General features: G+C 60.2%; 45 protein-coding genes and 1 tRNA gene (2 of these 46 only partly in view). 14 read left to right on the top strand and 32 right to left on the bottom strand.

Translation table 11 applies throughout. The features are described 5' to 3' along the window. Both pssA and ilvC read right to left on the bottom strand, forming a co-directional pair. Positions 1 to 773: the 5' portion of a CDP-diacylglycerol--serine O-phosphatidyltransferase gene (gene pssA, locus NAT49_RS14510; protein WP_251595477.1), read on the bottom strand. 127 nt of this gene lie to the left of the window's left edge; 773 of the gene's 900 nt are visible here — the first part of the coding sequence; its start codon is at positions 771 to 773; its stop codon lies beyond the left edge, outside the window. A 153-nt stretch (positions 774 to 926) separates the two neighbouring features. Next, entirely contained in the window at positions 927 to 1,943 is a 1,017-nt protein-coding gene (gene ilvC, locus NAT49_RS14505) for a ketol-acid reductoisomerase (RefSeq protein ID WP_251595475.1), read from the bottom strand. 159 nt (positions 1,944 to 2,102) lie between these two features. Between ilvC and ilvY the strand changes: the two genes are divergently transcribed. After that, positions 2,103 to 2,993, top strand: coding sequence for an HTH-type transcriptional activator IlvY (ilvY, locus tag NAT49_RS14500; RefSeq protein WP_251595473.1), 891 nt, complete (start codon positions 2,103 to 2,105; stop codon positions 2,991 to 2,993). Positions 2,994 to 3,092: 99 nt separating this feature from the next. Here ilvY and ilvN read toward each other — a convergent pair whose 3' ends face one another. Together ilvN and NAT49_RS14490 are read right to left on the bottom strand one after the other, a co-directional pair. Continuing rightward, on the bottom strand, positions 3,093 to 3,584 hold the full coding sequence (ilvN, locus tag NAT49_RS14495) for an acetolactate synthase small subunit (RefSeq protein WP_251595471.1): 492 nt from the start codon (positions 3,582 to 3,584) through the stop codon (positions 3,093 to 3,095). Then, entirely contained in the window at positions 3,584 to 5,308 is a 1,725-nt protein-coding gene (locus NAT49_RS14490; RefSeq protein WP_251595469.1) for an acetolactate synthase 3 large subunit, read from the bottom strand. The genes ilvN and NAT49_RS14490 overlap by 1 nt, the downstream gene beginning before the upstream one ends. Before the next feature lie 186 nt (positions 5,309 to 5,494). On the opposite strand from NAT49_RS14490, the gene treF reads away from it, so the two are divergent. After that, positions 5,495 to 7,363, top strand: a complete 1,869-nt coding sequence (treF, locus tag NAT49_RS14485; RefSeq protein WP_285836168.1) for an alpha,alpha-trehalase TreF — start codon at positions 5,495 to 5,497, stop codon at positions 7,361 to 7,363. 163 nt (positions 7,364 to 7,526) lie between these two features. Here treF and clpB read toward each other — a convergent pair whose 3' ends face one another. The 3 genes from clpB to rluD all read right to left on the bottom strand — a co-directional run bounded on the left by clpB (position 7,527) and on the right by rluD (position 11,957). Continuing rightward, complete coding sequence (clpB, locus tag NAT49_RS14480) at positions 7,527 to 10,112, bottom strand: ATP-dependent chaperone ClpB (protein ID WP_251595465.1); 2,586 nt, start codon at positions 10,110 to 10,112, stop codon at positions 7,527 to 7,529. A 142-nt stretch (positions 10,113 to 10,254) separates the two neighbouring features. Next, positions 10,255 to 10,998 (bottom strand): peptidoglycan editing factor PgeF, encoded by a 744-nt coding sequence (gene pgeF, locus NAT49_RS14475; RefSeq protein ID WP_251595463.1) that lies wholly within the window; start codon positions 10,996 to 10,998, stop codon positions 10,255 to 10,257. After that, the gene (gene rluD / locus NAT49_RS14470) at positions 10,995 to 11,957 is read right to left on the bottom strand and encodes a 23S rRNA pseudouridine(1911/1915/1917) synthase RluD (RefSeq protein ID WP_251595461.1); all 963 of its coding nucleotides are present in this window, start codon (positions 11,955 to 11,957) and stop codon (positions 10,995 to 10,997) included. Before rluD ends, pgeF begins: the two co-directional genes overlap by 4 nt. Positions 11,958 to 12,099: 142 nt before the next feature. On the opposite strand from rluD, the gene NAT49_RS14465 reads away from it, so the two are divergent. After that, positions 12,100 to 12,909, top strand: a complete 810-nt coding sequence (locus NAT49_RS14465; protein ID WP_251595459.1) for an outer membrane protein assembly factor BamD — start codon at positions 12,100 to 12,102, stop codon at positions 12,907 to 12,909. Between the two features lie 64 nt (positions 12,910 to 12,973). On the opposite strand, the gene NAT49_RS14460 is transcribed toward NAT49_RS14465, so the two are convergent. Further along, complete coding sequence (locus tag NAT49_RS14460) at positions 12,974 to 14,641, bottom strand: NAD+ synthase (protein WP_251595457.1); 1,668 nt, start codon at positions 14,639 to 14,641, stop codon at positions 12,974 to 12,976. A 154-nt stretch (positions 14,642 to 14,795) separates the two neighbouring features. Between NAT49_RS14460 and NAT49_RS14455 the strand changes: the two genes are divergently transcribed. Next, positions 14,796 to 15,044 carry a PP0621 family protein gene (locus NAT49_RS14455; protein WP_251595455.1) on the top strand — a complete coding sequence of 83 codons (249 nt, stop codon included), beginning with the start codon at positions 14,796 to 14,798 and terminating at the stop codon, positions 15,042 to 15,044. On the opposite strand, the gene thiO is transcribed toward NAT49_RS14455, so the two are convergent. Continuing rightward, the gene (thiO, locus tag NAT49_RS14450; protein ID WP_251595453.1) at positions 15,041 to 16,144 is read right to left on the bottom strand and encodes a glycine oxidase ThiO; all 1,104 of its coding nucleotides are present in this window, start codon (positions 16,142 to 16,144) and stop codon (positions 15,041 to 15,043) included. The genes NAT49_RS14455 and thiO overlap by 4 nt on opposite strands. A 20-nt stretch (positions 16,145 to 16,164) precedes the next feature. Between thiO and NAT49_RS15100 the strand changes: the two genes are divergently transcribed. Next, positions 16,165 to 16,680, top strand: coding sequence for a GspH/FimT family pseudopilin (locus tag NAT49_RS15100; protein WP_432806152.1), 516 nt, complete (start codon positions 16,165 to 16,167; stop codon positions 16,678 to 16,680). Here NAT49_RS15100 and NAT49_RS14445 read toward each other — a convergent pair. The 17 genes from NAT49_RS14445 to rplU form a co-directional block, all read right to left on the bottom strand. Beyond that, entirely contained in the window at positions 16,663 to 18,867 is a 2,205-nt protein-coding gene (locus tag NAT49_RS14445; RefSeq protein ID WP_251595451.1) for an EAL domain-containing protein, read from the bottom strand. The genes NAT49_RS15100 and NAT49_RS14445 overlap by 18 nt on opposite strands. A gap of 159 nt (positions 18,868 to 19,026) precedes the next feature. Further along, positions 19,027 to 21,939 (bottom strand): PilC/PilY family type IV pilus protein, encoded by a 2,913-nt coding sequence (locus NAT49_RS14440; protein WP_251595449.1) that lies wholly within the window; start codon positions 21,937 to 21,939, stop codon positions 19,027 to 19,029. After that, on the bottom strand, positions 21,927 to 22,427 hold the full coding sequence (locus NAT49_RS14435; RefSeq protein WP_251595447.1) for a hypothetical protein: 501 nt from the start codon (positions 22,425 to 22,427) through the stop codon (positions 21,927 to 21,929). Before NAT49_RS14435 ends, NAT49_RS14440 begins: the two co-directional genes overlap by 13 nt. Then, a complete protein-coding gene (locus NAT49_RS14430; RefSeq protein WP_251595445.1) occupies positions 22,424 to 23,422 on the bottom strand; it encodes a PilW family protein in 999 nt (332 codons plus the stop codon). The genes NAT49_RS14435 and NAT49_RS14430 overlap by 4 nt, the downstream gene beginning before the upstream one ends. Beyond that, on the bottom strand, positions 23,419 to 23,964 hold the full coding sequence (gene pilV, locus NAT49_RS14425) for a type IV pilus modification protein PilV (RefSeq protein ID WP_251595442.1): 546 nt from the start codon (positions 23,962 to 23,964) through the stop codon (positions 23,419 to 23,421). The genes NAT49_RS14430 and pilV overlap by 4 nt, the downstream gene beginning before the upstream one ends. Before the next feature lie 125 nt (positions 23,965 to 24,089). Further along, positions 24,090 to 24,572, bottom strand: coding sequence for a sterol desaturase family protein (locus NAT49_RS14420; protein WP_251595440.1), 483 nt, complete (start codon positions 24,570 to 24,572; stop codon positions 24,090 to 24,092). 14 nt (positions 24,573 to 24,586) lie between these two features. Then, positions 24,587 to 25,540 carry a 4-hydroxy-3-methylbut-2-enyl diphosphate reductase gene (gene ispH / locus NAT49_RS14415; RefSeq protein ID WP_251595481.1) on the bottom strand — a complete coding sequence of 318 codons (954 nt, stop codon included), beginning with the start codon at positions 25,538 to 25,540 and terminating at the stop codon, positions 24,587 to 24,589. A gap of 26 nt (positions 25,541 to 25,566) precedes the next feature. Then, on the bottom strand, positions 25,567 to 26,019 hold the full coding sequence (gene fkpB / locus NAT49_RS14410) for an FKBP-type peptidyl-prolyl cis-trans isomerase (protein WP_251595438.1): 453 nt from the start codon (positions 26,017 to 26,019) through the stop codon (positions 25,567 to 25,569). Continuing rightward, positions 26,012 to 26,533, bottom strand: coding sequence for a signal peptidase II (gene lspA, locus NAT49_RS14405; protein WP_251595436.1), 522 nt, complete (start codon positions 26,531 to 26,533; stop codon positions 26,012 to 26,014). The genes fkpB and lspA overlap by 8 nt, the downstream gene beginning before the upstream one ends. Continuing rightward, a complete protein-coding gene (ileS, locus tag NAT49_RS14400) occupies positions 26,526 to 29,345 on the bottom strand; it encodes an isoleucine--tRNA ligase (protein WP_251595435.1) in 2,820 nt (939 codons plus the stop codon). The genes lspA and ileS overlap by 8 nt, the downstream gene beginning before the upstream one ends. A 9-nt stretch (positions 29,346 to 29,354) precedes the next feature. Beyond that, positions 29,355 to 30,416 carry a bifunctional riboflavin kinase/FAD synthetase gene (gene ribF / locus NAT49_RS14395; protein WP_251595434.1) on the bottom strand — a complete coding sequence of 354 codons (1,062 nt, stop codon included), beginning with the start codon at positions 30,414 to 30,416 and terminating at the stop codon, positions 29,355 to 29,357. A gap of 72 nt (positions 30,417 to 30,488) precedes the next feature. Next, positions 30,489 to 32,036: a murein biosynthesis integral membrane protein MurJ gene (gene murJ, locus NAT49_RS14390; protein WP_251595432.1), complete on the bottom strand. Its 1,548-nt coding sequence runs from the start codon at positions 32,034 to 32,036 to the stop codon at positions 30,489 to 30,491. Between the two features lie 121 nt (positions 32,037 to 32,157). Then, positions 32,158 to 32,424, bottom strand: coding sequence for a 30S ribosomal protein S20 (gene rpsT / locus NAT49_RS14385; protein WP_251595430.1), 267 nt, complete (start codon positions 32,422 to 32,424; stop codon positions 32,158 to 32,160). Between the two features lie 171 nt (positions 32,425 to 32,595). Continuing rightward, complete coding sequence (proB, locus tag NAT49_RS14380) at positions 32,596 to 33,735, bottom strand: glutamate 5-kinase (protein WP_251595428.1); 1,140 nt, start codon at positions 33,733 to 33,735, stop codon at positions 32,596 to 32,598. A 36-nt stretch (positions 33,736 to 33,771) separates the two neighbouring features. Then, positions 33,772 to 34,962: an Obg family GTPase CgtA gene (gene cgtA / locus NAT49_RS14375; RefSeq protein WP_251595426.1), complete on the bottom strand. Its 1,191-nt coding sequence runs from the start codon at positions 34,960 to 34,962 to the stop codon at positions 33,772 to 33,774. A gap of 86 nt (positions 34,963 to 35,048) precedes the next feature. Then, entirely contained in the window at positions 35,049 to 35,306 is a 258-nt protein-coding gene (gene rpmA / locus NAT49_RS14370; RefSeq protein WP_251595424.1) for a 50S ribosomal protein L27, read from the bottom strand. Positions 35,307 to 35,346: 40 nt separating this feature from the next. Further along, positions 35,347 to 35,655, bottom strand: a complete 309-nt coding sequence (gene rplU / locus NAT49_RS14365) for a 50S ribosomal protein L21 (RefSeq protein WP_251595422.1) — start codon at positions 35,653 to 35,655, stop codon at positions 35,347 to 35,349. Positions 35,656 to 35,914: 259 nt separating this feature from the next. Here rplU and ispB point away from each other — a divergent pair, with 259 nt between their 5' ends. Next, positions 35,915 to 36,889, top strand: a complete 975-nt coding sequence (gene ispB / locus NAT49_RS14360) for an octaprenyl diphosphate synthase (protein ID WP_251595420.1) — start codon at positions 35,915 to 35,917, stop codon at positions 36,887 to 36,889. A 78-nt stretch (positions 36,890 to 36,967) separates the two neighbouring features. After that, positions 36,968 to 37,044: transfer RNA gene (locus tag NAT49_RS14355), tRNA-Pro, on the top strand. Positions 37,045 to 37,326: 282 nt separating this feature from the next. On the opposite strand, the gene NAT49_RS14350 is transcribed toward NAT49_RS14355, so the two are convergent. Continuing rightward, on the bottom strand, positions 37,327 to 39,465 hold the full coding sequence (locus NAT49_RS14350) for a CHASE domain-containing protein (protein WP_251595418.1): 2,139 nt from the start codon (positions 39,463 to 39,465) through the stop codon (positions 37,327 to 37,329). A 314-nt stretch (positions 39,466 to 39,779) separates the two neighbouring features. Between NAT49_RS14350 and NAT49_RS14345 the strand changes: the two genes are divergently transcribed. Then, positions 39,780 to 41,789 carry a methyl-accepting chemotaxis protein gene (locus NAT49_RS14345; RefSeq protein ID WP_251595416.1) on the top strand — a complete coding sequence of 670 codons (2,010 nt, stop codon included), beginning with the start codon at positions 39,780 to 39,782 and terminating at the stop codon, positions 41,787 to 41,789. 63 nt (positions 41,790 to 41,852) lie between these two features. Here the strand turns inward: NAT49_RS14345 and NAT49_RS14340 are convergent, their stop codons facing one another. Genes NAT49_RS14340 through NAT49_RS14325 form a run of 4 tightly spaced genes read right to left on the bottom strand, consistent with a single transcriptional unit; the run spans position 41,853 to position 47,143 of the window. Beyond that, entirely contained in the window at positions 41,853 to 42,113 is a 261-nt protein-coding gene (locus tag NAT49_RS14340; RefSeq protein ID WP_251595414.1) for a formate dehydrogenase subunit delta, read from the bottom strand. Between the two features lie 43 nt (positions 42,114 to 42,156). Beyond that, positions 42,157 to 45,075, bottom strand: a complete 2,919-nt coding sequence (gene fdhF, locus NAT49_RS14335) for a formate dehydrogenase subunit alpha (RefSeq protein ID WP_251595412.1) — start codon at positions 45,073 to 45,075, stop codon at positions 42,157 to 42,159. Further along, a complete protein-coding gene (locus NAT49_RS14330) occupies positions 45,069 to 46,637 on the bottom strand; it encodes a formate dehydrogenase beta subunit (protein ID WP_251595410.1) in 1,569 nt (522 codons plus the stop codon). Before NAT49_RS14330 ends, fdhF begins: the two co-directional genes overlap by 7 nt. Then, a complete protein-coding gene (locus NAT49_RS14325) occupies positions 46,637 to 47,143 on the bottom strand; it encodes a formate dehydrogenase subunit gamma (RefSeq protein ID WP_251595408.1) in 507 nt (168 codons plus the stop codon). The genes NAT49_RS14330 and NAT49_RS14325 overlap by 1 nt, the downstream gene beginning before the upstream one ends. A gap of 163 nt (positions 47,144 to 47,306) precedes the next feature. Here NAT49_RS14325 and NAT49_RS14320 point away from each other — a divergent pair, with 163 nt between their 5' ends. From NAT49_RS14320 to nagE, 5 genes are all read left to right on the top strand, one after another. Further along, the gene (locus tag NAT49_RS14320; protein WP_251595406.1) at positions 47,307 to 48,386 is read left to right on the top strand and encodes a substrate-binding domain-containing protein; all 1,080 of its coding nucleotides are present in this window, start codon (positions 47,307 to 47,309) and stop codon (positions 48,384 to 48,386) included. Positions 48,387 to 48,620: 234 nt separating this feature from the next. Further along, positions 48,621 to 49,370, top strand: coding sequence for a GntR family transcriptional regulator (locus tag NAT49_RS14315; RefSeq protein WP_251595404.1), 750 nt, complete (start codon positions 48,621 to 48,623; stop codon positions 49,368 to 49,370). Continuing rightward, the gene (locus NAT49_RS14310) at positions 49,370 to 50,389 is read left to right on the top strand and encodes an SIS domain-containing protein (RefSeq protein ID WP_251595402.1); all 1,020 of its coding nucleotides are present in this window, start codon (positions 49,370 to 49,372) and stop codon (positions 50,387 to 50,389) included. The genes NAT49_RS14315 and NAT49_RS14310 overlap by 1 nt, the downstream gene beginning before the upstream one ends. Positions 50,390 to 50,451: 62 nt before the next feature. Next, positions 50,452 to 53,025: a phosphoenolpyruvate--protein phosphotransferase gene (ptsP, locus tag NAT49_RS14305; RefSeq protein ID WP_251595400.1), complete on the top strand. Its 2,574-nt coding sequence runs from the start codon at positions 50,452 to 50,454 to the stop codon at positions 53,023 to 53,025. Continuing rightward, on the top strand, positions 53,022 to 54,710 hold the full coding sequence (gene nagE / locus NAT49_RS14300) for an N-acetylglucosamine-specific PTS transporter subunit IIBC (protein WP_251595398.1): 1,689 nt from the start codon (positions 53,022 to 53,024) through the stop codon (positions 54,708 to 54,710). Before ptsP ends, nagE begins: the two co-directional genes overlap by 4 nt. A 92-nt stretch (positions 54,711 to 54,802) precedes the next feature. Here the strand turns inward: nagE and NAT49_RS14295 are convergent, their stop codons facing one another. After that, positions 54,803 to 55,060 carry a hypothetical protein gene (locus NAT49_RS14295; protein ID WP_251595396.1) on the bottom strand — a complete coding sequence of 86 codons (258 nt, stop codon included), beginning with the start codon at positions 55,058 to 55,060 and terminating at the stop codon, positions 54,803 to 54,805. Between the two features lie 120 nt (positions 55,061 to 55,180). Between NAT49_RS14295 and rapA the strand changes: the two genes are divergently transcribed. Next, positions 55,181 to 57,671, top strand: the 5' portion of a protein-coding gene (rapA, locus tag NAT49_RS14290; RefSeq protein WP_251595394.1) for an RNA polymerase-associated protein RapA. The gene runs 452 nt beyond the window's last position; only the first 2,491 of its 2,943 coding nucleotides appear in the window; the start codon lies at positions 55,181 to 55,183; the stop codon falls past the right edge of the window.

The following is a 57,671-nucleotide window of genomic DNA, read 5'->3' as shown; positions in this document are numbered from 1 at the left end:
AGCGCATAGCTGCCAAAGAGCAACAGCAGCATGACCGAGGGTTCGACCGAAATCACGACAAAACCAAGCACGATGGCCAAAAGCACCACGAACGGTACCGGCCCTTTGAAATCGAGGTCCTTGAAGCTGTAATAACGCACATTACTGACCATCAGGATACCGACAGCCGCCACGACGATCGCCATGAAGAGCTTGAAGCCAAACCCTTCTGCGTTGAAGTTGTGAAAGGTCCAGACAAACCCTGCAACGACGGCCGCCGCGGATGGACTTGGCAGACCAATGAACCACTTCTTGTCGACGCTTCCGATCTGGACATTGAACCGTGCCAGACGAAGCGCGGCACCGGCAACAAACACAAACGCCGCGATCCAGCCGAGCTTGCCGATGTCCTGAAGCGTCCAACTAAACGCGACGATCGCTGGCGCCACACCGAATGATGTCATGTCGGCCAGGCTGTCGTATTCAGCCCCGAATGCGCTTTGCGTATTGGTCATCCGCGCGATCCGCCCATCGAAGCCATCGAGCACCATCGATACGAAGATGGCGATCGCCGCCGCCGCGTAATCGTTATTAAGCGCCGCGACAACGGCGAAGAATCCTGAAAACAGCGCAGACGTGGTAAAGAGATTGGGCAGGAGATAGATGCCCCGGCGACGTACTTTCTGACCGCCCTCCACGACCTCTTCGACAACTTCCGAATCCTCCTTGAACTCGGAAAATGAATCTCGAGGTGCGGGCTGCTCATCGCCGGGGGGGCGATTATCATTTGTCATAACGTAGTAATCCTGTTGTTGACTCATTGTTAATGATGCCATTAACAGACAGGCTAGACGACTCATCGCCAAATAGCCGCCTCCCAAACGCAACACGGGCGCCCTAAGGCGCCCGTGTTGGTAGCAAGTGCTGTTGAGGGATCAAATCCCTGATCAGTTCTTGCTCTTGTCGACCAGCTGATTGGCCGCGATCCACGGCATCATGCCACGAAGACGCTCACCGACCTGCTCGATGTCATGCTCGGCATTGAGACGACGACGCGCGTGCATGGACGGATAGTTGGTGTTGCCTTCCTGAATGAACATCTTGGCGTACTCACCGGACTGAATCCGCTTGAGCGCGTTGCGCATCGCTTCACGCGACTGCTCGTTGATGACTTCAGGCCCGGTCACGTACTCGCCATACTCCGCGTTGTTGGAGATGGAGTAGTTCATGTTGGCGATGCCGCCTTCATACATCAGGTCAACGATCAGTTTCAGCTCGTGCAGGCACTCGAAGTAGGCCATTTCGGGCGCGTAACCCGCTTCGGTCAGCGTTTCGAAACCGGCCTTGACCAGCTCGACCGCACCACCACACAGCACCGCCTGCTCACCGAAGAGATCCGTCTCGGTCTCATCGCGGAAGGTGGTCTCGATGATACCGGTACGACCACCGCCGATCGCTGCCGCGTAGGACAGGGCAGTGTTTTTCGCCTGACCGGACGCGTCCTGCTCGATTGCGATCAGATCCGGGATACCGCCACCGCGTGTGAACTCGGAGCGAACGGTGTGACCCGGTGCCTTCGGCGCGATCATGATGACATCGAGATCAGTGCGCGGAACGATCTGGTTGTAATGGATGTTGAAGCCGTGGGCGAACGCAAGCGTGGCGCCTTCTTTCAGATTCGGCTCGATGTCTTGCTCATAGATCGCCTTCTGGTTTTCATCAGGCGCCAGAATCATGACCAGATCCGCATCGGCGGCAGCACCGGCAACGCTTGCAACCTTAAGACCTGCACCCTCGGCCTTCGCCGCAGAAGAAGAGCCCTTGCGCAGCGCAACGGTCACGTCGACACCGGATTCTTTCAGGTTAAGTGCGTGCGCGTGGCCCTGTGAGCCGTAACCTACGATGGCAACTTTCTTGCCCTGGATCAGCGACAGATCGCAGTCCTTGTCGTAATACACCTGCATGTCGAATTCCTTTAAATCAGAGGTTTGAAGATCGTGTCCGCGTTGAGCCCCCGGCTTCGGGGATGCGCTGTCTTTTGCAGCGCTTTGACTGCACTCTACCGCGCGCCACTCATTGCGTAAAATGCTATATTTGCAAAGAAACGTTGCAGGAAATGCAAAATGGATTTCAAGACCCTCAAACACTTTCTAACCGTCGCCGATCACCTGAATTTCAGTCGGGCAAGCACTCAGTGCCACGTCAGCACCTCAACACTCAGCCGCTCTATTCGACACCTGGAAGATCAGCTGGGCGTGGCCTTGTTCGAGCGCGACAACCGTACCGTGCGTCTAACCAGCGCCGGCCAGCGCTTTCACCCGTTCGCGCGGGATACCCTCGAGCAATGGGACCTCTTGCGTCATACCCTGATGGAGGAGCACGCCACGCTCTTCGGGGAAATCAGCATCTACTGCTCGGTGACCGCCAGCTACAGCTTTCTGTATGAGCTTTTAAGCGAGTTTCGTCTGAACTATCCGCGCATCGAGCTTAAATTGCATACCGGTGACCCGGCGGACGCGGTATCACGCATTCTGTCAGGCCTTGAAGACATGGCCATTACAGCACGACCAGACCGTCTGCCTCCGGCGCTTGCGTTCAAGTCGATCGCCCGTACCCCGCTATTGTTCATCGCGCCCAGGGAGCGGCCGGACTGGCTCGAGACGCGCATCGCCGATAGGCAGTGGGACAGGATTCCGATGATTCTGTCTGAATCGGGGCTTGCACGTGAGCGCATCGAGCACTGGTTTCGAGAGCGCGGCACCAAACCCCACATCTACGCCCAGGTGGCGGGCAACGAAGCCATTGTCAGCATGGTAAGTCTCGGCTTTGGCGTCGGCATCGTGCCCGAAATGGTGCTTGAAAATAGCCCCCTGGCCGACCGGGTTCATGCGCTCGACGTTCAGCCGACACTCACCCCCTACGATGTCGGCTTGTGCGTCAATCAAAAGAAGCTCAAAAACCCGCTGACGATGGCGCTCTGGTCTCAAGTCGCCCCGCCGGAGGACACTCAGTGAGGCTTCTCGGTGAGCGCCTCCCTCCGACACGCACGCATCATTCAGACATAAAAAAAGCCGCTCACGATGAGCGGCTCAATAACTCGACAAGGCGTCAACTCACACGCTGAGTACTTTCTCGCCGCGGGCAATGCCCGAAACCCCGGTGCGGGCCACTTCAAGAATGCCAACAGGCGCGACAGCGCTTAAGAACGCGTCGAGCTTGCTGGCATCGCCTGTGATCTGAACCGTGTAGATGCCCGGCGTGACGTCAACGATCTGTGCCCGGAAGATGTCCACCGTGCGCTTGACCTCATCGCGCTGGGCGCCGTAGGCCTTGACCTTGACGAGCATCAGCTCGCGCTCGATGTGCGCGCCTTCGGTAAGATCCACCAGCTTGACCACGTCGATCAGCTTGTTGAGCTGCTTGGTAATCTGCTCGATGATGCGCTCATCACCGGTGGTGGTCACCGTCAGACGCGACAGCGTCGGGTCGTCGGTCGGCGCCACGTTCAACGTCTCGATGTTGAAGTTACGCTGAGAGAAGAGCCCTACGGCGCGCGACAGCGCGCCCGGTTCGTTTTCAAGCAAGATTGAGATGATATGGCGCATCAGGTTCGCTCCGTCTTGGAAAGCAGCATGTCGCGCATGGAGCCCAGAGGCACATGCATCGGATAGACGTGCTCACGCGGGTCGACCTGCACATCCAAAAACACCAGCTCGTGAGGATGCTTGAACGTTTCTTCAAGCGCGGCGTCCAGCTCCTCCGGCGTACGCACCGTGATGGCGCGGAAGCCGTAAGCACCGAGCAGCGCCTCGAAATCCGGAAGCGACTCCATATAGGACTGAGCATGGCGGGACTTGTAGTTCAAATCCTGCCACTGACGCACCATTCCAAGCGACTGGTTGTTCAGATTGACGATCTTGACCCCGATGCCGAACTGCTTACAGGTCGAGAGCTCCTGCATCATCATCTGAAAGCTGCCTTCCCCGGTAAACAGCACAACGTCGTCATCCGGGTAATTCAACTTGATGCCCATGGCGGCTGGAAGCCCGAAGCCCATGGTGCCGAGACCGCTTGAGGACACCCAGCGGTTGGGCTGGTTGAACTTGTAGTACTGGCCGGCAAACATCTGGTGCTGACCAACATCGGTGACCACATAGGCGTCGCCGTCGGTGGCCTTGTGTACCGCCTCGACCACCTGCTGCGGCTTCAGCGTCTCGCCCGGCCCTGCCGGCTCGTACAGCTTGCCATCGCGCTCGCCGCGCCACTGCTCGATGCTGGTCCACCATTCATCGAGATCATCACGATTTTCCTGCTCACGCTCGGAAATCAGCCCCAGCATGTCGTTGAGCACGTGATTGGCCGCGCCCACGATCGGTACATCGGCCCGCACGGTCTTTGAAATCGAGCTGGGATCGATGTCGATGTGGATGATTTTCGCGGTCGGGCAGAACTTGGAGACGTTGTTGGTCACGCGGTCATCGAAGCGAACGCCGACGCCAAGAATCAGATCGGCGTGGTGCATGGCCATATTGGCCTCATAGGAGCCGTGCATGCCGAGCCAGCCGAGTGACTGACGATCGCCCTGCGGATAAGCACCCAGGCCCATCAGCGACGTCGTGACCGGCACATTCAAGCGCCGAGCCAGATCGGTCAATGCCTCGCTTGCCTTGCCGAACACCACACCGCCGCCTGCGAAGATGACCGGGCGCTTGGCCTTTAAAAGCAGCTCAACGGCCTTTTTGGTCTGACCGGTATGGCCACGGGTCACCGGATTATAGGAGCGTAGCTTGACCTTCTTCGGATAGACGTACTCGTAGCGTTCGGTCGGCGCGGTCATGTCTTTCGGAATATCCACCACGACAGGACCGGGACGGCCGGAACTTGCCAAGTAGAACGCCTTCTTGAGCACGGTCGGAATTTCTGAAGCGTGACGGATGGAGAAGCTGTGTTTGACGACCGGCCGAGTCACTCCGACGATGTCGGTTTCCTGGAAGGCGTCTTCGCCGATCAAATGGCTTGCAACCTGCCCACACAGGACGACCATCGGGATGGAATCCATATAGGCCGTTGCGATACCGGTAACGGCATTGGTCGCGCCCGGGCCTGAGGTGACCAGCACCACGCCCGGCTTGCCGGAAGCGCGCGCATAGCCATCGGCCATGTGCGTTGCGGCTTGTTCGTGGCGAACAAGAATGTGTTTTACATCATCCTGGCGAAATAGCGCATCATAGATATGAAGCGCGGCTCCACCGGGGTACCCATATACATACTCAACGCCCTCATCCTTCAGGAAGCGGGCGATCATGTCGGCGCCAGAAAGCAGTTCCACAGGTAATTCCTCTAGGTTAGGTCTCGATCGCAATCACGGTGCGGTGCGCACCGGAGTTCGAGGGTGGCGTGGCCACCTGCCGTCGCCCGAGGCAAACGGCACCTGAATGTCAGACCTGACGTGCCGACCCGGATAGCGGTCAGCGAGCAGCGACGAAGGTCGGTTGGACCCTCGCGGGGCAGATGGATGGCGGCGTATACTGCGCCCTGCCCGAACCGTCTTTCGACAGGATATCAGTGGAGCCTGGCTCCACATTTACGTAAGCGACGAGGGTGGTTCGTCAACGCTTACGCCCGCAATCAGGAGCGCCCAAGATTCCACCAGGGAGCGGACCGTGTCAACCGCCAAGCGCCACCGAGCGTGGCGGAGGCACTGACAGGGAATTTATCGGGTCAGCAGTGCGACCTGCCGGTTCACTGTTATCATGATTGCCACGTTGGTTTAATACTGAAATTCAAAGCTGCCGGAGCGCTGATGGCGACTGACAAACAAAGCGGTAACGCGGCCCCTCAGCACGCACTGCATAAAACGACCCCTGCCCCACCCAAGCTCTGGGGCGATCTTTTTATGGACGTTCAGAACCGTCATCTCTTTGCCGACAGTAAAACGTTCGTCGATATGGTTCCGTCCCTGCCGCCTGAAACCGTGCTGTCTCATTACCGGGCGATCAAGGAAAAGCATGGCCCGTTCAGCGATGAAGCGTTGAAAACGTTCATCGAGGCACATTTCGTCGAACAGGACACCGAGCAGGATTACACCCCCGAGCCCGGCCAATCGATCTCCAAGCACATCGACCAGCTTTGGCCGGTACTGACCCGGCATCTCGGTACGGACCTGAACCCGCACTCCTCACGTCTGCCGCTACCGTACGACTACGTGGTGCCCGGCGGTCGATTCAACGAGGTGTATTACTGGGACAGTTACTTCACCATGCTCGGGCTACAGGTCAGCGGCCTTGATCGCACGGTGCGGGAAATGACCGACAACTTCGCGTTTCTGATCGAAACCTACGGTCATGTTCCCAATGGCAACCGCACCTACTACCTGTCGCGCTCCCAACCGCCGTTCTTTTCGGCCATGGTCGCCATGCGCGCATTGCACGAGGGCGATGGCATCTATCGTCACTACCTGCCGATGCTGGTAAAGGAATACAACTACTGGATGGATGGCGCGGATACGCTTCCGCCGGAGCAGTCTCATCGCCGAGTAATCAAGCTTTCTGATGGCACCCTGCTGAACCGCTACTGGGACGATGAAAACACGCCCCGCCCAGAATCGTTCCGAGAGGACATCCTGACCGCGCGCCATATTTCACGGCCTCACGAAGACGTCTGGCGCAACATTCGCGCCGCCGGTGAAAGCGGCTGGGATTTTAGCTCTCGCTGGCTGGCCGACGGTCATCATCTGGCAACGATTCGTACCATAGATGTCGCACCGGTGGATCTGAACTGCCTGATGTATCGTCTGGAGGCGATGATCGCCCGCGGTTTCGAACTCGAAGACAACATGACCCAGACCCGGTTCTATCAGCAGCGTGCCCGCAAGCGGCGCGACGTAATTCGCACCCTCTTCTGGGACGATGACGCCGGCTTCTTCCGCGACTATCTCTGGCACGAGCGCACACAGACCCAGAGCGTCAGCGGCGCCATGGCCTTTCCGCTCTACGTGCAGGCCGCCACCACCGATCAGGCAGAGCGCACCGCCCGCGCAATGGAGCGCCACCTGCTGGAGCGGGGCGGACTCAGCGCCACCAATCTCGAAACCGAAGAGCAATGGGACAAGCCCAACGGCTGGGCACCCCTGCAGTGGGTCTCGGTGATCGGACTTCGTCACTACGGTCAGCGCGCGCTCGCGCGCGACATCGCCAGTCGCTGGATCGAAACCAACATCGAGCGTTTCTGCGAGGAAGGCAAACTGATCGAAAAGTATAACGTGGTCGACAAGAAGCGCGCCGAGGGCGGTGAATATCCGGCCCAGGACGGCTTCGGCTGGACCAATGGCGTCCTGCGCGCACTGATGGACCTCTACCCTGACGTCGCCTCCGACACCTGTTAGGCGCCTGAACCGGTCATCGCGTCAAAGCGATGCTCGATTACGCGGTACGCCTACTACTCATAGGTGATCATCACGCCCCTTAGAGCTACGCATTGACGTAATAAAAAACCCCGCCTAGGCGGGGTTTTTTATTACGTCAATGCGGCATGGAAAGATATTGCGCTTACGCCGATTTGGTATGGAACGACAGCGCATCGTCCTCGACATCCACCTCGATGGTGTCGCCCGGCCCGAAGCGTCCGGACAGCAGCGCCTGCGCCAACGGGTTTTCGAGCTGACTCTGAATCGCACGCTTGAGCGGGCGGGCACCGTAGACCGGGTCAAATCCGGCCTCGGCCAGTTTCGCCATCGCAGCCTCCGAAACCTCAAGCGCCATGTCACGCTCCTTGAGGCGCTGACGCAGGCGGTCGAGCTGGATCGAGGCAATCCGCGCAATCTCATTTTTCGCCAGAGCGTGGAACACCACGACCTCATCGATGCGGTTGATCAGCTCGGGCCGGAAGTGGTTACTGACCACGTCCATGACCGAGCGCTTCATCGCGTCGTAGTCGGATTCACCGCCGCCAAAGGCCTGAATGACGTCGCTGCCCATGTTCGAGGTCATGACCACTACGGTGTTACGGAAGTCGACCGTGCGCCCCTGACCGTCGGTCAGTCGACCGTCTTCCAGCACCTGCAACAGGATATTGAACACATCCGGGTGGGCCTTTTCGACCTCATCAAGCAGCAGCACCGAATAGGGCTTGCGGCGAACGGCTTCGGTCAGATAGCCGCCCTCTTCATAGCCGACGTACCCCGGCGGCGCCCCGATCAAGCGAGCCACGGAATGCTTCTCCATGAACTCGGACATATCGATGCGCACCATGGCCTCTTCGGTATCGAACAGGAAGTTGGCAAGCGACTTGCACAGCTCGGTCTTGCCGACCCCGGTTGGCCCGAGAAACAGGAACGAGCCGTTCGGTCGGTTCGGATCACTGATGCCGGCGCGCGAGCGACGCACCGCATTGGAAACCGCCTCTACTGCTTCGTTTTGACCGATTACGCGCTCATGCAGTGCCTCTTCCATGCGCAGCAGCTTGTCGCGCTCGCCTTCGAGCATCTTGGCCACCGGAATGCCGGTCCAGCGTGACACCACCTCGGCAATCTCTTCCTCGGTCACGTTGGAGCGCAGCAGATGAAGCGGCGTCTGCTCGGCTTCGCCGGCCTCGCTGATCTTGCGCTCAAGCTCTGGAATCCGGCCGTACTGAAGCTCGGACATTTTCCCGAGATCGCCCTGTCGCCGCGCGGTCTCAAGCTCGATACGGGCCTGCTCGAGCTCGGCCTTGTACTGAGCCGCGCCCTGAAGACTCGCTTTCTCGGCGGTCCAGACCTCGTCGAGGTCGGCGTATTCACGCTCAAGCTCACCGATGGTGGTCTCGAGCGTTTCGAGCCGGCGACGGGACGCCTCATCGGTCTCTTTCTTGAGCGCCTCGCGCTCGATCTTGAGCTGAATCAGGCGCCGTTCGAGCCGGTCCATTTCCTCGGGCTTGGAATCCATCTCCATGCGAATGCGCGAGGCGGCCTCATCGATCAGATCGATGGCCTTGTCCGGCAGCTGCCGGTCGGTGATGTAGCGCGTGGAAAGCTTGGCCGCCGCGATGATCGCCGAATCGGTAATATCGACGCCGTGATGGACCTCGTAACGCTCTTTCAACCCGCGAAGAATCGCGATGGTGTCTTCTTCGGACGGCTCATCGACCAGGACTTTCTGAAAGCGACGCTCGAGCGCGGCGTCCTTTTCAATGTCCTGGCGATATTCATCAAGAGTGGTCGCGCCCACGCAGTGAAGCTCACCGCGGGCAAGCGCGGGTTTGAGCATGTTGCCCGCGTCCATCGAGCCTTCGGCCTTGCCCGCACCGACCATGGTGTGCAGCTCGTCGATGAAGAGAATCACCCGACCCTCTTCCTTTGACAGCTCATTGAGCACGCCCTTGAGGCGCTCCTCGAAATCGCCGCGGTACTTGGCCCCGGCCAGCAGCGCACCGAGATCAAGCGACAGAACACGCTTGTTCTTGAGCCCTTCCGGCACTTCACCATTGACGATACGGCTGGCGAGCCCCTCGACAATGGCGGTCTTGCCCACACCAGGCTCACCGATCAGGACCGGGTTGTTCTTGGTGCGGCGCTGAAGCACCTGAATGGTTCGGCGAATTTCCTCGTCTCGGCCGATCACGGGATCAAGCTTGCCACTGGCGGCACGCGCAGTCAGGTCGGTGGTGTACTTCTCGAGCGCCTCACGGGTCTCTTCAGCGGATGCGTCATCGACCGTCTCGCCGCCTCGAAGCTGATCGATCGCGGCGCGCACGTGCTTGGCATCGAGTCCGGCCTGCTTCAAGAGCTTGCTGACGTCGTGCTTCATTTCAAGCGCGGCCACCAGCAGCAGCTCGCTGGCGACGTATTGATCGCCGCGGCCTTGCGCCTCGCGGTCGGCCAGATTCAGAAGCTGGCCGAGCGACTGGCTCATGCCGACGTTGCCGTCGAACTGGCTGACGGTCGGCAGGTTATCAAGGTGCGATTCCAGCCCGCGGCGCACCTGGTCGGGGTTGCCACCGGCCTTTTGAATCAGCGATTTGAAGCCGCTGTCACGCGCATCGAATAGCGCGCTCAACACATGGGCGGGCTGCAGCTCGTTATGGCCCCGCCCGACCGCGAGCGACTGAGCGTCGGCGAGTGCGTTTTGAAGCTTGCTGGTCAGTCGATCCATTCTCATGAGTCATCCTCCAGGCATCTGGGCTCAAGTGGCTCGAAAGCCCCTGAATCAGCGATGCCATTTAGTTCAATGATGACTTATAGATAGTGGCGAACCGATGGATTTCAAGGTAGGGCGCGCTAAAAAACCCAGTCAGACTTGCTCAGCGCGCCAGCCAGATAACGCTTGCCATGCGGCCGGTGACGCCGTCACGGCGGTAGGAATAGAACCGCTCGTCGGAGGCGGTACAGAAATGCCCACCGCTGATGCGATGCACCCCGAGCCCGGTCAGACGCTGTCTTGCAAGCTTGTACAGATCGCCCATGTAATGCTTGAGCCGATACGGGCTTGGATCAAACGCCTTGAACGCCTCGGGCTGCACCTCGAGAAACGCCTCACGCACCTCTTCGCCGACTTCGAACTGCGCATTTGAGATGGCAGGACCGAGCCAGACAAGAAGATCCGCTGGATCAGCCTCGAACGCATCAATGGCCGCTTCAATCACGCCGTCACGCAGGCCGCGCCACCCGGCATGAACCACCGAGACCTGCGTACCGGCGCCATCGCAGATAAACAGCGGCAGGCAATCAGCGGTCATCACCGCACAGGCGTACTCGGCATCATAGGCGATGGCGGCGTCGGCTTTTGGCGCGGTCTCGAACCGGCGCTGAACGGTGGTGCCGTGCACCTGATCGAGCCAGAGGATCGGGCGGTCATCACCGATCTCATCGCTGATCAACTGACGGCAAAGCGAGACGGTCTCTGCGTCATCGCCGACGTGCATGGCCGGGTTGAAAGCCGTGTACGGCGCCCGACTCGGCCCGGTTTCCCGCGTGGTCATGAACGCACCCACGGTGCTGGGCGCCTCCCATTCGGGCAGCAACAGGGTCGGTCGGGAGGGAATCATGACGCGTATTCTTCCGTGTCGGTTCGAAGGTGATGCAGCAAGATCTGCATGTCATCCGGCAACTCGGCTTCGATCGTCACCGGCTCGCCGTGGTCAGGGTGATCGAAGCTCAAGCGCCGCGCATGTAGCGCCTGTCGATTGAAGCCGCGCAACGTCTCCTTGAGCACCTCACTGGCACCGGCCACCTGTTTAAGCCGGCCACCATAGACCGGATCACCGACCAGCGGGTGATGCACATGGGCCATGTGAACGCGGATCTGGTGCGTTCGCCCGGTCTCAAGCCTGCAGCGCACGTGCGTATGGCCACGAAAACGTTCCTGAACGCGGTAATGCGTCACGGCCGGCTTGCCAGCGCTGACCACAGCCTGGCGCTTGCGGTCCTTCGGGTGGCGCCCGATGGGCTGGTCGACGTGGCCACCCGCGATCATGGGGCCATTGACGATGGCGTCGTACTCACGCGTGACCGTTTTTTCCTGAAGCTGCTCCACCAGCGAGGTCTGAGCCTGCAGTGTTTTCGCAACGACCATAAGCCCCGTGGTCAGCTTGTCGAGTCGATGCACGATGCCGGCTCGGGGCAGCTGGGTAAGCGAGGGACAGTGATGAATCAGCGCATTCAACAGCGTGCCATCGTAGTTGCCCGCCGCCGGATGCACCACGAGCCCCGAGGGCTTGTTGATCACCAGGACACTGTCATCTTCGAAGCGAATATCAAGTTCAATGGCTTCCGGCGTCCAGTCGCCCTGAGGCGCCAGCTCGGCGTTGATGGTCAAGGATTCGCCGCCCTGTACCTTTGATTTGGGCTTGGCCGGCGCCCCATCGCACAACAGGGCCTGTTCGTTGATCCACTGTTTGAGACGCTGGCGAGAGAACTCGCTGAACAGCTCCGCCGCCGCCTGATCCAGACGCCATCCCATCATTTCGTCCGGTACCGTCCGGTCGCGCTCTATCTTATCGGCCATCCACTCTCCCGGGCGTCGATGCCCCAAGGTGTCTTATCATCAAGTGATGCTTTATAGTACCCGATCAAAGCCCGAGGGCTTGACGGATCATCGCGGCGAAGTCTATCACGCCCATCAAGAAATGCCCGATATGAGGAAAATGATGCGCGCCATTTCTCTGAGTGTACTCGCGTTGACGCTGGGCCTGCTGGCCGGTTGCGCAGGCGACGGCAACAAGCAGACTCAGGACGCTCCTGAGCAACAACTTTATCAACAAGCCCAGAAGGCACTCGACGATGGGCGCTATTCGGCGGCGGTCAACTATCTGGAAGCGCTGGACAGCCGCTACCCGTTCGGCGACTACGCCGAACAGGCTCAGCTCGAGCTGATCTACGGCTACTACCAGGTTGAGAACTGGGATCAGACACGCGCTGCAGCCAGCCGCTTCATTCGTCTGCACCCGGACAACGCTCAGGTCGATTACGCCTATTACCTGCGCGGTCTCGCGGCCTGGGAGGCCGGCCGGTTCAGTCTTGAAGGCCTTGATCTGATCGACATTTCAAAACGCGATCTCGGCGCGACCCGGGATGCCTACGTCGATTTCGGCGAGCTGGTTCGTCGCTTCCCGGACAGCCCCTACGCCCCCGATGCCCGACAGCGCATCATTTATCTTCGAAACGTGCTGGCTCGAAACGAACTGCAGGCCGCCGATTTCTATCTGCGCAAAGAGGCCTACACTGCGGCGGTCAAGCGCGGCCAGTGGGTTATCGATCATTACCCGCAGACACCGGCCACACGCGATGCGCTTGCGGTAATGGTGGAAGGCTATCTGGGCCTTGGCATGAAGGATCGCGCAAGAGAAGTTCTGACCGAGCTGATCAAGAACGATCCGAAAAATGACCGACTGCGAGGCGCCACGTTCGTGCCACGCTACGTTGATGCCAAACCGCTGAAAGCACACGGCGCTGGCTGATGACAGCCCGGGCCAATAAAAAACCCTGCCTAGGCAGGGTTTTTTTATGCGCGCAGGAACAGGTTCAATTACCGGGCTGCCAGCCGTTGACGATCGGGTAGCGCCGGTCGCGGCCAAAGCCTCGCCGGGTCACACGTACGCCTGGTGGGGCCTGGCGCCGCTTGTATTCGTTACGATCGACCAGACGAATGGTGCGCTCGACATCGTCATGCTGATACCCGCGCCCAACGATGGTTTCAAGGCTCTCATCGCCCTCGATGTAGCAGCGAAGAATCCCATCGAGTACGTCGTACTCGGGCAGGGAGTCGGAGTCCTTCTGATCCGGCGCCAACTCAGCCGACGGCGGGCGCGTAATCACCCGATCGGGAATCATCTCGCCGTCGCCCTGCTGATTGCGCCAGCGCGCCAGTCGATACACCCAGGTCTTGTAGACGTCCTTGAGCGCGTTATAGCCACCGACCATATCTCCATAAAGCGTGGCGTAGCCGACCGCCATTTCGCTCTTGTTGCCTGTCGTCAGTACCATCAGGCCCTTCTTGTTGGAGATCGCCATCAACAGCACGCCACGACAGCGCGACTGAAGGTTTTCCTCGGTCGTGTCGCGTGCAAGCCCTTCGAAGCTTTGCGATAACGTCTCGGTGAAGGCCTCAACCATCGGCGCGATCGGCATGACGTCGTACTCGACCCCGAGCGCCCGGGCCTGCTCGGCGGCGTCTTCTCGCGAGATTTCAGCGGTGTAGTGATAGGGCATCATGACCGCGTGCACTCGATCAGCGCCGAGTGCATCGACCGCGATGGCAAGTGACAGGCCCGAATCGATGCCGCCTGAAAGTCCGAGCACCACGCCCTTGAACCCGCTTTTATTGACGTAGTCCCGCACACCGGAGACCAGCGCGCAGTAAAGCGACTCCTCATCCGTGGGCCAGGGGTAGCGCTCACCGGCAAGCGGCACGAAACGCTCATCGCGACGTTCGAACTGTACCGGCATGATCCCCACTTCCCAGGCCGGCGCCTGGACAACGGTGTCACCGTTTGCATCGAGTGCAAAAGATGCCCCATCGAACACCAGCTCATCCTGACCGCCGATCTGGTTGACGTAGACAATACTGGCACCGGCCTGGCGGGCGCGCTGGCTCATCAGCGCCACACGCTCCTCGAACTTGTCGACGTGGTAAGGCGAGCCATTGGGGGAAAGAATGATATCGACGCCCTGATCCTTGATCCGCTCGATGGGGCCGTCGTCCCACAAGTCCTCACAGATCAGAAGCGCCAGTCGTGCCCCCTTGAACTCGAATACGCACGGCGCATTTCCTGCCTCGAAATAGCGCTGCTCGTCGAAGACCAGGTAATTGGGCAGGGCCTGCTTGCGGTATTCATGAAGCCACTGACCGCCATACAGGGCACCGGCGACGTTATAACGCTTGCCGTCTCTAAGAGCGGGATACCCGATCACGACCAGTACATCGGAGGCCATCTGCGCGGCCATGGTCTCAAGCGCCTCCTCGACCCGGGCGTGCATCGAATCACGCAGCAGCAAATCCTCAGGGGGATAGCCTGTCAGGAAAAGCTCAGGCAGCACGACGATGTCAGCGTGATGTTCGATTCGCGCCTCGCGCACACCTTCGATAGCTTTCAGGGCGTTGCCCCTGACGTCACCGACCAGCGGGTCGAGCTGGGCCATGACCACGGTCAACGACGTTGCATCCGATGGGGTTGAATACTCTTGATCCATGAACAACCTTTCTTTTATTCCCGGGGCGCCTTGCGCCGACTACATGGCTCGCGCCCGAACGTCACGCTCGGTCTGAGTAGCGGTCATTCAGGCGGCTGTTTGATAACATGGGCTCATTGTACGCATTGTGAACGGTGACCTACCAAGGAATATCATGGCACGCTTTCTGATCCTTCTTGCGCTCATATGGCTTGGCTTCATGGCCTATCGCGCACTCAAGCGCAAAACGCGGTCGCTCAAGGCGTCAAACCCGGCCGCCCATTCGAATGAGGAACACCGCATGGTGCGCTGCGCTCAGTGCCAGCTGCACATACCGGAGCCGGACGCCGTGCGCCACGGGGCGGATCACTTTTGCTGTCAGGCGCATCGGGTGCAGTACCTGCAACGAAACGATCGCCATTAACCCATGGCGCAGTTCTTGAGCGCCGTGTGATACGAGGCCGGATCCACGCAGCAGGGATCGCCTGTCATCTGCTCGACCAATAAACGGCTGGCCCCGGGCGCCAGAACCACGCCGTTTCCGAAGTGGCCGGCGTTCACCCAGAGCCCCTTGATGTCGGCAACCGGCCCGATATGGGGGATGCTATCTGGCGCGCCCGGGCGCAGGCCCGCCCAGTGGTGGACGACCGGGCAGTCGATCAACGCAGGAAAAAGGTCGAGCGCCTGATCGAACAGCAGCGCTCGGGCCTGCTCGCTCGGCGTCTTGTCAAAGCCCACCTCTTCAAACGTACTACCGACAAGCACATGTCCATCCCGCCGTGGAATTGCATAAAACCCGTGCGAGAGCACCACATGGGACAGAAATTCAGGCGAGGCCTTGAACAACAGCATCTGCCCCTTGACCGGGTACACCGGCAGGGTGATGCGATTGGCCGCCAGCAGCTCCCCGCTCCAGGCACCACTACACACCACCACGTCGCCGGCGCTTAAAAGCGAATGCGAGGTCTCCACGCCGATCGCCCGGGATTGATCGATGCGCACGCGCTTTACTTCGACCCCCTCAAGTAAGCGTACATGAGGCGACTCCTGCGCCCAGCGCCTAAGCGCCTGCCCCAGCCTCGGCGTTCTGAGGCTGCCAAGGCCCGGCATGAAAACACCGCTGTCATAGCGGTGGGACAAGGTGGGTAGCGACGCTCCAATGGACGGACCTTCCTGCGGCAATACGGTGGCGGAAAGCGCGCGAGCCCACTCAAGGATGTCGTCGGTGTCATCGACATCGATGTAGTAGATGCCAGGCCTGGAAAATTCCGGGTCGATGCCGGTCGCCTCCGTCAGTGCCGTTACCACCTGCGGGTATTCGGCAATCGAGTGGCGCGCCAGTTCATTGACGCAGCGCCGGTATCGCCAGGGGTAAAGCGGTGAAACGATGCCGCCGCCGGCCCATGACGCCTCACGCGCGCAGTCCTGGCGGTCGATTACCGTCACGCTTGCGCCTGCCTCCACCAGATACTTGGCCGTCATAAGGCCTGAGACGCCGCCGCCGATAACCACTACATCGTTCAATTAAACACCCCTAATATAAAATGTTAATGTTAACTGTTGCACGACAACGCGGCTTCTCGTTGGTGTCCAGTTTGTGTGCGCTTGCGCTCGCAGGCTTGCTCACTGCACTTAGTCTAGCGCAGATGGGAACGACGACGGAGCGGGAGATCGAAGCCGACCTAACAACGCTCAGCCGGCTGCTCGCCGTGGCAAGGCAAAGTAGCCGGGCCACACAGCACAGCATCAGGGTATGCGGCAGTGCCGATGGAACACACTGTCAAACGAACGTGGAGTGGCAGGCGGTGTTGGTCATGAACCGGGGCACGGATCAGATCATTGCACGACACACCTTTTCAGAGCGGGTGCAGGTGCGGTGGCGCGGGTTTCGGCGCACGCTCGATTATCACCCCCTTCCATGGCGCCAGGCCTTGAATGGCCGATTTCTCATTTGCCCCGCAGCACCGAAGGCTCAGGCCATGCCTTACGCACTGGTGCTTAATGCCATGGGTCGGCTTCGCCGAGAACGGGACACACGTACATCATGTGGTGATCTGTGACACCATCTCGCCTGGCAGCGGCATTGGCACCGGTGCCTGAATGAAATAGCCCTGGGCGTAATTGATTCCGATATGAGAAAGCGCACGGTAGAGTTCGGCACTTTCAACATATTCCGCCACCGTCATGGCCTTGATCTGATCAGCCACGCGCTGGATCGACTCGACGATGACCCGGTCAAGCGGGCTGTCCAGCAGATGCTTCACGAACGCGCCATCGATCTTGATGATATCGACCTCGAACTGCTGGATATAGCTGAAGGAGCTGACCCCGCTTCCGAAATCGTCAAGGGCGATGCGACACCCGCGCGCTCGAAGCCCGAGAATGAGTTCCCGAGCTCGGTCGATGTGATTGACCAGTGCCGTTTCGGTCAGCTCGAACACGATGCTTGAGGGCGGCAATTGGGTCTGCTCGAGTACGGTTGCCAGAAACTCGGGAAAGTTCGGATCGTTCAAGGACGCGCCCGACAGGTTAATGCTCACCCCGACATCCCGGCCAGAAAGCGAAGCGCCTCGTTCGATCAACACCTCGCGAATGACCCAACGGTCGACCGAAGGCATCAGCCCATACTGCTCCGCCACTGGAATGAACAGCCCCGGCGCGATCAAGGTGCCATGGCGATCACGCATGCGCAAAAGCACTTCGATATGATCTCGATGCAGACCATTCAAGCAACGAATCGGCTGTTCGTAGAGGACAAAGCGTTCCTTGGCGAGCGCTTCCCGCATTTCGGCCGCCACGCTCATTTCCTCGGCGTGGCGCTCCACCGCGAGCTCGCCCGGTTCGAAAACACTCAGCCGATTGCCGCCGTTTCGCTTGGAGCTGTGGCTTGCGATGTCGGCCTTGCTGAGCAACTCACTGACGGTATGGCTGCCCTTGGTAAACATCACCATGCCCATGCTGGACGAGGCATCATAAAGCCGCCCCTGCCAGCTGAACGCATGCTCATGAAGACTCTCGAGCAGTGACTCTGCAAACTGGCGGGCCTGAAACGTATCCTTGAACGGCCGCATCACGCCGAACTCGTCACCACCCAGTCGAGCGAGCATCGCCTGATCACCGGCAAGCGTCTTAAGTTTCACCGCCACCTCGCACAGCAATCTGTCGCCAGCGATATGTCCGGCCAGGTCGTTGACCAGCTTGAAGCGGTCGATATCCAAAACGATCAAGGCGCATACCGGCTCAACGTCCTCCTCATGCCCCTCGCTCGCCTCCGGGTCTTTCTTGAGCGCGCGCTTAAGCCGCCGTTCAAAGCCGGCGCGGTTCAGGGTGCCAGTCAGGGCGTCATGATCGTGGCTGTGGTTGAGCTGCTGCTGCAAAACGGTGGAATGGGTCACATCCTGCAGGGTAATTACGGCGCCGGCGAACTCACCCTCGAAACTTCGCATCGGCGACACCTTGCCCCGAACCGACAACTGCTCCCCGAACTGATTTTTGAGCGCCACCGGCGAATCCATGACCTGCATGTGTCCGCGCTCTGCGCAGCGGGTAAATGGGTGCATCGAGTCACTCGGGGCAATCTTTAACACGTCGACGACATCGGCACCTGCGACCTCATCAAACGCATACCCGATCAACTGCTCGGCGGCGGGGTTCATGAACATGATCCGTCCATTCCCATCGACCGTGATAACGGCATCCTCGATCGAAAACAGGGTCGTTTTCAAACGCTCCTTCTCTTCCTGAGCCGAACTGATCAATCGCTCGCGCTCGAGATGGAACTGCTTTTCCTGGGTAATCCGCACAAAGGTGCCACACACAAGCACCGTGCTGCCAAACCGAGCCAGGCTCCCCTTGGCTCGAATCCATTCGTAGTCTCCACGCGCATTCAGCACCTGATACTCGCACTGATAGCACCCATCCCGGCCGTCAATGTGGCGCGCCAATGCCCGCTCAACGCGGGCAATGTCGTCCTGTTTGACGAATGACAGCCACTGCGCCCAGGTCAGATGCGACCCAAGCCCTTCGTACCCCAGCGCCCGTGGCGCGTCGCTGGTATAGCGGATCGACCAGTCTTTCGGGTTCAGCCACCAGACACTGCACCCACTGCCTTCGAGCGCCGCCTTCCAACGCTGTTCTCTGGAGGCGTTGAGCCGTAAACGCATCTGGCAAAGCGCAGCGCAGCCAAGGCACACCGTAATGAGCACCAGGCAAAGGGACCAGACAAGGGTGGCAGGCGAAAGGTGCATAACCGTCTCGATATCGATGAATCGTGCGCATGCCGACCCGAGAGTTCATCAGGCCCGCCAAGCGAGTAAGGAAGACACATGCAACGGCTAATTAATATTCACCAATTAAAAAGTGGTACTTCCCGGAGACGCGCATTATCCATACTAATGACTAATTTTTCACTCCCTGTACCAATACGCAGGAAAGGTCACCATCTGATTGAGCACGCCGCCCTGCTCGGTCACCCGGCCCGAGGCCTCGACCTTTTTGAAAAGTTCGGATACGACCTCGCCGTCGACCCCGGCCAGAAACGTCGCTTGCTCGGTCACCAGCGCCTCCGGTGGCGCCTGAATGAACTCCCCAACTTTCGACTGAGCCGCCCGTACAGTGAACACACCATTCTTTCGGGCAAGCGTCACGATGTGAAGCTGGGTCGACCCCGAGGCAGGGGTGCATATATTCGGGGCGCTGGAGGGCGCATACGAGGTAAACAGCAGCGAATCCGCCACCAGCACGCCCCTTGAAAACACTTTCTCACCGGGATTATCGAACAGAAGCTTCCACCCGGCGCCCAGTGTCTTGCCGGTATTCACGATGTTTTCCATCGCCACCTGAAGATCGCCATCGCCGATTACTCGAGTCGTCCCCGCGCCTTTCAAGCGCTCGGTCACATTCAGCAGGTAAAGCCGGTTTTCAGTCGCACGCGATTGAGGCCGTGCCCGATTGCCACTGCCAAGCACCAGAAGATCCACAGCTTCGCCATCAAGTGTGGTTCGCCAGAGGGCTGGGGACGCAAAGAAGCGGCGGTCATTGCTGGCAGAGCCATTCCGATCACGCCCAAGAGCTGCAATACGCTCGAGTCGCCATTTGTTAACCTCGCGCGCACTGACGTCTCCCATCCAGACATTACCTCCGGTATCGCCGAAAAACATCCGATCGGTCACACCATCGCCATTACTGTCCACCGTTAGAATGTCGGAAGGCACGCTGTCCGTCAGGTTCGACGCTGCAAGGTGCGCAACCAGGGCACCAGACAATGCATCGACGATATAAACGCCTCGACCGCGCGCGTCATCGGTGCCGACTCCGTCGGCGTCCTTGTTCGGGTCGTAGCCGCCACCGAACACGAAGACCTTTCGCGTCGGGCCTGAGTCCTCGGCGGCGGGCATAACCGTTGGCGTCAGCGATGACCAGCTCTGGCCGAGTCCGCTGAATGCCTTTTGGCTGGGCGAGATATGAAAGGCCAGTGTCGGCGGCGATTCAGGCTCACTGACGTCGAGCGCGTAATAGCTAAACCCCCCACGGCGCATGCCGACGGTCAGTCGTGTGGTGAAGGCTCCATTGCCATCGGGCAACGTGAATCGGGTCATCGGCCCATCGAGGCCGTAGCGGCCGGCCTGCTTGAACGTCTCGCCGTCGGGAGTCAAATACGCAGCCGGCAGGTTTAGCATTCGGTAGACGGCCATGTCGCTCATCGACGATGGCCAGAAGGCCCAGCGCTCCGCGCCGCTGTCGCCATCGAAGGCATGCACCATGCCCTCATTGGTGGCCGCGAACACGGTAGAAATGCACTTGCTACCAGGGCAGCCATAGTTGATCGCAAGCGGAGAGGCGTGAAGGATGTCACCCATTAACCAGGGCCGGATATTGTCGGTGCTTTTAGTGGCGTTTTCACCGGTAACGTCCTTGCCAATCAACCAGTCCACCACGTCCTGCTGGCTATAGAACGTCTCTCGAAGTTTGGATGCGACTGTCGAGCTCAGGGTCAAGGCGCCCTGACCGAGCGTTGCAAGAGGCTGCAACCCGCTGTTACCACTCCCACGATCGGTGTAGATGGCTCGAGCCGTCGGCGTGTACACGTGGCCTTCCGCTCGTTTGAATCGGTCTCGAAGCCGCGCGCCAACGCCACCGCTTTCAACCGCCGTCGAGGGATCATAGAGCGAAGGCGTCCAGGCTTCCGTGCTGTCATCGACAGAGCCACTGCGTGTGTCGTATTCGAACTTCTTGAGGTTACCGGTCCAACGCTGACTGGGCTTGGGCTGAAAGAGCGGCTGATAGACCACCGAGTCATTCACGAATCCATCGGCGCTTGCCACCGTGACCACGCCCCTTTGATCCGGCTTTAGCCCCAGAATCGAGGTCACGATGGCCGTGAAGGCCTGCGTCAGCTCGTCTTCGTCGTTGGCGGTGAAATAGCCTTTCGAGATGCCATCGGGAGTTGTTGCTGCATCTTCGAGGAGCTTTTGTTCAGTCGTAAAGCCGACGGTAAAGGTATAGGCGTGCTGGGTACCCTGAAGGGTCGGGGAGAGATCGGTGGTGGCTAGATGCCTGGTAAGCGTTGGCAAACAGTTCTCGGCGAGAACGTTCTCATCGCTGTTGACCGGGTTGATCGTCGTATATCGGCCACAGGACTTGCCCGTTTCGGCCTTGATCGCTGCATTGGCGCGCGTATCCCACTGAGGGAACCCATCGGTCACGTACACCACATAGACGTTTTCGCACATACGAAGCGGTGAACGGTATCGGACGCCCGCGGCGGTGCTGGTCAATGCATTACCATCGACATTCGGCGTATCGGCCGAAGCCTTATCGAGGCCAAATACCGGGGCCGAACCGGTAAAGTAGCGGTATACCTCATACATGGTCTCGCACAGCGGCGTCGAGGTCTGCGGCGTCAGCGAATTGATCGTATTCGAAAGGGCCTGCCGGGAACTGGCACTTTGTTGGTTGTCCGGACTCAACGCGCGCACAATGCGCCCGCCATTATGGCGATTCTCAACGGCGTATCGCCCGCTCATCGAGCACCAGGAGTCCGTACAGTAGACATCAGCGGCGTTATTGTTGAATACGCTCAAACCGAAGTTGATGTTCGGGTAGTTGGCCACCAACCGTTGAACGACGTCCTTACCAATCTCCATGCGGGTCTTGCCACCGGAGTTCGGCACCACGGTCGCCATGCTGCCGGAGTTATCGAACACGATCAGCACCTGAGGCTGGCCTGAAACGTATTCCGGCAGATAGATGCTGGTGTCATCGGCCTTGGCAACCTGGGCCATTAACAGGGCCCATAAGAGCGCGATCACGACCCGCATTGGGTATTCTCCTGTATGTTCAGGGTTCGTATATCCAGCGACTGGCGACTGCCTGCACCTGGCATCGACACCACCATGCCCTGATGCAAGGTATATGGCGCCTGCCCCTTTCCATCGCCGCCGCTCACCTCGATGTCGACCACCCGTCGCAGCACTGTCGTGGTATCGCTGCCCATGGCGCGAAGCTCAGCTTCAGACGCGCACGTCAGCACCCTGTTCACAAGCGTTACCGAATGCCCGGTGTCCTCGGTGAATCGTTCCCCCAATGCCAGCGCCAGGAGCGCCGTTCGATTAGCCTGACTCCATGTACTCCCCAGTCGAACGGCCAGGCGCCCGTTGGTGTCCTGAAAATTGTCCACGCTTTCCTGAGTCCGATGCGACAACGACAGGCCCAGCACGCCGCTCTTGCTGAGCGTGGCGCCAAGAAGCGCCAGCCCGAACAGCAAAATCATGGCCATCATCAAGACAAACCCGCGCTGGTTTTTCATGGCGCCACCTCGCCGAACGCCCGGCGGCTTTGAACATTACCGAGCGCAACCGTGGTAGAGAACACGCGCCGTACTCGGTTGTCCTCAGGCGGTGTATAGAAAATCTCGCCCAGCCGGAGCGTGGGTTGCGCGCGTGTAAGGCTTTGATCAAGCGGCACGCTTTGAACCACCACAAAAAGCGTCGCGCTGACGGCCTGACGTGCCTGCTCGCTCGACAGGGCGCCGGTTGCCACACGGTCAGGCCTGCCATCGGTGTTGGTGTCGAGCCCCCATTCAAGCCGCAAGAGCTCCACGCCTGGAGCCACCTCGGTCATGCGGTAGGTCGACTCGGTCAGCACGCCCATATAAAGCGCCGGGCGCGCGATCTCGAATGCGCCTGTGCAGGCCGTACGACGCCCCTGCCCGTTCTCACAGATTTGGCGGATGGCAAAGGCAAGCGCCCGATAGCTCCAAAGCTCGCGGGGGGTGCCCCCCTTTACGGCGCCACAGTCATTGGTTTCATTCAAGGAAAGGTGCAGGCAGGCGCCCTTGCTGGCCAGGTTCAGCGTGGCCCCGCCGGCATCCGAGGTGTCGGCGTAGCGGAGCATCAGGACATCCGACGCAGGCGCGGCAGAAGACGCTCGATAGCCTGTCGGCACCAGCGCGCATCCGGGGCTTTTGCACGGCGACACCCCACTCCAGACCGGCAAGGGCCCAAGCCTATCGCTGTAGCCGGCTCTGGCCTCGTCGATTAATTGATCGTCGGCCGAAGTAAAGCTCCCTTCGAAGCTTGCTTCCCAGGCAAAGCCCCAGAAACCGGCGCGTTTTAATTGATCGGCAATAAAATGCGTCGTGAACCGGCCGGTCTCTTGGACCTGCGTTACAGCCTGCTGATAGCGAAAGTCCCGCGCCGATTGAAGATAAAACCCGATCAGGGCCGTGGTCAGCACGCTCCCGATCAAAAGCGCAATCATCAGCTCGATTAATCCGGCGCCCCGCTGACGCTGACGGCTCATGGCGCCACCACCGCGCTTTCAATTCGAACGGCTCGCCGCCCTGTGGAAATCACATCACGACCACAGTCGGTGAGTGTGACATCCCCCCCGCCACTGCCCTGCCACACAACATCTGCCGTGACACGCTGATCGGACACAACAATGCAGGCCCTGCCTTCGGGCAGGCCATCAAGCGTAGAGGCAGGCCCTTCGCGCTGAAGCTGCTGGTCGATATCCCACAGGTCACGCTTTGCCCAGTCACTTGCCGAGCACGCGCTGGCAGTGCACTCGACACGCGATCGCACACCGCTTCCGAGCACAGGGTCGGTGGACTCACCGACGTTATAGATTACGAGCGCTTCGGCAGTGGGGTTTGCGCGCACCCGCTCGACAATGCCTTCGGCCAGAAGCGTTGCCCGAGTACGGCTGAGCGCGGCGTCGCTGGCTCTGAGCGAGTTGAGTTGAAGGGCCACCGCGCCCATCACGCCGATACTGACGATGACCAGAGTGACAAGCACTTCGATCAGGGTGAAGCCACGCTGGGTCGCGTGAAAATGGGTCATAACCTCTCCATGCGCGCAAGCGGATGCCTGCCGGAACGTCATAGGAGATTAACGGCGTGAGAACGTCTGCCTTGATGCATGAAAAAAGGGCTCGAATGAGCCCTTTGAGGAGTAACCGAGCCGAGTCAGGCCTGACGGTTTCGCTTCTTCATCAGCGCCTGCTTGAGCGACTGTGGCGAGGGCACGATCAGAAATCCGAACGACACCGCCCCTTCGCGGGTACTGGTCGAGTGATGAAGTCGATGCGCCTCGATGCGATGGCGCCAGAACGCACGCCGCCGATTCAAGGGCACACGAAACCGACGATGCACAAGGCCATCATGAAATACGAAGTAGATAACCCCGTAGCCCGTCACGCCGAGACCTAATGCCAGCGCCCAGCCATGGCCGGCTTCGGTGCCGAGATAAATCAGAACGATGGCCGGCAGCGCAAAAAATACCGCGAACAAGTCGTTGAGTTCAAAAACGCCCTGGCGCTCACGGTGATGCGAGCGATGCCAGCACCACAGTACGCCGTGCATGATGAAGCGGTGGGTGAACCAGGCCACGAACTCCATGCCGACCAATCCGATGAGAAAAAAGATCAGAAACTCTAGCACGCCGCCCATGTTCCACCCCGTTATCAGCTGCTGGCAATGACTCGCTCGCGAAGCTCTTTGGGCATCGAGAACCGAATGGTTTCTTCCTGCCCGATCAGCTCATCCGGCGACTGCGCCCCCAGTGACTTGAGGCGTTCGATTACCCCTTCGACGAGCACCTCGGGCGCGCTGGCCCCGGCAGTGATGCCGATCACGGCGCCGCTTTCGAACCAGCTTTCCTCGATCTGCCTTGCATCGTCGATCAGGTATGCGGGCGTGCCCATGCGCTCGGAAAGCTCACGCAGCCGGTTGGAGTTGGAGCTGTTTGGGCTGCCCACCACCAGCACGACGTCGCTCTGTTCGGCCAGAATACGAACCGCGTCCTGCCGGTTCTGCGTGGCGTAGCAGATGTCGTCCTTGCGCGGCCCTTCGATGTTGGGGAAGGTCTCTCTGAGCGCATCGATGACCCTGGAGGTGTCGTCCATCGAGAGCGTCGTTTGAGTCACGAACGACAGGTTATTCGGATCGTTGACCTTGAGCGTTCGGGCATCGTTTTCGTCTTCGACGAGATAGATACGCCCACCATAACGCTCGTCATAACGGCCCATGGTGCCCTCGACCTCGGGATGCCCTTCATGGCCGATCAGAATGCATTCGCGCCCCCGCTTGGCGTAGCGCAACACTTCCATATGCACCTTGGTCACCAACGGGCAGGTTGCATCGAAAATCTTGAGCCCGCGCCGGTCGGCCTCATCCTGCACGGCCTGGGAGACACCATGCGCCGAGAAGATCACGATGACGTCGTCGGGCACCTCGTGAAGTTCCTCGACGAACACCGCGCCACGGTCTCGCAGTGAATCGACCACAAACTTGTTGTGGACGACTTCGTGGCGTACATAGATCGGAGCGCCGAAGACATCGAGCGCCCGATTGACAATATCGATCGCGCGATCAACTCCTGCGCAGAACCCACGCGGGTTGGCCAGTTTGATCTGCATCGGTTGAGGCATGAATCGATCCTCGGTTAGTGCGTGGTCGCTGGAACGATGTCCAGAATGTCGACATCAAAGGTCAGTGTACGCCCGGCCAGTGGGTGATTAAAATCCACCTCGACACGATCGCCATCCATCGACTTGATAACCCCTGGCAATTCCCCACCACCAGCCGGGTCGGCAAAGGATACGACCAGTCCTTCCTCAAGTTCGATGCTCTGATCGAAATCCTCGCGCTTGAGCTGCTGGACGTTTTGCGGATTGTACTGACCAAACGCGTGCTCGGGCGTGATCGCGAACTGACCACTTTCGCCGACGCCAAGCCCCTTGATCGCGCGCTCGAACCCCGGCGGCAGGTTGCCATCGCCGTATACGAACACCGCGGGCGCCTGCTCGCGGGTCGAATCCACTTCAGTTCCATCCTCGAGCAAGAGCGAAAAATGCAGTGTGATCTGCATGCCCTCGTCGACCGTATAACTACTCATTAGGCACCTCGCGTGCATGTGTGCGCTTGGGCAGGAGCGTATCCAGCACAAGGCCGATCGCCCCAAGCGTAATGGCCGTATCCGCCAGATTGAACGCCGGGAAGTACCAGTTCTGCCAATGAAACGACAGGAAATCGACCACGTAGCCAAGCACCACGCGGTCGTACAGGTTGCCGAGCGCCCCACCCATGATCAGTGCAATCGATACGGCCGTCAGCGTTTCATTGGCCTTGAGCCGCTTGAGCCAAAGCGTCAGCGCAACGACGGCACCTACCGCAATCGCGGCGAACAGCCAGCGCTGCCAGCCATCGTGTCCGGCCAGGAAGCTGAATGCCGCGCCGGTATTGTGCAGTAGCGTCAGATCGAAAAACGGCAGAATCTCCCGGGGCTCGGCGTAGGAAAGCCACTGGGTCATCAAGAGCTTCGTGCCCAAATCGAGCGCGATGATCACGATCGACAAGAGCCACCAGCGAAGCGGTCCCCTCATCAAGGGCGCGTCATGCGTCTCAGGCATAGTGGCGCACCTCACCTGGGCCATCCGGCAGATTCAGGATCGAGCGTTCGCATAGATCCGGGTGCTCGGGGTGAGTACCGACGTCCGGGCGGCGCTCCCAGCTCCGTGCGCACTTCTCATACGGGCTGACCTCGACCTGAACCTTGAGGCCGTCGAGCTCGGACATGCCAAGCGACGCGCTCTCCTCGAGCGGCTTGAGCACCACGTCTGAGGTGATCAGCACAAAACGCAGTTCATCGCCGAGCTTGCTCAGCCGCGCCTGCACATCGTCGTTGACGTAGAGCGTCAGGTTGGCATCGAGCGCGCCCTTGATCGTGCCGGCCTTGCGAGCGGTCTCGATCTCGCGGTTAACGGCGTGCTTCACTTCAAGAATGTCGTTCCAGAACTGGCGTCCGAAGGCGTCATTGTCCGGCAGGGTCGACAGCCCCTCATAGTAGGTCGTGAAGAACACGGTCTGACTGCGATCACCCGGGATATGATCGTTGATCTCTTCGGCCGTGAACGAGAGTATCGGCGCGATCCAGCGCACCATCGCCTCGATCACGTGATAAAGCGCGGTCTGGCAACTGCGACGGGCGAGCGAATCCGCCTGAGTGGTGTACTGGCGATCCTTGATGACGTCGAGATAGAACCCGCCAAGCTCGCGCGAACAGAACGTATGCACCTGCTGGCACACGTCGAGGAAGCGGTACTCCTCATAGGCTTTCTGAATGCGCGTCTGCAACTGTGCGGCACGGTCGATCACCCAACGGTCGAGCGCGATCATGTCCTCGAACGCGACCTGATGATGCACAGGGTCGAAGCCGGTCAGGTTACCAAGCAGGAAGCGCGAGGTGTTTCGAATACGGCGGTAGGTGTCGGCGGTGCGTTTCAAAATCTCGTCGGACACCGCCATTTCACCGGAATAATCGGTCGAGGCGACCCAGAGCCTCAGGATGTCGGCGCCGAGCTTGTTCATGACCTGCTGCGGCGCAACCACGTTGCCGATCGATTTCGACATCTTGCGACCCTGGGCGTCCACGGTGAAACCGTGCGTCAGCACGCCTTTATACGGCGCGCAGTCGTTGATCGCGATCGAGGTCTTGAGCGAGGACTGGAACCAGCCGCGGTGCTGGTCGGAACCTTCCAGATAAAGATCCGCCGGGAAGCAGAGCTCCTCACGCTGGTTGAGCACACTGTAGTGGGTCACGCCCGAATCGAACCAGACGTCCAGCGTGTCGGTCACCTTGTCATAGTGCGCAGCGTCGGTGCCGAGCAGGTCGGAGGCGTCGAGTTCGAACCAGACGTCCATGCCCTCATCTTCGATGCGACGCGCGACCGATTCGATCAGCTCCGGCGTTTTCGGGTGAAGCTCGCCGGTATCCTTGTGTACAAACAAGGTGATCGGCACGCCCCAGGTGCGCTGACGCGAGACGCACCAGTCAGGGCTGGAGGCCAGCATCGACTCCATCCGGCTCTGGCCCCAGGCCGGCGTCCAGTTCACGCCCTTGACCGCCTCGAACGCCTTCGAAAGAAGCTGTTCCTTGTCCATCGAGATGAACCACTGCGGCGTAGCCCGGAAGATCAACGGGGTCTTGGTGCGCCAGCAGTGCGGATAGCTGTGCTGGAAGGACTCCTGCTTGACCAGCTTGCCTTCGCGCTCGAGCGCCTCGCAGATGGCGCTGTCGACCTTGTAGACGTGCTGACCGGCAAACTCGCCGGCCTTGCTGCTGTAGGTGCCGTCGGCCTGAACCAGATTCAGCGTGCCGATGCCGTACTCCCGGCCTACCACGAAATCTTCCATGCCGTGATCCGGCGCCGTATGCACCGCACCGGTACCGGCATCAAGGGTGACATGATCACCCAGCACCACCGGTACCTGCTTGTCGTAGAACGGATGTTCGAGCGTCAACGACTCGAGACGACTGCCGGCAGCATTGGCAAGCACTTCATGGTGCTCGGCGCCCCACCGGGTCATGACGTCCTCGACCAGATCGGTCGCGACGATCACGTGTTCCTCGCCGTGGCCCAGATCGACCCGAACCAGGGCGTACTCGAGCGAGGCCGAGAGCGCCACCGCCTGATTCGACGGCAGGGTCCAGGGTGTAGTGGTCCAGATCACGATCGCAAGCGGCGCAGTCTCGCCACTGTACTCGAACGCGCGGTAGACCGCCTCGGGCGCACAGGCACTGAAGCGCACATCGATGGCGGTGGAGGTTTTTTCTTGATACTCGATCTCGGCCTCGGCCAGCGCGCTTTGCCCGACCACGCTCCAGTACACCGGTTTGTAGCCCTTGATGAGGTGGCCGTTGTCGACGATCTTGCCAAGCGCTCGAACGATGTTGGCTTCGGTCGCCTTGTTCATGGTGAGGTAGGGGTTTTTCCAATCACCGACCACGCCCAGCCGAATGAAATCTTCCTTCTGCCCTTCCACCTGGCGCGCCGCATAGTCTCGGCATGCCTGGCGAAATTCGCGATAACCCACCTTGACGCCGGCGCGACCGATCTCGGTTTCAACCTTGTGCTCGATCGGAAGCCCGTGGCAGTCCCAGCCCGGCACGTACGGGGCATCGAAACCGGCCACGGTCTTGGACTTGATGATGATGTCCTTGAGGATCTTGTTGACGGCGTGGCCGATATGAATGCTGCCGTTGGCGTAGGGAGGGCCGTCATGCAACACGAACTTCGGGCGACCGGCGCAGTGCTCGCGCAGGCGCTGATAGAGATCCATTTCCTGCCACTGCGCGATGCGCTCGGGCTCCCGGCCCGGCAGATTGCCGCGCATGGGGAAGTCGGTGTGGGGCAGGTTGAGGGTGTGCTTGTAGTCGCTCATAGCAGAAGGTCAGCCATCATCATGATCTGTGGATGCATACGTTAATGGCGCGGAAGCCAAAAGCGTATCCATGCGGTCCGAAACCGGCAGCGTCAGGTCCGCGTCATCAAACGACGCCTCGCCCATCTGTCCGCCCGTGAAAGGTAGTGCGTTGAAATAGCGGCGAGTCAGCGCGATATCGTGTTTTATCTGCGCAAGCATCGCCTCCAGGCCATCGAATTTTTCTTCGCCGCGAAGGCGCGCGCACGGCATCACCATCATCGGGCGGCCGTAAAGCTCTGGCGAGGTATCGAGCAGATGCACTTCAAGCACCGGCCGGCTTGAGCCGACGGTGGGGCGCCAGCCCACGTTGGCAACGCCTGGGTACCATACGCCGTCGTCCAGAAGTGCCTGCACCGCGTACACGCCCCGAAGCGCCATCGGCCCTGGCAGCAGCGGCACGTTGGCGGTCGGAATACCAATGGTGCGCCCGAGCTGACGGTCCTTGACCACCCGGCCCATGAACACGTACGGGCGCCCTAGTTGGTGCGCGGCCTGACGGAAATTGCCCGACGCCAGAAGCGTTCGCACCCGAGTGCTCGAGACGCGCTCATCATCGAGCATGAAGGTGTGGGTGTGCTCGACGTCAAACCCGTGCCGCGCGCCCTTTTCTTTCAAAAGATCGAAGTTGCCGGCCCGGTCACAGCCGAACCGAAAATCATCACCAACCACCAGATGACGCACGCCGAGGCCGTCGACCAGTACCCGTTCGATGAAATCGTCGGCGGAAAGTTCTCGAAGCTTCTGGTTGAACGGCAGGCACAGCACGCGGTCGGCGCCGTAGGCTTTCAAGAGGCGCAGCTTTTCCTTCATCCGCGTCAGACGCGGTGGCGCCTGATCACCGGCAAAGTATTCCCGCGGCTGTGGCTCGAAGATCACCACAGTGACCGGCAGATTCAGGGCGCGCGCGCGCGTCTTGAGCTGCTCCAGTATGGCCTGATGCCCACGGTGCACGCCGTCGAAATTACCGATCGTTGCCACACATTCCCGATGATGTGCGCGCAGCGTGTGCAAACCCCTAATCAGTTCCATAGTGCATCCTGTCCATCCGGCGGCGTAGCCCTCAAGTATAACGAAGGGGCACCAGCCTATCAGCCTTGAGGCTCAGCCATTGAGTCGGAAATGACGCATGCGGATTCCGACTAAGCCGAGCCACCCCACATACACCGCGCATCCGCCCGCCACCAGGGCAAGCAGTACGCCGGCCCGCTCGGGTGCCGACCACGCAAGCCACTGCTGCCACCCGGGTGTGGCCCACCAAAGAGTTCCAAGCATCACGAGACAACCGCCCGCAAGCTGCCCGGAAAACTTGAGCCAGCCCGGCTGCGCCTTGAGCACCCCTTGCTTATGCAGACCGCGCCCGAGCAAAAAGGCGTTCAGGTACGCTGACAGCGCGGTTGCAAGCGCAAGGCCTGCATGCGCCAGCGGCACGATCAACGCCAGATTGAACGCCATGTTGGCCACCATGGCCACCACACCGATCTTGACCGGGGTTTTGGTGTCCTGGCGCGCGTAGAAGCCCGGCGCCAGTACCTTAATCATCATGAACGCCAGTAGCCCGGCGGCGTAGGCCCGAAGACTCTGCGCGGACATCACAACGTCGTGGTCAGTCATCGCGCCATAGTGAAACAGTGTGACCAGCAGGGGCTCAGCCAGAACGAGCAGCGCAAGCGATGAAGGCAACCCGATCAGCAAGACCGCGCGCAGCGCCCAATCCATCATGCGGGCGAAGTGCGTCGGATCTTCGGTCGCATGCTGGCGGGAAAGCGCGGGCAGAATGACGGTTGCGATCGCAATGCCAAACACCCCGAGCGGCAATTCCACCAGACGGTCGGAGTAGTAAAGCCAGGAAACGCTCCCCCCGACCAACAGGGAAGCCAACACCGTATCGAGCAACAGATTGATTTGAGAGACAGACACGCCAAACAGCGCCGGCCCCATCAGACGCAGCACGCGCCGAACGCCCGGATGGCGGAAATTAGGCACCGGCACCGGCAACAGACCGAGCCTGAGCAGAAACGGAACCTGAAACGCCAGCTGCAGAATACCTGCGATCAGTACGCCCCAGGCCAGCGCCATGATCGGCACCGACATGTGCGGCGAGAGCAGAAACGCCGCCCCGATCATCGATAGATTGAGCAGAACCGGCGTGAACGCCGGCACGGCGAACCGGTTCCAGCTGTTCAGGATACTGCCGGCAAACGCTGTCAGCGAGATGAGCATCAGATAGGGAAAGGTCAGCCTGAGCATTTCAGCGGTCAGCGCAAGCTTGCCGTGCCCATCGTCCTTGAAGCCCGGTGCGAATACCCACACAAGCCATGGCGCGCATAGGATCGCCAGGGCCGTCACGATCAGAAGCACCAGCCCGAGACTGCCGGCGGTCGCGTTGATCAGCGCCCGGGTTTCATCGCGGGACTTGGACGTCGCGTATTCCGAGAGCACCGGCACAAAGGCCTGATTGAAGGCCCCTTCAGCGAACAGACGCCTCAGAAAATTAGGAATCCGAAAGGCGATAAAGAAGGAATCCGCCCCGGCACCGGCGCCGAACAGCGCCGCAATGGTCACGTCTCGAACCAGGCCCAACACACGCGACAGCATGGTCATGCAACCAACGATCGCCCCTGACCTCAGCAATCCGGCCGATTTACTCATTTCAGTCCCTTTCGATCTACCACTGCGCGACCCAGACCGGTCACTCGTCAACGACCCAACGTATCAACAAGGCATAAAAAAACCGGCCAAGGCCGGTTTTCATCATGCACGAGCGCCCGGCTTACGCAGCCAGCGCCTTAATTCGTGCGTTCAGACGGCTCTTGATGCGAGCAGCCTTTTTCTTCGAGAACGCGTTCTTGTCGGCGATGCGGTCGATGACCGGCTGCGCCTTCTTGAACTCGTCCATGGCCTGAGCGTGGTCGCCCGTTTGAATGGCCTTGATGACGCGCTTCACATAGGTACGAGCCATGGAACGCTGACTTGCGTTGTGCTGCCGGCGCTTTTCAGCCTGACCAGCGCGTTTACGTGCTTGCTTGGTGTTCGCCACCGTCTACTCCTTGGGGATCTCGACAGTCGTGTTCGAAATGAAAGCCGCATGTACAACGGGTCGATTAGGACACCGAAGCGACTTCCTGCCATTGTCATAAATAAATGATCAACGGGCTGTGTCTGAGAGGATGGGGGATAATATCACCCAACAATCGCGATTGAAAGCGCCTCACGCGTCCAGCAAAACAAGGTTGTCGCGATGAATGATTTCATGCGCCTCGACAAACCCGAGCAGACGCTCGATCTCACTCGATGGCTTGCCCATGATGCGCCGTGCATCATCGACGTCGTAATTGACCAGCCCCTTCGCAACCCGATTTCCCTCCAGGTCGACACAGACCACAAGATCACCGCGACGAAAATCGCCCTCGACCGCTCGCACACCGACCGGCAAGAGACTTGAGCCCTGATGGGCAAGCACCCGCGCGGCGCCGGCATCGATCGTAAGCGTGCCACGGCTTTTCAGCTGCCCGGCCAACCAACGCTTGCGCGCGGCGATCGGGGCATCATGGGGGGTCAATAACGTGCCGACGCATTCACCGGCGACGACACGTGAAAGCACATTGGGCTGATGGCCACTGGCAATCACGGTCTGCGCACCGGAGCGCGCGGCCAGCCGCGCCGCCCTTACCTTGGTCGCCATACCGCCCCGGCCGAGCACACCCCCGGTGCCGGCCACATCGACAAGGCGCTGCTCATGGGCATCGGCTTCGGTAATCAGGGTGGCGTTTGGGTCACGACGCGGGTCGGCGTCAAATAGCCCTTCCTGATCGGTCAGGATGATCAGTGCATCTGCCTCGAGCAGATTTGCCACCAGCGCGCCAAGCGTGTCGTTATCGCCGAAACGAATTTCATCGGTTACGACCGTATCGTTTTCGTTGATGATGGGCACGACGCCGAACCCGTGCAGCGACGTGATCGCCGAACGCGCGTTCAGGTAACGACGACGGTTGGATAGATCGGCGTGGGTCAGAAGGATCTGGGCGGTCTGGCACTGATGGCGCTCGAAATGCTCTTCGTAACACTCCACCAGCCGCGTCTGACCGATGGCGGCCGCCGCCTGAAGCTCGCCCAGCGATTCCGGGCGCACCGTGAGCCCGAGGCGCGCCATCCCGGCAGCCACAGCGCCGGAAGACACCAGCGTCACCTTGATTCCGGCCCGTCTCAACTCGACAATCTGATCGACCCAGCGTCCGATGGCCGGCTCATCCAGGCCTTGACCGTTGTCGGTCAAAAGCGCACTGCCAATCTTGACCACTACATGGCGTGCAGCACTCAGCGACGCCCGTCCGACCCCTGCCTCATTCATCACCTGATCCTATGTTGTGTCAGAAAACGACCACCTTCAGGGAACGTACTCGACGTCCACATCGAATTCATCGTCATCGCCATCATCGTCGGCCTCGGCGACTCGAGGAGACTTGCGCTGAGCCAGTCGCTCCTCGGCTCGAGCGATGGTTTCCGCTTCCATGCGTCGACGCATTTCAAGCTCCCGAGTACGCGCCGCCTCATCTTCAAGCTCGAGCGTGCGCTGCTCGGTCAACCAGCGGTGCACCGCCTGCACCAGCGCATCGGTGCCCTGACCGCTGATGGCCGAGATTTCAAACACGGGGCCTTCCCAGCCGAGTCGTGACACGATGTCTTCGATCGTTTCGCGGCGCGTATCGTCATCGAGCATTTCACATTTGTTAAACACCAGCCAGCGCGGACGCTCGGCAAGCGTTTCAGAGAACTGCTCGAGCTCATGCGCGATCGTTTCGATCACCTCGGCCGGGTCACGCTCGTCAAACGGCGCCACATCGACCACATGAAGCAGCAGGCGCGTTCGGGTCAAATGCTTCAGGAAGCGAAGCCCCAGCCCCGCGCCTTCAGACGCGCCTTCGATCAAGCCGGGCACATCGGCCATCACGAAATGCTCGTGGGCACCGAGCTTCACTACCCCAAGGTTCGGCACCAGCGTGGTGAAGGGGTAGTCCGCGACTTTCGGTTTGGCCGCCGATACGCTTCGAATCAAGGTCGACTTGCCCGCGTTGGGCATACCCAGAAGACCGACATCCGCCATCAGCTTGAGCTCAAACCTCAGCTGACGCCGGTCGCCTTCGGTACCGGGTACGGTGCGCCGGGGCGCTCGATTGGTCGAGGACTTGAAGTGCACGTTACCCAGCCCGCGCCGACCACCCTGGGCCACCTTCAGCCGTTGGCCTTCTTCGGTAATATCCCCGATGACCTCAAGGGTTTCGACATCGACCACGGAGGTTCCGATCGGCACGCGAATCTCGAGATCCTCGCCCTGGCGACCACTCATCTGACGGCCCTGGCCCGGCTGACCGTTCTCGGCCTTATAGAACCGCTGATACTTGAAATCGATCAGCGTATTCAACGATTCGTCGCCGATCAGAATGACACTGCCGCCATTACCACCGTCACCGCCGTCGGGGCCTCCTTTCGGCACGTATTTCTCTCGGCGAAAACTCAAGCACCCGTTACCGCCGTTGCCCGCTTCCACGGTGATTAAAGCTTCATCGACAAACTGCATGCCATTCTCCCGGCGTATTATATATTCGCCTTACGACAAAAAAGCCCCGCCTGGGCGGGGCTTTTTCAGCAATCACATCAGCGCGCTCAGGCAGAGACGATGCTGACGAACTTGCGGTTTTTCGGACCCTTGGTCTCGAATTTCACATGACCATCGGTCAGTGCGAAAAGCGTGTGGTCCTTACCAATGCCTACGCCGGTACCGGCGTGAAAGCGGGTGCCGCGCTGACGCACGATGATGTTCCCTGCGATGGCTTCCTGGCCACCGAAGAGTTTCACACCCAAGCGTTTGGATTCGGAATCGCGACCGTTACGCGTACTACCTGCGGCCTTCTTATGTGCCATGGAACTGTCTCCTTAGCGTTTGAACGTTAGACAGCGCTGCTTACGCAGAGATGCCGGTAATCTTGACTTCGGTGTACCACTGACGGTGGCCCTGGCGCTTCATGCTGTGCTTGCGGCGACGGAATTTCAAAATACCGACTTTCTTGCCACGGCCATGGGAAACCACTTCAGCAGTAACCTTGGCGCCTTCAACCAGCGGAGCGCCGATCTTGACGTCATCACCGCCGACCATCAGAACCTGATCGAAATCGACGTTTTCACCGGTCGCAATTTCAAGCTTCTCGAGCTTGATGCGCTGGCCTTCCTGGACGCGGTACTGCTTACCGCCGCTCTTGATGATTGCGTACATGCTTTTCTCCAAAGGGCTCATCTCATTTCGCTTCTTTTCATCGACCTGCGGCAATTGGCGCCCCTTTTGGCAACCATCTGACAGGGAGCACGATGAGTCGGGCGCGAATTATACACATGTTGGCGTTCTTGACACAATGCACGCCCTGGGTTATTCGCCCAAAGACGCCTTTGCCTTGACGTTATACAGGCCGATGCCTAGCATACCGGCAACCATGGCCACTCAGTTCGCGGCCCCACCCTAGATGACAAGCCGAGTCATGCAGCCAAACGCATTGCCGACCCATGCCCCGGTGGCTGACGATTTCGCCGCCGTGGATCGCACGATACAGCAACAACTTGCCTCTCGCGTTCCTCTGGTCCAGACCATCGGACACTACATTGTAGAAAGTGGCGGCAAACGTCTCCGGCCCCTCCTGGTGCTTCTTGCCGCCCGTGCACTGGGCTATGAGGGTGACCGCCATATTCTCCTGGCCGCGCTCATCGAGTTCATGCACACGTCCACGCTACTGCATGACGATGTGGTGGATGAGTCCTCCCTGAGACGAGGCAAGGCCACCGCCAACGAAGCCTGGGGCAACGCGCCATCGGTGCTTGTCGGCGATTTCCTGTATTCCCGCTCCTTCCAGATGATGGTCGATGTGGGCTCGATGCGTATCATGGCAATTCTTTCGAGCGCCACATCAACGATTGCCGAAGGCGAAGTACTTCAACTCACCAACATCGGCAACGCCGACATCGATGAGCAGGCCTACTTCGATACCATACAGGGCAAGACGGCCATGCTGTTCGAGGCCGCCTCGCACACTGGTGCCGTGTTGGCCGGCGGCAGCGAGCGCCAGGTCGAAGCGCTTCAGGTCTACGGCCGCCAGCTCGGCATGGCCTTCCAACTGATCGATGACCTGCTCGATTATCAGGGAAACGCGGACGCAATGGGCAAGAACGTGGGTGACGATCTTGCCGAGGGCAAACCCACCCTGCCGCTGATCCACGCCCTCAAGGTCACCTCCGAGACCGAGGCGGCCGTGATCCGAAAGGCCATCGAGGAAGGCGGACTTGAGCACCTGGATGAGGTGCTTTCCATCGTTCAGCGATGCGGTGCGCTCGAATACACCCGGGAACAGGCCAATCGCTGCGTTGAGCTTGCGCTCGATGAACTCGAGCATCTTCCGGATTCCCCGTTCAAGGACAGCCTGACCCTTTTGGCCCACCAGGCCGTGGAACGCACATCGTAAGGAAGGGCTTGCATACCCAAAACGATTGCGTATAATGCTGCCTCGTCCACAAAGCAATACCTCTTGCTTTAGACGCTTCGGAATATAGCTCAGCTTGGTAGAGCGCTGCCTTCGGGAGGCAGAGGTCGTAGGTTCGAATCCTGCTATTCCGACCAAGAACGTTACGAAAAACCGCCACTTACGGATCATACCGGGTGGCGGTTTTTTTATGCCCGCCTTTTGGGTTTCAAATAGGTTCCTGGTGAGCCTTATCGGCTCCAGCTCGCCCGGAATGCCCCTCGACCAACACATGCAGCGCCTATCTCGAAAGCGCATATTGTCCTCTACCCAGGCTTGCAGGTATTCATGAACAAGCTGGCTGCGCTCACATAAAAAAGCCACCCGAGGGCGGCAAGGCACTGCGTGCGAGCGCATTACAAAATGGCTCATTCAAACATTCAGGTCGCCACGGCAAACTCAACCCAAAACGTTGATCCACGACCTTCTTCACTGCAGAAGCCAACGCCCCCTTTCATCCGCTCAGCCAATTCCTTGGTGATGGCCAGGCCTAGGCCAGTACCCACCTTTTTGCGGGTTGTCGATGTATCGGCTTGGGAAAACTTCTGGAAAATATGCGGCTTGAAGTCCTCAGGAATGCCCTCCCCTTGATCGATGACCAGAACGCGAACATAGGCCTGCTTACAGCGCTCTGCCTTGAGCATGACCTGACCGTGCGTCGGGGAGTACTTGATGGCGTTTGAAATGAAGTTACTCAGAATCTGCTGCGCCCGAATCTCATCGACCTCAATCTGAACCTCCTCACTCGCCGCCCACACAACACTTACCGAGTACTGCTCTGCGTATCCCTGAGTGGCATCCAGCGTTTTCTGAACCACGTGGGTCAGGGAATGCACACCAATATCAAAGCGCATCTTGCCTGCGACGAGCTTGTCCATATCCAGAAGGTCATTGATCAAAAAGCCGAGGCGGTCGCAGTTCGTCTTGGCAATGCCAAGCATTGATTGGGCCGCTTCGGGCAGGTCGCCGAGAGCGCCGCCATTGACCAGGCTCAATGAGCCGGAAATCGAGGTCAGTGGTGTTCGAAGCTCATGACTTACCGTTGAAATAAACCCGTTTTTCATCTCTTCGATGCGCTTGCTCTCGGTCAGATCAATGTTGGCGCCACTCATGATCAACGCCTTGCCGGAGGTGTCCCGGTCGATCTGCCCGCGCGCCAGAAGCGGAATGTAATGCCCCTTTGCGTGCTTGAGTCGAAGCTCCAACGAAAAGCTGGTGTCACGCGAGACCAGAATCCTTCGAACCCTTGAAAGCACGTCGTGACGCTCCTCTTCCGGCAGCAGCGCTTTTAAATGCGCCAGCGGCCAGACTTGCTGACGCCCGTTCAGCCCAAGCTGTTCGCAAAAACGCGGTGACACATAGGCCTCGTCGCTTGAAACCTTATATTCCCACCAACCATCGTTACTGCCGGACAGCACACGCTCCTGGCGAACCTGAATCACTTCAAGCTCATCTTGCTTGCGGCGAAGCTTTGCGGTCATCTTCGATGCGAGCTGCTCGGCCCTGTGCCGACGATAGATCACCGAGAGCATGGTGAAATAGATCGCGATGGCCAGTAACAGCGCGGCGGATAGAATCAAGGGAATAGAATGGGTACTAAGCTGCTGCTGATAAAGCGGTGATCTATAGAAGCACAGCGTCCACGGATGACCAAAAAACTCGCTGATCGAACACTGACGCTCACGACCGGCCTCCACACCATAGTCTGCCGAGCGGTACATCAAGGCCTGCTCACGCGGCGCGGTGCCATCGTAGATGTCAAAGCCGACAAGGTCTCGGTCTCGAAGCCCGACACCCTTCATCAAATCCCCCATTCGGAAGGGGCTATATACAAAGCCTTCAAGCGCCTGCCAGCGCGCTTCCGGGGTATCGCGGGGCATACCGGAGCGAAACACCGGTACGTAGATCAGCATGCCAGCCTGGCGATCCGCCTCATTTTCCTGAAGCAGTGTCACTCGGGCAGACATCGCTGTATTGCCTGAGAAAATCGCACTGTGCAGCGCTTTTGCGCGCGTCGCCTCAGACATCATGTCATAACCGAATGCCCTCAGGTTTTTCCCGGTGAACGGTTCGAGAAAAAGAATCGAGGTATAGATTTCACGCTGACCCTCCGGGTGGACTACGAAATCGCCGAACCCTTCATCGCGACGTCGCTGCTCGAAGCCTGCCACCTCTCCAGGCAACAGAAATGCGCTGTAGCCCATGCCAAGTATGCCGGGGTACTTTCGTTCAAGCTCAAGACTTTGATAGTAGCTTCGCCACTCCGCCCGCGACACGTCCTGGCTGCCTTCTACAAAGCCTCGAGCACCTTTTAATATGAGCTCATGATCTTTCATACGCTCGCCGATCACTGCTGTGATCTCGTCCTTGATGGCGCTGAATGTCTCTACCTCATAGGCGCTCTGCTTGTACGCAAGCCAGCATGCCACTGCGATACCGGCCAGTAGCGTTATTCCGGCACACAGGCCGGGCAGCAAAGACACCCGAATGCGCCCCGCCACCATCGATACCAATGACATATCAAATGCCTCACACGAACGATCCAGATGATAGCTACGACGAGGCCATACATTCCTTTAATTATTTAACGATTATTTTTTTAATTCTAAATTACTAATATTAAAGGGCAATCCATCGCGCGCCGCCCCCACTATGCATGAGTATCAAAACCAGGGCGTCGCACACGTCGAAAGAATGCCTGCCGAGCGCCGATATGTTCCAGAACGGCCTGCGAACTCTCCGTTCGTTGCGGTCCAGTTCAGCCAATACGATCGCTCGCCGTCGTGGGCTGATCACCAAACGCCTTCAAAAAAGCGACAAGAGTGATCTATAGATGAACCACTTACTCCATCGAATCTCCATGGGCAGGAAGTTTTTGCTGACCCTGACGCTCCCCTTGTTGGCCATGGTGTATTTTGCCGTTACCGGCGTGATCGAACGCCAACAAACCGCCGCCGAGATGAATCAGCTTCAATCGCTGACGGCGCTGGCACAGCGTTCCGGTGACCTGGTGCATCAGCTTCAGCGTGAGCGAGGCATGACCGCGGGCTTTCTTGGCAGCAATGGCCAAAGCTTCAGCGACAAGCTTCCCGAGCAGCGCCAGGCCACCGACCTTGAGGCGCGCGCATTTCAAGAACACGTGAACGCTATCGACCCTGCCCTCCTGAATCAAGGTATGAAAGCACTGACCGAGTCGATCCGTCAGCAGCTCGGCGCCATGGCGCCGCTTCGCCGTCAGGTCAGCGCACTTTCGGTCTCGACACCAGAAGCCATCTCGAGTTACACCCGACTGAACGGCGACCTGATGGGGCTTGTCGGCGAAATGGGCCACCTTGCACCACAGGCGAGCGTCTCGATGCGCCTTGCAGCCTATTACAACCTTCTGCAGGCAAAGGACCTCTCGGGCATCGAGCGGGCACTGCTGTCCAATGCGTTTGGTGCCGACCAAATCAGCCCGGCCCTGTTCCAACGGTTTCTCGGGCTGATCGGAAAGGAAAGCGCATTTCTCGAAAGCTTTCGCGCGCTTGCAAGCACCCCGATGAAAACACGACTTACGGAGGCGTTATCAGGCCCCCAGATCGAGCGCCTGGATGCACTGCGTGAACTGGTCAAGACCCGCGCGGCGACCGGCGGATTTGGCGTTGACCCCGAGCAGTGGTTTGACTGGCAAACCGTAAAACTTCAACGCTTGAAGACGGTTGAAACCGCCATGGCCGAGGAGGTACTCACCACCGCCGAGGTACTTTATCGCGACGCACGAAATGACCTCATCGTATACGCGCTCATCGCTTTGATTGCGGGCAGCCTGGCCATCGCGCTGGCCGTCATGATCGTTCGAAGCATTGTCGTGCCCTTGAGGCGCGCGCTGAGCACCATTCGCTTGCGTGGCAACGACCTTACCCAACACCTTGAGGTACCAGGGCGCGATGAGCTCTCCCAACTCTACAGCGCGTTCAACGAGTCCACAGCCAACACCGAGCGGCTGGTCGCCAGCACCATGCAGGGCTCTGCGTTCGTAAAAGCCGCCAGCGGTGAAATTGCCCAGGGCAATCAGAACCTGGCCCAGCGTACCGAAGAACAATCGGCCTCACTTGAACAAACGGCCGCAAGCATGGAGCAGATCACCGCAACGGTAAATCAAACCACCGACAATGCGCGCGAGGTTCAATCTGTCTCTGACGAAGTAAGCCATCAAGCCCAGGACGCGAGTGACGTGGCACGTCAGGCCCGCGCGGCAATGGCCCAGATTCACGAGGCCAACCAACAGGTCACCAGCATTATTTCAACCATCGATAACATCGCCTTCCAGACCAATCTTTTGGCCCTGAATGCATCGGTTGAAGCCTCCCGCGCAGGTGAGCACGGCCGCGGATTTGCCGTGGTTGCCGCCGAGGTACGTAACCTGGCAAGTCGCAGCGCCGAGGAAGCCGACAACATCCGGAAGCTGATCGACACCAATGTCGCCCGCGTCGACAAGGGCAATTCACTGGTCACCCAAACCAGTGAAACACTCGATGTTATCGCCCAGCGCGTTAAACAGGTAAGCAGCCTGATTTCGGAAATTACCTCTGCGACCGTCGAGCAGTCTCAGGGCATTCATCAGATCAACCAGGCCATGACGCAGCTCGACGAGGTCACTCAGCACAACGCGGCGCTGGTCGAGGAGATCGCGGCGGCCAGCAAGGCCCTCGACGAGCAGTCCGAGGAAATGGAGCATACGATCGGCGGCTTTACCGTCAGCGACTCGGTCAAGCAGGCAGCAGCCGCCCAGCAGGAGGATCAGTTGACGGCCCGTCACAACCGACCGTCCTCAAGAGCACGCACACTCGAACCCGTCGAATAACGCGCCCGCTCTGAACGCAAAAAAGCCACCCGAAGGTGGCTTTTTTACGATTACCGTCATGAATTACCCGGCATCAGAGGTTTGCGGCCAGCTTTCGACCTCATCCGACAGCGCCTTGAGGCGAGCGACAGCCAGCTTCGACACGTCGTTCAAATCGGCCCCACCCTGCTCGGCGTACTCGATGATCTGCTGCTTCATCCGTCGCGCCCAGAATTTCTTGAGATGATGCGCGACCTCTTCGGCCGCGGCAGCATCTTCCCCATGATGGCGATTGTTGATACTGATCTGGTTGATCATCTTGACCAGCACGTCAACTTCGTTCATTCGCTACTCCTCTCCTGGCGTACGTCATCATTGAAAGGCGCACTCATTTGATGGTCATGCCTTCCGATTCATCGGCACGCTCAAGATAGCGCTGCTGCTGCTCATCGAACTGCTGGAACCGCTGCTGCCAGTCAGACGGCTGCGAGACCTTCTCGACCTGAACCGCCGTCACCTTGTACTCGGGGCAGTTTGTAGCCCAGTCCGAGTTATCGGTGGTAATGACGTTGGCGCCACTGCCCGGATGGTGGAACGTGGTGTACACCACGCCCGGTGCCATGCGGTCACTGACCCGGCAGCGAAGTACCGTATGCCCTACACGGCTTCGAATACCCAACCAATCGCCATCCTTGAGACCGCGATCTTCGGCATCGACCGGATGGATTTCCAGCACGTCCTCTTCATGCCACTCGCTGTTGGCGGTACGCCGCGTCTGCGCGCCCACGTTGTACTGACTTAGAATACGCCCGGTGGTCAACAACAGCGGATAACGTCGGTTGGTGCGTTCTTCGGTGGCCACATACTCGGTAATGGCGAAATGGCCCTTGCCGATCGGGAAATCGACCCCGTGCATTGTTGGCGTACCGATGGGGTTATCGTCGTTACACGGCCACTGGATGCTGCCCAGCTCTTCGAGTCGCTGATAGTTCACGCCCGTGAACGTCGGGGTCAACTGCGCGATCTCATCCATGATCTCGGACGGATGGCTGTAGTTCATCGGATACCCGAGCGCATTGGAGAGCGCCTGGGTCACTTCCCAGTCTTCCTTGCCGGCAACGGGCGGCATCACTCGGCGTACACGGTTGATGCGACGTTCGGCGTTGGTGAAGGTGCCGTTTTTCTCGAGGAAGGTTGCTCCGGGCAGCAGCACATGAGCAAACTTGGCCGTCTCGTTCAGGAAAATGTCCTGAACGATCAGGCAATCAAGCGCGGAAAGCGCCGCTTCAACGTGTTGCGTGTTGGGGTCGGACTGAGCGATGTCTTCGCCCTGTACGTAAAGCCCCTTGAACGTTCCGGCGACGGCCGCATCGAACATGTTCGGGATACGAAGCCCCGGCTCGTCATCGAGCTTGGCGTTCCAGACCGACTCAAAGCGCTCACGAACCTCGGTATTGGCCACGTGCTGATAGCCCGGCAGTTCATGCGGGAACGAGCCCATGTCACAGGAACCCTGCACGTTGTTCTGACCGCGCAGCGGGTTGACCCCGACGCCTTCACGCCCGATGTTGCCGGTGGCCATCGCCAGGTTCGCGATCGCCATGACGGTAGTGGAACCCTGGCTATGCTCAGTCACGCCCAATCCGTAATAGATTGCGCCATTGCCGGCTGTTGCGTACCTGCGCGCCGCCGTACGAACCAGCGCGGCCGGCACACCGGTTTCAGCCTCGGAGACTTCCGGCGCGTGGCGCGCTTCCTGAATGAACGTGCGCCACTTCTGATAGCCCTCGGTGTCGCAGCGCTCGGCAACGAATGCTTTGTCCTCGAGCCCTTCGGTGATCACCACGTGCGCCAATGCGTTGACCAGTGCCACGTTGGTGCCGGGCTTGAGCGCCAGATGCAGGCCTTTTTCAGCGTGCGGCGTTTTCAGAAGATCGATGCGGCGCGGGTCGGCCACGATCAGCTCGGCGCCCTCACGCAGGCGACGCTTCATCATCGAGGCGAATACCGGGTGTGCGTCCGTCGGGTTGGCACCGATGACCAGAATGGCATCAGCCTTCATGACGGAATCAAAGGTCTGTGTGCCCGCGGATTCACCCAGCGTGGTCTTGAGGCCATACCCCGTCGGTGAGTGGCAGACGCGTGCGCAGGTGTCGGTGTTGTTGTTGCCGAACGCCGCGCGAATCAACTTCTGGACCAGGTAGGTTTCTTCGTTGGTGCAGCGCGAGGACGTGATGCCGCCGACGCTGTCGCGCCCGTACGTTTCCTGAATGCCCTTCAGGCGCTTCGCCGAAAACTCGAGGGCTTCTTCCCAGGACACCGCACGCCACGGCTGATCGATCGAGTCGCGAATCATTGGCTCGCGAATACGATCCTTGTGGGTGGCGTAGCCAAAGGCAAAGCGCCCCTTGACGCAGGAGTGGCCGTGGTTGGCGTCCCCACCCTTGTACGGCACCATCCGAATCAGCTTGTCACCTTTCATCTGGGCTTCAAACGAGCAGCCGACACCGCAATAGGCGCAGGTCGTGACCACGCTGTGCTCGGGCACGCCCTCCTCGATCACGCTCTTTTCCATCAGCGTCGACGTTGGGCAGGCCTGTACACAGGCACCGCAGGATACGCACTCGGAATCCATGAACGGTTCGTTCTGGCCGGCGGACACCATCGAGCCGAACCCGCGGCCATCGATGGTCAGTGCGAACGTACCCTGAACCTCGCCACAGGCGCGCACGCAGCGTGAGCAGACGATGCACTTGCTGGGGTCGAAGCTGAAATACGGGTTGGAATCGTCGATCTTGGCGTCGAGGTGGTTGGCGCCTTCATAGCCGTAGCGGACTTCACGCAGCCCGACCGCGCCAGCCATGTCCTGAAGCTCGCAATCACCGTTGGCCGGACAGGTCAGGCAGTCCAGCGGGTGATCGGAAATATAGAGCTCCATGATGTTACGACGGAGCTTGGCAAGCTTGCCATTTTGCGTCGTAACCGACATGCCTTCAGTGACTGGCGTGGTGCAGGAGGCCGGATAGCCACGACGCCCCTCGATTTCCACCGCACACAGGCGGCAGGAACCGAAGGCTTCCATGTTGTCGGTTGCGCACAGCTTGGGGACGGTAATACCGGCAAGCGCCGCCGCGCGCATGACCGACGTGCCTTCCGGCACGCTGATTTCAAAACCATCGATCGTCAGCGCAACGGCCTTGGTCGAGGTCCGTGCGGGCGTTCCCAGATCACGCTCGAACAGCGATGGGTCAAAGCCATTGTGTGGCTGACCGGAATCGGGCTGTTTGGGGTCGAAATAGTTCAGCATGGCGTGCCTCCCGCCTCTTTGGCGTATTGAGGTGTCAAATCTTCGGGGAAATGGGTCATGACGCTCTGGACCGGGAACGGCGTCATGCCGCCCATCGCACACAGCGAGCCGTCGACCATGGTTTCACACAGCTCACCGAGCAGTGTGAGGTTCTTTTCTGCGTTCTCGCCGGCACGGATGCGGTCGATGACTTCGACGCCGCGTACGGCACCAATTCGACACGGCGTGCATTTGCCACAGGACTCGACCGTGCAGAACTCCATGGCAAAACGGGCCTGATCGCCCATGTCGACGCTATCATCAAACATAACAACGCCGCCGTGACCCACAACCCCTCCGAAAGCAGCAAAGCCTTCATAGTCGATCGGGTTATTCCACTGACTCTCCGGCAGATACGCCCCGAGCGGGCCACCGACCTGGACGGCCTTGAGTGGCCGCCCGGAAAGCGTGCCGCCCCCGAAGTCGTTCATCAGGTCACTGAGCGTGGTACCAAACGCCAGTTCGACCAGACCGCCACGCTTGACGTTGCCGGCAAGCTGCATCGCGATCGTTCCACGAGAGCGACCCATGCCGTAATCGGCGTAGGCCTGACCGCCGTGATCGAGAATATAGGGAATGGCCGCCAGCGACAGAACGTTATTGACGACCGTTGGCCGGCCAAACAAGCCTTCGATGGCCGGAAGCGGTGGCTTGGCACGCACCAGGCCACGACGCCCCTCGAGGCTTTCGAGCAGCGAGGTTTCCTCGCCACAGATGTAGGCGCCGGCGCCAAGGCGTACCTCGAGGTGGAAGTTCCTGCCGGAATCCAGGATGTTCATGCCCAGGTAACCGGCATCGGTCGCCCTGACAATCGCCTCGTTTAGTATCCGGTGCGCGATCGGGTACTCCGAACGCAGATAGATGTAGCCCTGATCGGCCCCGACGGCGAGACCTGCAATGGTCATGCCCTCGATCAGAAGATAGGGGTCACATTCCATGACCAGACGGTCGGCAAACGTGCCCGAATCGCCTTCATCGGCGTTGCAGACGATGTATTTCTGGCCCGGGGCCTCATCGTGCACGGTCTGCCACTTGATACCGGTCGGAAATGCGGCGCCGCCGCGACCACGAAGGCCCGAGGTCTTGACCTCATCGACGATGCTCTGGCTATCGCGGGCGATCGCGCTTTTGAGGCCATTGAAGCCGCGATACGTCTCATAGTCCTCGATCGACAGCGGGTCGGTAATGCCGATGCGCGAAAACGTCAGACGCTGCTGTTTTTTCAGGTACTCAATTTCTTCAGTCAACCCGAGGGCGCGTTCGTGGGTCTGCGCGCCGTCGAACAGCCCGGCCTCGACCAGACTGGCCACCTCGGAAGGGTCGACCGGGCCATAGGCCACGCGCCCCTCGGGCGTATCGACCTCGACCAAGGGCTCCAGCCAGAACAGCCCGCGCGAGCCATTGCGCTTGATCGTCACATCTAGGGAGCGCTCGCGTGCGGCCCGCTCGAGAAGCGAGGCCACCTTATCCGCGCCCAACGAGTGCGCCGTGGTATCACAGGGAACATAAACGGTCGTTGTCATCACTTCACCTCCACCACGGCCGTGGTCAGTTCATCGGCCAATTCCTCGAAACGCGTCGGCGTGACGCGCCCGTGAATGTCGTCGTTGACGCGAATCGACGGACCGCAGGCGCAGTTGCCCAGACAGTACACCGGCTCGAGCGTGAATTCGTGATCGAGCGTAGTCTGATGGTAGTCCACGTTCAGCGTCTTCTTGATGTGCGCTTCAAGCTGACGGCTTCCGACCGCCTGGCACGCCTCGGCGCGGCACACATGGATCACGTTGCGCCCGACGGGCTGGGTGCGAAAGTGGTGATAGAAGGTGATGATGCCGTGGATATCGGCACGGGTGCAGCTCAAGGTTTCGGAAATCAAGGGGATCGCAGCGTCTGGAATGTATCCGAAACGGTCCTGGATCGCATGGAGGATCGGCAGCATCGCGCCTGGCAGCGCCTTGTGGGCGTCGATCACTTCCTGGATCAGCGCCGGCGTCCAGGCGCCGGTTGCTGGTGCACTGGCATTAGACATGACCTGATTGCCTCATCAAGTAGTCGAATTGGTCTGCCGGAACGGTCGGTCCGTCAGCACTCATTCAAACGTCGTATAGGAATAATTGTTCTTAATTGCTTTATGCTTAAGTCACTTATGCGCAACCTAGCACACCCCGGGAATCCAACAAATATGCACGACAATGCTTAGAAAAAAGTTGAACATCGCCCCGGCCTGGCTGTTTCGAAGCGAGGATGGTGATCTGCTGGATCCGGTGACTTTTACCCTGCTCAGCGGCATCCATGAGACCGGGAAACTGACCCGCGCCGCACAGCAGGCTGGCATCTCCTACCGCCATGCCTGGAACCTTTTGACTCGCGGTGAGCAGTTCTTCGGCATGGCGATGGTGGTCATGCGAAAAGGCCATGGCACACACCTCTCACCGCTGGGCGAGCGACTGCTCTGGTCGGAGCAGCGCCTCAGGGCCCGGCTGGAGCCTCAGCTCGACAGCATGGCCTCCGAGCTCAACAATCAGATCCAGCAACTGCTGGAAGGTGCCCACCCGGTGCTTCGGCTCCATGCAAGTCATGGTTACGCTGTCGCGCTGCTGCCGGAACTCGCCGGTGAGCTGGATCTTCGTTACTGCAACCCGATCGAAGCCCTCAGCGCCCTGAAACGCGGCGACTGTGATCTGGCAAGTCTTCATCTGCCGACCGACCCCACGCGCGCTGAACGCGTGCTTGCGACCTACCGACCGCTGATCCATGACCAGGACCTTCGCATCATCCGCTTCGTGACTCGAAAGCAGGGGCTGATTCTGCGTGCAGAGACCCACGAGCGCGTTCAGGGGCTGGCCGACCTGACCCAACCGGGGCTTCGCTTCATCAACCGGGACGAACACTCGGGCACCCGCCTTCTGTTCAACCTTTTACTGGCTGAGTGCGGCATCGATGAAACCCGGCTGGCGCACGCCACCCAGGAAGAATTCACTCATACGGCGGTCGCCGCCTACGTTGCCGCCGGCATGGCCGATGTCGGTTTCGGCGTCGAGGCCGCAGCCGCCCAGTTCGGGCTCGACTTCATCGACCTGGCTCACGAACACTACCTTCTGGTCTGCCACACGGCTCAGCTCAACCAGCACAACGTATGCCAACTGCTCGACGCCATGACCACGCCCGAATTTCTGGCCTCCCTCGAACGTCTGACCGGCTACGAACCGGATCATTGCGGCACGATCGGTACTTTCGACGATCTAACGCTCGGGCATGAGCGCGACGCCTGAGCGATCAGAGACCGGGTTGATCACCTCGAGCGATCAGCGCCCCGCCCGGCACTCGGGCGTGTCACATGTACAAGCAGGGCTTGCAAAAAGAGGGTCGACACCCCTGAGGCCTCACGCGCGATAAAATGCCTGACCTGACACATCAGGGTTCTCAACTGGTATCTAATTGGTTATGTTCTGGTCTCTTACTGGTATGCAAAAAGACTACTGGTATCCAACAAGAGCCGCCCCGTCATGACCGATCCTCTCGCGCGCATTGCCGTGCACCCGGGAAACACCACTCCGCTGTACCGCCAGCTATCGAACCAGCTGGCACGCGCGATCGAGCTGGGCGAATGGCGCAGCGAAGATGCCCTGCCCTCCGAGCGGCTACTGGCCGAACGCGTCGGAGTCTCGCGCATTACCGCCCGCAAGGCACTGGAGCGTTTGGTCGAACAGGGGCTCATCGTTCGCACCCACGGCTCGGGCACCTTCATCGCGCCTCGCGTCGCCCCGTCACTCAGCCGGCTGACCAGTTTCAGCGAACAGCTGGCTCGCCGCGGGTTCACGCCACGCTCGCACTGGCTCGATCGACATACAGGGCATGCAAACCTTGAGGAACGGCTGCATCTCGATCTGGGCCCGAACGACCCGGTCGTGCACCTCAAACGCCTGAGGCTCGCGGACGACATTGTGGTCGCCGTCGAGGAAAGCTGTCTTCCGGCACGGTTCATTCCCGAGCCAGACGCGCTCGAGGCCTCGCTTTATGCGTATCTGGAACACTGCGGCACGCCTATCGTTCGGGCCAGGCAATCGGTCAGCGCCGTCAACGCCGATGAGGCACTTGCGACACTTGCCCGGGTCGCTCCGGGAAGCGCGCTACTTAAAGTCACACGTCTTGGCTACCTCACCGACGGGTCCGCCGCCGAGCTGACAACCTCCTATTGCCGAACCGACTACTACGACTTTGTCGTTGAACTGGGCGTTGCGCCCAAGGAGTCCTGATGTCTCTGATGAAGGAAGAAGCGCTGAGTTGCGCCGCGATACTGCGCCAGCAAACGCCCGCCCTCGAGGCGCCACTCGCCCGCCTTTCCGCCACCTTGCGATCACATCCGCCCGCCATGATGCTGACCGTTGCCCGCGGCAGCTCCGACCACGCTGCAAGCTATGCAGGCTATCTGGCGATGAAACACCTGGGCCGACCGATGGCCTCGATCCCCCCGTCGCTGAGCACACATCATCAGGTGCCCTGGCACGTGGACAACGCCTTGTCACTGGCCATTTCCCAGTCAGGTCAAAGCCCGGATCTCGTCGACCTTCAGCGCGCCCTCGGCGAGGGTGGCGCCCGGACACTTGCACTGACCAACGCCCCCGATAGCCCGCTCGGGCACGCAAGCGCACACGAGCTGATTCTGCATGCAGGCACCGAGCGAAGTGTTGCCGCAACCAAGAGCTATCTGGCAACGCTTGCCGCCTGCGCGCACTTCATCGGCCTCTGGGCAGAAGACACAGCCCTTCTGGACGCGCTCATCTCCCTGCCCGAAACACTCGATCACGCCTGCACACAGCCATGGGCCAGCGCGGTCGAACGGCTCGAGCACGCTGACCGAATGCTTGTGATCGGGCGCGGCAGCGGCCTTGCCATTGCCCAGGAGGCCGCCCTCAAGTTCAAGGAAACCTGCGCCATCCAGGCGGAAGCGTTCAGCGGCGCCGAAGTCCGCCATGGGCCAATGGCCCTGATTGGCCCAGGCTATCCGGTACTGGTGTTCGCACCGCCCGGCCCCGAGCAACAGAGCCTGCTGGAACTGGCCGACTGGCTCGAAGGTGCCGGCGCCGATGTCTTACTGGCCGCCGATACCCGCATTGCCAGGCGCACGCTGACGCTTTCGGAGGCCGCCCATGACGACCTGCAGCCGCTGAGCGCCATTCAAAGCTTCTACCTGATGGTCGAACAGCTGGCCCGGGCCCGTGGGCTCGACCCGGACGCACCACCCCACCTCAGCAAGGTAACGCGCACCCGGTAATGCCCGGAATACGCCACTCCAACAACAACACGTGGGCCGACCAGGCCCCAAGAGAGTCTTACATGACGGCCACTGACCTCACGCTCACCGCGCCTGTCGACGGGATCGTTGTCCCGCTCGACCAAGTTCCCGATCCGGTTTTTTCAGGCGAAACGCTCGGCCCGGGTATCGCCCTAGACCCGCTGGGCAACACGTTACACGCCCCTTGCAGCGGCGTGATCGTGCAGTGCGCTCGCACGCGCCACGCCGTTACCCTGCGCGACGGCCACGGCCTCGAGTGGCTGCTGCACCTTGGCATCGACACCGTGGCCCTCGACGGTGAGGGTATCGATCTGCTCGTTCGCGAAGATCAAGCGGTTTCAGAGGGCGATCCTCTATGCACCTACGACATCGACGCGCTGGCGTGTCGCGCCCGGGCCTTGATCACCCCGCTGGTACTGACCAATGCCGAGCGTGCAACGGTTCACGTCCTGCCCCCCCCTCATCAGCAGATCAAGGCCGGTCAGCCGCTACTGACAGTGCGCCTTGGTCAACACGCAGGCACAGCCGCCACAGCACTTGATGACACCCTGCGCGCACGCCGCCGTCTGCACATACGCCTGCCTCAGGGTATTCATGCACGACCCGCGGCGCGTTTGCGGGCCCTGGCCCAGCAGCACGAGGTCACATTGACGCTGACCAGCGACCAGGGCCAGTCGGCCGACGCCAAAAGCCTGACGGGACTGCTGGGCCTGAGCCTTGGCAACAACCAATACGTCGATGTCACGGCCGAGGGCGCCACGCCCGAAGCCGCACTGGACGCGGTCGAGGCGCTGCTTGCAAGCACGCACGAGGCGCACGCCCCCAACGCTGGTCGGGCACAAGACACCTCTTTAAAAACAAACTCCGACGTTAAAACAGGCACCGGCGGCCAAGAAGTGCCCGAGCACGCACTGGTAGGCCAGATTGCGAGTGAAGGCATCGTTTTGGCGCCATTGGCCCGCATCGAACAGGCGCTGCCGGAGGTCGAGACACAAGGCGCCTCGCCAAAAACGGAGACCACCGCCCTTCGTGAGGCGCTGACGGCGCTTGAACACGACATTACCCTAGAGCGTGATCAGGCCCGTCAAAGCCAGCGCCAGGCCGACGCCGAGGTGTTCGAGGCTCATCTGGCACTGGTCAATGACCCGGCACTGTTCGAGGAGGCCGTAAAGGCCATCGAGGACGGGGCCAGCGCCGCCCATGGCTGGCGGCGCGCCATCGACCAGGAACTCGAGACGCTCGCCCGCAGCGAAAACGCCCTGCTTCGAGAGCGAAACGACGATCTTCGAGACGTTCAGCGCCGCCTCATGGCGCGGTTCAGCCACGACAACGAGGGCGGTGCGACCTTTCCGGAGGGCGCAATCGTCGTGGCGGACACCATGACGCCCTCGTACCTCGTTGAGCGCGCCTCGCGCATGGGGGGCCTTGCGCTTGCAAAGGGCGGCACGACATCGCACCTGGCCATTCTGGCCCGGGCACGCGGCCTGCCGTGTCTGGTCGGGCTCGGTGCATCCGTACTTGATGTTACCGCTGAAAGTGCACTTCTGGACGCCCAGCACGGATACCTGTTGGCCTCACCGACGCAGGATCAACAGGCTGATGCACTTGATCGCCAATCGGCGCTGAACGAGCGCCGAATGAAGGCCGAGGCAAACGCTCATCAGCGGGCCATCACCCTGGGCGGCACCGAGATCGGCATCTACGCCAACATCGGCACCGCCGAGGAGGCGTACGCCGCCGCCGAGAGCGGTGCCGATGGCATTGGACTGTTTCGCAGCGAATTCCTGTTTCTGGACCGGGATCGCGCGCCAAGCGCCGCCGACCAACAGGATGCCTACGCCCGTGCGCTGGCCGCACTTCCCGGCAAACCGGTCATCATTCGCCTGCTCGATATCGGCGCCGACAAGCAGGTGCCCTACGTACAGGCCCCGTCTGCGCCTAACCCGGCGCTGGGCATCCGCGGCGTACGTCTCTGGCAGCACCAGCCCGAGCTTCTGGAGACTCAGCTCGATGCGCTGCTGCGCGCAGGCCAGGACGCAGGGCCAGATTCGAACCTGCACATCATGGTGCCGATGGTGACCGAAGCCCGGGAGCTTGCCTGGGTCCGCCAGCGCATGGAGGCTCGCGCTTCAGCGCTCGGTATCGAGACACTGCCGAAGCTTGGCGCCATGATCGAAGTTCCAAGTGCTGCGTTGAATGCCGGCACGTTGGCCGCGCACGCCGATTTCCTGTCGATCGGCACCAATGACCTCACTCAATACACTCTGGCCATGGACCGCGAGGCCGATGCGCTCGCCTCTTTTGCTGACGCGCTGCACCCGGCCGTCTTGCGCCTGATCAAGGAAACCATCGATCAGGCCGGTGCCACGTGTCCGGTCGGCGTGTGTGGCGGCGCCGCCGCGGAAACACTCGCCGCCTGCGTGTATGCGGCCATGGGTGTGGCCGAGCTTTCGGTCGAGCCCACCCGCATTGCCACCCTCAAACAGGCGCTCAGGCGACTCGATGAGCAGACTCTGATCGCCATGATCCCGGACCTGCTGCGCCAGCCGGATGCGGCACATGTCCGCGCGCGCCTGGCCGATTTCTCGCTTACTGCCACGGAGACACCGTCATGAGAACGCACCTTGGTCAAACACTGCTCGGCGGGTTGCAGCTGCTCGGCCGCTCCCTGATGCTGCCGATCGCGGTGCTCCCGGTCGCGGGTCTGCTGCTGCGACTGGGGCAGCCCGATCTGCTTGACGTCGCCTTCATCGCCGATGCCGGTAACGCCATCTTCGCGCAATTGGCGCTGATCTTTGCCATCGGGGTCGCGGTCGGTATTGCCGATGACAACAACGGCGCTGCCGGACTTGCCGGCACCATCGGCTATCTGGTGTTGACTGCCGTGCTGAAGGCGCTCGACCCGGAGATCAACATGGGCGTGCTGGCAGGCATCGTGATGGGAGTCGTCGCGGGCGTTCTCTACAATCGGTATCGCGCCATCGCTCTACCAGATTATCTGGCGTTCTTCGGCGGCCGGCGGTTCATTCCGATCGCCACCGGTCTGAGCGCGGTCGTGCTCGGAGTGGCCTTTGGCTATCTCTGGCCGCCCATTCAGCACGGCATCGACCTGCTCGGGCAGTGGCTGATCGATGCCGGCGAGCTGGGCCTGTTCGTCTATGGCGTGTTGAATCGCATTTTGATCGTGACCGGCCTTCACCACGTCCTGAACAGCTTCGTCTGGTTCGTGTTCGGCCACTACGGTGACGCCACGGGCGATTTGAACCGCTTCTTTGCAGGCGACCCGAGCGCGGGCAGTTTCATGGCCGGCTTCTTCCCCGTCATGATGTTTGGCCTTCCGGGTGCGGCGCTTGCGATGTACCACTGTGCACGCAGAGACCGGCGCGCCCAGGTCGGCGGCCTCTTGCTGTCTCTGGCGCTGACTGCCTTTTTGACCGGCGTTACCGAACCCCTCGAGTTCACCTTCATGTTCCTGGCCCCGGTGCTTTATGGCATTCATGCCCTGCTGACCGGCGCGTCGATGGCGCTCATGAGCGCGCTGGGGGTCAAGCTCGGCTTCACGTTCTCGGCAGGCGCCTTCGACTACGGGCTGTCATACGGGCTCTCTACCAACGGCTGGATGCTGCTGCCAGTGGGCGTCGTGTTCTTCGCGCTTTACTACGGCATCTTCCGCTGGGCCATCGCTCGTTTCGACATCGCCACGCCCGGCCGCGAGAAGGACACCGTCACCGTGACGGCAGAGGAACTTGGTGAGCGCGGCCCGGCCTTTGTTACCGCACTGGGCGGGGCACACAACATCAACGGCGTCGGTGCCTGCACCACCCGCTTGCGTCTGATTCTGGCGTCCACCGACTCAATCGACGAATCGGCCCTGCGCTCGCTCGGCGCCCGCGCCGTTCTCAAACTGAGCGGCGGTGGGCTTCAAGTGATTGTCGGGCCGATCGCCGACCAGGTTGCCGATGACATTCGACAGGCAATGCGCGCTCAGGGCACCGCCCCGAGCGAGACGGTCGCCACGGCCGAAGACACACCAATCGAGCCCGCTCAGGCGCTTGATTCAACCCGACTGGGTCAGTGGCTGGAGGCCCTCGGCGGCCGCGACAACCTGCACGCTGCCGCGTCAGTGGCGCACACGCGCGTGCGGCTCACGCTCGCCGATGCGGACAGGCTCGATCTGGATGCGCTGCATGCGCTGGGCGTTCAGGGCCACCTCACCGTGGCGCAAGGCGTCGTTCATCTTATTGTGGGCGACGAGGCAACCGCGCTCGGCCAGGCGCTCGATGCCGCCCGTACGGCCTAGTTACGCAGCAAGAACCCCGCACTGAGCCTGGGCGCGCCGGATGCACTCGGCGCGCCCTTGATCTATCGCTCAGCTCAAAAGCGTGCCGATATTTACTCCTCTCGCCCTTTCAAGCGCCGGTTACGCCGATAGCGGCGCGCCAGCGCAACGAAAAGCGCCGCGAAAAGCATCAACGCAAGCACCATGGCCTGCGCCGGGCGGACCTGTCCGGGCGGCAGCCAGGTTTCGAACGCAATTATCATGATGAAACCAAGCGCCTGGGATGAAATCGCCACCGCTCTCAATCGATCGAACACGCCTTTCTCTCCCTCGTCATCGTGGTGCGTCTGTACCGTCTGGGCCGGCGCCATGCTAGCAGTAATTCACCCGCCCGGGGCGATGGTCAGACTGGCCCTTAAGCCATCCCCACCTTTCAGGTAAGATACCGCGCCGCCGGCACGAACTTGGATACTTGAGGCCTTTTTTAAAGCATGAGCGATTTCATTCCCGGCCAGCGCTACATCAGCGATGGCGAAGCCGAACTTGGTCTGGGCACCATCCTGAACGTCGACTTCCGAAGCGTTACGGTGCTTTTCGGCGCCAGTGATGAAACACGCACGTATTCGTCGAAGGACGCCCCGCTGACCCGCGTGGCCTTCGGCAGCGGTGATCGAGTCGAGGCCACCGATGGCTGGATCTTGATCGTCGAGGACACCAAGGATCAAAACGGCCTGATCACCTACATCGGTGAAGACGAGCACGGTGAGCTTCGAGAGCTGCCTGAGCCGAAGATCAGCGACAAGATGCAGTTTCACCAGGCCCGCGACCGGCTGCTGACAGGACAGATTGATCGCAACGACTGGTTCAACCTGCGCTACCGCAGCCTTCAATGTCTGAACCGGCTTCAGCGCCACCCCGCATTCGGCCTGTCCGGGCCGCGCGTCGACCTCGTACCGCATCAGCTGTTCATCGCCGATGACGTTTCCCGCCGCCGGCTGCCACGCGTGCTGCTTTCCGACGAAGTGGGCCTTGGCAAGACCATTGAGGCCGGCCTGATCCTTCATCGCCTGCTGACGATCGGCCGTGCGTCGCGTGCGCTTATCGTGGTGCCGGAAAGTCTGACGCACCAGTGGCTGGTGGAGCTTCTGCGGCGGTTTTCGATCGAGGTCACCCTGCTCGATGAGCAGCAAAGCGGCGCCATGGAGCGCACCCAGAACCCGTTCGAGAGCCGCCAGCTGATTCTTGCAAGCCAGCAGTGGCTGTTCGCCAACCCGCATCGTCAGGAGCAGGCCGCGCAGAGCAGCTGGGATCTTCTGATCGTTGATGAGGCGCATCACCTCGAGTGGAGCAGCGACACCGGCGGCGATACCGGGTATCAGTGCGTCGAGCAGCTCGCCGCGGCAAGCCAGGGCGTTCTACTTCTAACCGCAACGCCTGAGCAAATGGGGCCTGAAAGCCACTTTGCCCGCCTGCGCCTGCTCGACCCGAACCGCTATACCGACCTTGAACGCTTCCAGGCTGAAGAAGCCAATTTTCAGGGGGTGGCCGGCGCCGTCGAGGCCCTCGATCACTACCCCGCCGAGCCGGGCAAACGGAAGGTACTCGATGAGCTGCTGGATGACGCCGACAGCCAGGGTCTGCTCGACCGGTTGGCCGAGGCCGAGGAGGAGGACGCTGTTGCATGTCGTCAATCGCTTCGCCGGCATTTGCTCGACCGTCATGGCACAGGCCGCGTCATGTTCCGCAACAGCCGCCGCCATGTGGCGGGCTTCCCGGAGCGTCGACTGCACGTCAGCGAGCTCGAGGCACCGAGCAACTATCAGCGCATTCTCAAGAAGCTGGACCGCGATGAGGAGTATCTGGATACGCTCTTGATCGAGACCGGCATCGATCACCCTGAAGTGCTTTTGTACCTTGAGGAAACGCTGAGTGCGCTCGACCGCGAGCGCATGAGTGGCGACGGCACCCCCTGGTGGAAAACCGATACCCGCGTCGAGTGGCTGACGCAGTGGCTCAAGGAACACCCGGGTGAGAAGGCGCTGTTGATCTGTCACTTCGCCGAAACCGCACGCGAGCTCTCGGCCGGCCTTCAGGTGCTGACCGGACTGCACGTGCCGGTATTCCACGAAGGCATGACGCTGATCGAGCGTGACCGCGCCGCAGCCGCCTTTGCCGAACAGGATGCGACAGAAGGCAGCCCGCTACTGATCTGCTCCGAAATCGGTTCAGAGGGGCGCAATTTCCAGTTCTGCCATCACTTGATCATGTTCGACCTGCCGCCGCACCCCGATCAGCTCGAGCAGCGCATCGGTCGACTCGACCGTATCGGCCAGCGCTATCCGATCGACATTCATCTGCCGGTCTTCAAGGAAAGCCCGATGGCGCGCCTGCTTCGCTGGTACAACGAAGGCTCCGACGCCTTCAGTTTTCCGCACGGAATAGGGAGCGCGCTGTTCGATGAATTCGGGGACCGGCTGGCCGACAGCCTGCTCGATGATGAGGCGCTTGAAGAGTTGATCGCCGAGACCCGGCCGCGCTTCGAGGCGATCCAGGCCGAGCGGCTGGCCGGGCGTAATCGCCTGCTCGAACTGGGCTCTCAGAACCCGGCGCACGCCGAGCACGTGATCGATAATATCCGCGACCTCGATGACGACCCTACGCTACCCAAGTTCCTGGATCAGGCCTTCGACATTTTCGGCATCGACACCCGGGAGCTTGGCGAAAACCTGACGTATTTGCACCCCGGGCCGCACATGATGGATGGCCTGCCGGGGCTGATCAAAGGCGAGGAAGGCTTCACCGCGACCCAATCACGGGAGCTGGCGCTGAGTCGGGATGATATTCAACGGCTTTCCTGGGAGCACCCATTGGTGCAGGAAATGCTATCGCATCTGACCATGGGGGCGATGGGCAATACGGCGCTCGGGCTTTTGCAGCACCCAAGCATTCCCGGTGACCGCGTGATGCTTGAGGCCATTTTCT

The sequence above is a fragment of the Larsenimonas suaedae genome, from assembly GCF_023712105.1.
In the GTDB taxonomy this organism is placed as follows: domain Bacteria; phylum Pseudomonadota; class Gammaproteobacteria; order Pseudomonadales; family Halomonadaceae; genus Larsenimonas; species Larsenimonas suaedae.
Note: the sequence above shows the minus strand (reverse complement) of the source record. Positions and strands in the feature narration are given on the sequence as shown.

What these genes read in the sequence shown, in the direction of transcription:
- ilvC (WP_251595475.1), bottom strand. Translation starts at nt 1,943, where the DNA reads ATGCAGGTGTATTACGACAAGGACTGCGATCTGTCGCTGATCCAGGGC.
- ilvY (WP_251595473.1), top strand. Translation starts at nt 2,103, where the DNA reads ATGGATTTCAAGACCCTCAAACACTTTCTAACCGTCGCCGATCACCTG.
- ilvN (WP_251595471.1), bottom strand. Translation starts at nt 3,584, where the DNA reads ATGCGCCATATCATCTCAATCTTGCTTGAAAACGAACCGGGCGCGCTG.
- treF (WP_285836168.1), top strand. Translation starts at nt 5,495, where the DNA reads ATGGCGGCGTATACTGCGCCCTGCCCGAACCGTCTTTCGACAGGATAT.
- clpB (WP_251595465.1), bottom strand. Translation starts at nt 10,112, where the DNA reads ATGAGAATGGATCGACTGACCAGCAAGCTTCAAAACGCACTCGCCGAC.
- pgeF (WP_251595463.1), bottom strand. Translation starts at nt 10,998, where the DNA reads ATGATTCCCTCCCGACCGACCCTGTTGCTGCCCGAATGGGAGGCGCCC.
- rluD (WP_251595461.1), bottom strand. Translation starts at nt 11,957, where the DNA reads ATGGCCGATAAGATAGAGCGCGACCGGACGGTACCGGACGAAATGATG.
- NAT49_RS14465 (WP_251595459.1), top strand. Translation starts at nt 12,100, where the DNA reads ATGCGCGCCATTTCTCTGAGTGTACTCGCGTTGACGCTGGGCCTGCTG.
- NAT49_RS14460 (WP_251595457.1), bottom strand. Translation starts at nt 14,641, where the DNA reads ATGGATCAAGAGTATTCAACCCCATCGGATGCAACGTCGTTGACCGTG.
- NAT49_RS14455 (WP_251595455.1), top strand. Translation starts at nt 14,796, where the DNA reads ATGGCACGCTTTCTGATCCTTCTTGCGCTCATATGGCTTGGCTTCATG.
- NAT49_RS15100 (WP_432806152.1), top strand. Translation starts at nt 16,165, where the DNA reads ATGTTAATGTTAACTGTTGCACGACAACGCGGCTTCTCGTTGGTGTCC.
- NAT49_RS14445 (WP_251595451.1), bottom strand. Translation starts at nt 18,867, where the DNA reads ATGCACCTTTCGCCTGCCACCCTTGTCTGGTCCCTTTGCCTGGTGCTC.
- NAT49_RS14440 (WP_251595449.1), bottom strand. Translation starts at nt 21,939, where the DNA reads ATGCGGGTCGTGATCGCGCTCTTATGGGCCCTGTTAATGGCCCAGGTT.
- NAT49_RS14435 (WP_251595447.1), bottom strand. Translation starts at nt 22,427, where the DNA reads ATGAAAAACCAGCGCGGGTTTGTCTTGATGATGGCCATGATTTTGCTG.
- NAT49_RS14430 (WP_251595445.1), bottom strand. Translation starts at nt 23,422, where the DNA reads ATGAGCCGTCAGCGTCAGCGGGGCGCCGGATTAATCGAGCTGATGATT.
- pilV (WP_251595442.1), bottom strand. Translation starts at nt 23,964, where the DNA reads ATGACCCATTTTCACGCGACCCAGCGTGGCTTCACCCTGATCGAAGTG.
- NAT49_RS14420 (WP_251595440.1), bottom strand. Translation starts at nt 24,572, where the DNA reads ATGGGCGGCGTGCTAGAGTTTCTGATCTTTTTTCTCATCGGATTGGTC.
- ispH (WP_251595481.1), bottom strand. Translation starts at nt 25,540, where the DNA reads ATGCAGATCAAACTGGCCAACCCGCGTGGGTTCTGCGCAGGAGTTGAT.
- fkpB (WP_251595438.1), bottom strand. Translation starts at nt 26,019, where the DNA reads ATGAGTAGTTATACGGTCGACGAGGGCATGCAGATCACACTGCATTTT.
- lspA (WP_251595436.1), bottom strand. Translation starts at nt 26,533, where the DNA reads ATGCCTGAGACGCATGACGCGCCCTTGATGAGGGGACCGCTTCGCTGG.
- ileS (WP_251595435.1), bottom strand. Translation starts at nt 29,345, where the DNA reads ATGAGCGACTACAAGCACACCCTCAACCTGCCCCACACCGACTTCCCC.
- ribF (WP_251595434.1), bottom strand. Translation starts at nt 30,416, where the DNA reads ATGGAACTGATTAGGGGTTTGCACACGCTGCGCGCACATCATCGGGAA.
- murJ (WP_251595432.1), bottom strand. Translation starts at nt 32,036, where the DNA reads ATGAGTAAATCGGCCGGATTGCTGAGGTCAGGGGCGATCGTTGGTTGC.
- proB (WP_251595428.1), bottom strand. Translation starts at nt 33,735, where the DNA reads ATGAATGAGGCAGGGGTCGGACGGGCGTCGCTGAGTGCTGCACGCCAT.
- cgtA (WP_251595426.1), bottom strand. Translation starts at nt 34,962, where the DNA reads ATGCAGTTTGTCGATGAAGCTTTAATCACCGTGGAAGCGGGCAACGGC.
- rpmA (WP_251595424.1), bottom strand. Translation starts at nt 35,306, where the DNA reads ATGGCACATAAGAAGGCCGCAGGTAGTACGCGTAACGGTCGCGATTCC.
- rplU (WP_251595422.1), bottom strand. Translation starts at nt 35,655, where the DNA reads ATGTACGCAATCATCAAGAGCGGCGGTAAGCAGTACCGCGTCCAGGAA.
- ispB (WP_251595420.1), top strand. Translation starts at nt 35,915, where the DNA reads ATGCAGCCAAACGCATTGCCGACCCATGCCCCGGTGGCTGACGATTTC.
- NAT49_RS14350 (WP_251595418.1), bottom strand. Translation starts at nt 39,465, where the DNA reads ATGTCATTGGTATCGATGGTGGCGGGGCGCATTCGGGTGTCTTTGCTG.
- NAT49_RS14345 (WP_251595416.1), top strand. Translation starts at nt 39,780, where the DNA reads ATGAACCACTTACTCCATCGAATCTCCATGGGCAGGAAGTTTTTGCTG.
- NAT49_RS14340 (WP_251595414.1), bottom strand. Translation starts at nt 42,113, where the DNA reads ATGAACGAAGTTGACGTGCTGGTCAAGATGATCAACCAGATCAGTATC.
- fdhF (WP_251595412.1), bottom strand. Translation starts at nt 45,075, where the DNA reads ATGCTGAACTATTTCGACCCCAAACAGCCCGATTCCGGTCAGCCACAC.
- NAT49_RS14330 (WP_251595410.1), bottom strand. Translation starts at nt 46,637, where the DNA reads ATGACAACGACCGTTTATGTTCCCTGTGATACCACGGCGCACTCGTTG.
- NAT49_RS14325 (WP_251595408.1), bottom strand. Translation starts at nt 47,143, where the DNA reads ATGTCTAATGCCAGTGCACCAGCAACCGGCGCCTGGACGCCGGCGCTG.
- NAT49_RS14320 (WP_251595406.1), top strand. Translation starts at nt 47,307, where the DNA reads ATGCTTAGAAAAAAGTTGAACATCGCCCCGGCCTGGCTGTTTCGAAGC.
- NAT49_RS14315 (WP_251595404.1), top strand. Translation starts at nt 48,621, where the DNA reads ATGACCGATCCTCTCGCGCGCATTGCCGTGCACCCGGGAAACACCACT.
- NAT49_RS14310 (WP_251595402.1), top strand. Translation starts at nt 49,370, where the DNA reads ATGTCTCTGATGAAGGAAGAAGCGCTGAGTTGCGCCGCGATACTGCGC.
- ptsP (WP_251595400.1), top strand. Translation starts at nt 50,452, where the DNA reads ATGACGGCCACTGACCTCACGCTCACCGCGCCTGTCGACGGGATCGTT.
- nagE (WP_251595398.1), top strand. Translation starts at nt 53,022, where the DNA reads ATGAGAACGCACCTTGGTCAAACACTGCTCGGCGGGTTGCAGCTGCTC.
- NAT49_RS14295 (WP_251595396.1), bottom strand. Translation starts at nt 55,060, where the DNA reads ATGGCGCCGGCCCAGACGGTACAGACGCACCACGATGACGAGGGAGAG.